Origin of the sequence: Klebsiella sp. 141251, assembly GCF_050600725.1 — a bacterium.
Taxonomy (GTDB): domain Bacteria; phylum Pseudomonadota; class Gammaproteobacteria; order Enterobacterales; family Enterobacteriaceae; genus Klebsiella; species Klebsiella aerogenes.
Genome location: NZ_JAQIRG010000011.1, coordinates 1 through 56,541, shown reverse-complemented (window position 1 = coordinate 56,541; position 56,541 = coordinate 1). Strand labels below are relative to the sequence as shown.

Annotated in this window: 57 protein-coding genes (1 of these 57 only partly in view); 48 read left to right on the top strand and 9 right to left on the bottom strand. The window is 58.0% G+C overall.

What is annotated here, in order from left to right:
- From PGR09_RS21335 to yjiA, 13 genes are all read left to right on the top strand, one after another.
- Window positions 1-281 carry the end of a fumarylacetoacetate hydrolase family protein gene (locus tag PGR09_RS21335; RefSeq protein ID WP_009485356.1) on the top strand. 484 nt of this gene lie to the left of the window's left edge, so only the last 281 of its 765 coding nucleotides appear in the window; its start codon lies off the left edge, out of view; it ends in the stop codon at window positions 279-281.
- Window positions 278-1,744, top strand: coding sequence for a 5-carboxymethyl-2-hydroxymuconate semialdehyde dehydrogenase (gene hpaE, locus PGR09_RS21330; RefSeq protein WP_008807572.1), 1,467 nt, complete (start codon window positions 278-280; stop codon window positions 1,742-1,744). The genes PGR09_RS21335 and hpaE overlap by 4 nt, the downstream gene beginning before the upstream one ends.
- A gap of 1 nt (window position 1,745) precedes the next feature.
- Complete coding sequence (hpaD, locus tag PGR09_RS21325; protein ID WP_009485358.1) at window positions 1,746-2,603, top strand: 3,4-dihydroxyphenylacetate 2,3-dioxygenase; 858 nt, start codon at window positions 1,746-1,748, stop codon at window positions 2,601-2,603.
- Window positions 2,604-2,612: 9 nt separating this feature from the next.
- Entirely contained in the window at window positions 2,613-2,993 is a 381-nt protein-coding gene (locus PGR09_RS21320; RefSeq protein ID WP_015368431.1) for a 5-carboxymethyl-2-hydroxymuconate Delta-isomerase, read from the top strand.
- A gap of 137 nt (window positions 2,994-3,130) precedes the next feature.
- On the top strand, window positions 3,131-3,934 hold the full coding sequence (gene hpaH / locus PGR09_RS21315) for a 2-oxo-hept-4-ene-1,7-dioate hydratase (RefSeq protein ID WP_002887487.1): 804 nt from the start codon (window positions 3,131-3,133) through the stop codon (window positions 3,932-3,934).
- 10 nt (window positions 3,935-3,944) lie between these two features.
- Entirely contained in the window at window positions 3,945-4,742 is a 798-nt protein-coding gene (gene hpaI / locus PGR09_RS21310) for a 4-hydroxy-2-oxoheptanedioate aldolase (RefSeq protein WP_430916493.1), read from the top strand.
- Between the two features lie 21 nt (window positions 4,743-4,763).
- The gene (gene hpaX / locus PGR09_RS21305; RefSeq protein ID WP_320482976.1) at window positions 4,764-6,122 is read left to right on the top strand and encodes a 4-hydroxyphenylacetate permease; all 1,359 of its coding nucleotides are present in this window, start codon (window positions 4,764-4,766) and stop codon (window positions 6,120-6,122) included.
- 9 nt (window positions 6,123-6,131) lie between these two features.
- A complete protein-coding gene (gene hpaA / locus PGR09_RS21300) occupies window positions 6,132-7,022 on the top strand; it encodes a 4-hydroxyphenylacetate catabolism regulatory protein HpaA (protein WP_004182836.1) in 891 nt (296 codons plus the stop codon).
- Between the two features lie 225 nt (window positions 7,023-7,247).
- The gene (gene hpaB / locus PGR09_RS21295) at window positions 7,248-8,810 is read left to right on the top strand and encodes a 4-hydroxyphenylacetate 3-monooxygenase, oxygenase component (RefSeq protein ID WP_430916492.1); all 1,563 of its coding nucleotides are present in this window, start codon (window positions 7,248-7,250) and stop codon (window positions 8,808-8,810) included.
- 19 nt (window positions 8,811-8,829) lie between these two features.
- Window positions 8,830-9,342: a 4-hydroxyphenylacetate 3-monooxygenase reductase subunit gene (locus tag PGR09_RS21290; protein WP_002887467.1), complete on the top strand. Its 513-nt coding sequence runs from the start codon at window positions 8,830-8,832 to the stop codon at window positions 9,340-9,342.
- A gap of 300 nt (window positions 9,343-9,642) precedes the next feature.
- Window positions 9,643-11,793, top strand: a complete 2,151-nt coding sequence (locus PGR09_RS21285; protein WP_045395482.1) for a carbon starvation CstA family protein — start codon at window positions 9,643-9,645, stop codon at window positions 11,791-11,793.
- A 109-nt stretch (window positions 11,794-11,902) separates the two neighbouring features.
- On the top strand, window positions 11,903-12,106 hold the full coding sequence (locus PGR09_RS21280) for a YbdD/YjiX family protein (protein ID WP_002887451.1): 204 nt from the start codon (window positions 11,903-11,905) through the stop codon (window positions 12,104-12,106).
- Window positions 12,107-12,117: 11 nt separating this feature from the next.
- Window positions 12,118-13,074 carry a GTPase gene (yjiA, locus tag PGR09_RS21275; protein ID WP_015368442.1) on the top strand — a complete coding sequence of 319 codons (957 nt, stop codon included), beginning with the start codon at window positions 12,118-12,120 and terminating at the stop codon, window positions 13,072-13,074.
- Window positions 13,075-13,131: 57 nt separating this feature from the next.
- Here yjiA and PGR09_RS21270 read toward each other — a convergent pair whose 3' ends face one another.
- On the bottom strand, window positions 13,132-14,502 hold the full coding sequence (locus PGR09_RS21270) for an NAD-dependent succinate-semialdehyde dehydrogenase (protein ID WP_430916491.1): 1,371 nt from the start codon (window positions 14,500-14,502) through the stop codon (window positions 13,132-13,134).
- A gap of 262 nt (window positions 14,503-14,764) precedes the next feature.
- Between PGR09_RS21270 and PGR09_RS21265 the strand changes: the two genes are divergently transcribed.
- The 6 genes from PGR09_RS21265 to PGR09_RS21240 all read left to right on the top strand — a co-directional run bounded on the left by PGR09_RS21265 (window position 14,765) and on the right by PGR09_RS21240 (window position 19,899).
- Window positions 14,765-16,057, top strand: coding sequence for a DUF445 domain-containing protein (locus PGR09_RS21265; RefSeq protein ID WP_165430622.1), 1,293 nt, complete (start codon window positions 14,765-14,767; stop codon window positions 16,055-16,057).
- A 56-nt stretch (window positions 16,058-16,113) separates the two neighbouring features.
- On the top strand, window positions 16,114-17,358 hold the full coding sequence (gene mdtM / locus PGR09_RS21260; RefSeq protein ID WP_047043834.1) for a multidrug efflux MFS transporter MdtM: 1,245 nt from the start codon (window positions 16,114-16,116) through the stop codon (window positions 17,356-17,358).
- 24 nt (window positions 17,359-17,382) lie between these two features.
- A complete protein-coding gene (locus PGR09_RS21255; RefSeq protein WP_045395479.1) occupies window positions 17,383-17,622 on the top strand; it encodes a DUF2164 domain-containing protein in 240 nt (79 codons plus the stop codon).
- 97 nt (window positions 17,623-17,719) lie between these two features.
- The gene (locus PGR09_RS21250) at window positions 17,720-18,871 is read left to right on the top strand and encodes a double-cubane-cluster-containing anaerobic reductase (RefSeq protein ID WP_047043832.1); all 1,152 of its coding nucleotides are present in this window, start codon (window positions 17,720-17,722) and stop codon (window positions 18,869-18,871) included.
- 9 nt (window positions 18,872-18,880) lie between these two features.
- On the top strand, window positions 18,881-19,648 hold the full coding sequence (gene yjiL, locus PGR09_RS21245; RefSeq protein WP_045395476.1) for a putative 2-hydroxyacyl-CoA dehydratase activator YjiL: 768 nt from the start codon (window positions 18,881-18,883) through the stop codon (window positions 19,646-19,648).
- Window positions 19,645-19,899, top strand: a complete 255-nt coding sequence (locus tag PGR09_RS21240; RefSeq protein ID WP_113374528.1) for a DUF3343 domain-containing protein — start codon at window positions 19,645-19,647, stop codon at window positions 19,897-19,899. Before yjiL ends, PGR09_RS21240 begins: the two co-directional genes overlap by 4 nt.
- On the opposite strand, the gene PGR09_RS21235 is transcribed toward PGR09_RS21240, so the two are convergent.
- The 4 genes from PGR09_RS21235 to PGR09_RS21220 all read right to left on the bottom strand — a co-directional run bounded on the left by PGR09_RS21235 (window position 19,896) and on the right by PGR09_RS21220 (window position 22,801).
- Complete coding sequence (locus PGR09_RS21235) at window positions 19,896-20,960, bottom strand: DUF2955 domain-containing protein (RefSeq protein WP_045395472.1); 1,065 nt, start codon at window positions 20,958-20,960, stop codon at window positions 19,896-19,898. The two genes, PGR09_RS21240 and PGR09_RS21235, sit on opposite strands and share 4 nt — an antisense overlap.
- Window positions 20,950-22,017: an HlyD family secretion protein gene (locus PGR09_RS21230; RefSeq protein ID WP_047043825.1), complete on the bottom strand. Its 1,068-nt coding sequence runs from the start codon at window positions 22,015-22,017 to the stop codon at window positions 20,950-20,952. Before PGR09_RS21230 ends, PGR09_RS21235 begins: the two co-directional genes overlap by 11 nt.
- A gap of 6 nt (window positions 22,018-22,023) precedes the next feature.
- Complete coding sequence (locus PGR09_RS21225; protein ID WP_045395468.1) at window positions 22,024-22,488, bottom strand: MarR family winged helix-turn-helix transcriptional regulator; 465 nt, start codon at window positions 22,486-22,488, stop codon at window positions 22,024-22,026.
- A gap of 148 nt (window positions 22,489-22,636) precedes the next feature.
- Window positions 22,637-22,801 carry a DUF1127 domain-containing protein gene (locus PGR09_RS21220; RefSeq protein ID WP_064571553.1) on the bottom strand — a complete coding sequence of 55 codons (165 nt, stop codon included), beginning with the start codon at window positions 22,799-22,801 and terminating at the stop codon, window positions 22,637-22,639.
- Between the two features lie 177 nt (window positions 22,802-22,978).
- Here PGR09_RS21220 and PGR09_RS21215 point away from each other — a divergent pair, with 177 nt between their 5' ends.
- Window positions 22,979-24,391, top strand: coding sequence for a PLP-dependent aminotransferase family protein (locus PGR09_RS21215; RefSeq protein WP_045395466.1), 1,413 nt, complete (start codon window positions 22,979-22,981; stop codon window positions 24,389-24,391).
- 100 nt (window positions 24,392-24,491) lie between these two features.
- On the opposite strand, the gene fosA is transcribed toward PGR09_RS21215, so the two are convergent.
- Entirely contained in the window at window positions 24,492-24,911 is a 420-nt protein-coding gene (gene fosA / locus PGR09_RS21210; protein ID WP_047043824.1) for a FosA5 family fosfomycin resistance glutathione transferase, read from the bottom strand.
- 179 nt (window positions 24,912-25,090) lie between these two features.
- Between fosA and dagR the strand changes: the two genes are divergently transcribed.
- The 25 genes from dagR (at window position 25,091) to trpS (ending at window position 48,100) form a co-directional block, all read left to right on the top strand.
- Window positions 25,091-27,892, top strand: coding sequence for a transcriptional regulator DagR (dagR, locus tag PGR09_RS21205; RefSeq protein WP_430916490.1), 2,802 nt, complete (start codon window positions 25,091-25,093; stop codon window positions 27,890-27,892).
- Between the two features lie 119 nt (window positions 27,893-28,011).
- A complete protein-coding gene (locus PGR09_RS21200; protein ID WP_020079721.1) occupies window positions 28,012-28,440 on the top strand; it encodes a PTS sugar transporter subunit IIA in 429 nt (142 codons plus the stop codon).
- 10 nt (window positions 28,441-28,450) lie between these two features.
- The gene (locus tag PGR09_RS21195) at window positions 28,451-28,936 is read left to right on the top strand and encodes a PTS system mannose/fructose/N-acetylgalactosamine-transporter subunit IIB (protein ID WP_015368462.1); all 486 of its coding nucleotides are present in this window, start codon (window positions 28,451-28,453) and stop codon (window positions 28,934-28,936) included.
- Between the two features lie 25 nt (window positions 28,937-28,961).
- Window positions 28,962-29,711, top strand: coding sequence for a PTS mannose/fructose/sorbose/N-acetylgalactosamine transporter subunit IIC (locus PGR09_RS21190; protein ID WP_015368463.1), 750 nt, complete (start codon window positions 28,962-28,964; stop codon window positions 29,709-29,711).
- Window positions 29,708-30,568 carry a PTS system mannose/fructose/sorbose family transporter subunit IID gene (locus PGR09_RS21185; protein ID WP_161799897.1) on the top strand — a complete coding sequence of 287 codons (861 nt, stop codon included), beginning with the start codon at window positions 29,708-29,710 and terminating at the stop codon, window positions 30,566-30,568. The genes PGR09_RS21190 and PGR09_RS21185 overlap by 4 nt, the downstream gene beginning before the upstream one ends.
- Before the next feature lie 3 nt (window positions 30,569-30,571).
- Window positions 30,572-31,681, top strand: a complete 1,110-nt coding sequence (dgaE, locus tag PGR09_RS21180; protein ID WP_396279961.1) for a D-glucosaminate-6-phosphate ammonia lyase — start codon at window positions 30,572-30,574, stop codon at window positions 31,679-31,681.
- Window positions 31,668-32,414, top strand: a complete 747-nt coding sequence (gene dagF / locus PGR09_RS21175; RefSeq protein WP_430916489.1) for a 2-dehydro-3-deoxy-phosphogluconate aldolase — start codon at window positions 31,668-31,670, stop codon at window positions 32,412-32,414. The genes dgaE and dagF overlap by 14 nt, the downstream gene beginning before the upstream one ends.
- A 166-nt stretch (window positions 32,415-32,580) precedes the next feature.
- A complete protein-coding gene (locus PGR09_RS21170) occupies window positions 32,581-33,165 on the top strand; it encodes a TetR/AcrR family transcriptional regulator (RefSeq protein WP_015704263.1) in 585 nt (194 codons plus the stop codon).
- Window positions 33,166-33,186: 21 nt separating this feature from the next.
- The gene (locus PGR09_RS21165; protein WP_063416117.1) at window positions 33,187-33,990 is read left to right on the top strand and encodes a winged helix-turn-helix domain-containing protein; all 804 of its coding nucleotides are present in this window, start codon (window positions 33,187-33,189) and stop codon (window positions 33,988-33,990) included.
- Entirely contained in the window at window positions 33,987-34,505 is a 519-nt protein-coding gene (locus tag PGR09_RS21160; protein WP_063416119.1) for a FidL-like protein, read from the top strand. Before PGR09_RS21165 ends, PGR09_RS21160 begins: the two co-directional genes overlap by 4 nt.
- 446 nt (window positions 34,506-34,951) lie before the next feature.
- Window positions 34,952-35,230, top strand: a complete 279-nt coding sequence (locus PGR09_RS21155) for a BMC domain-containing protein (RefSeq protein ID WP_012542984.1) — start codon at window positions 34,952-34,954, stop codon at window positions 35,228-35,230.
- 17 nt (window positions 35,231-35,247) lie between these two features.
- On the top strand, window positions 35,248-35,532 hold the full coding sequence (locus PGR09_RS21150; protein WP_002442227.1) for a BMC domain-containing protein: 285 nt from the start codon (window positions 35,248-35,250) through the stop codon (window positions 35,530-35,532).
- 12 nt (window positions 35,533-35,544) lie between these two features.
- The gene (locus PGR09_RS21145) at window positions 35,545-35,823 is read left to right on the top strand and encodes a BMC domain-containing protein (protein WP_004146125.1); all 279 of its coding nucleotides are present in this window, start codon (window positions 35,545-35,547) and stop codon (window positions 35,821-35,823) included.
- 53 nt (window positions 35,824-35,876) lie between these two features.
- Window positions 35,877-37,478 carry an acetaldehyde dehydrogenase (acetylating) gene (locus PGR09_RS21140; protein WP_047043819.1) on the top strand — a complete coding sequence of 534 codons (1,602 nt, stop codon included), beginning with the start codon at window positions 35,877-35,879 and terminating at the stop codon, window positions 37,476-37,478.
- A 24-nt stretch (window positions 37,479-37,502) separates the two neighbouring features.
- Window positions 37,503-37,760: a EutN/CcmL family microcompartment protein gene (locus tag PGR09_RS21135; protein WP_015368471.1), complete on the top strand. Its 258-nt coding sequence runs from the start codon at window positions 37,503-37,505 to the stop codon at window positions 37,758-37,760.
- A gap of 17 nt (window positions 37,761-37,777) precedes the next feature.
- Entirely contained in the window at window positions 37,778-38,959 is a 1,182-nt protein-coding gene (locus PGR09_RS21130) for a 1-propanol dehydrogenase PduQ (RefSeq protein ID WP_430916488.1), read from the top strand.
- Window positions 38,960-39,092: 133 nt separating this feature from the next.
- A complete protein-coding gene (cutC, locus tag PGR09_RS21125) occupies window positions 39,093-42,479 on the top strand; it encodes a choline trimethylamine-lyase (RefSeq protein WP_430916487.1) in 3,387 nt (1,128 codons plus the stop codon).
- 85 nt (window positions 42,480-42,564) lie between these two features.
- Complete coding sequence (cutD, locus tag PGR09_RS21120) at window positions 42,565-43,512, top strand: choline TMA-lyase-activating enzyme (RefSeq protein ID WP_045395444.1); 948 nt, start codon at window positions 42,565-42,567, stop codon at window positions 43,510-43,512.
- A gap of 12 nt (window positions 43,513-43,524) precedes the next feature.
- A complete protein-coding gene (locus PGR09_RS21115) occupies window positions 43,525-43,923 on the top strand; it encodes a BMC domain-containing protein (protein WP_045395442.1) in 399 nt (132 codons plus the stop codon).
- Entirely contained in the window at window positions 43,920-44,540 is a 621-nt protein-coding gene (locus PGR09_RS21110; RefSeq protein WP_047043816.1) for a phosphate propanoyltransferase, read from the top strand. The genes PGR09_RS21115 and PGR09_RS21110 overlap by 4 nt, the downstream gene beginning before the upstream one ends.
- A gap of 12 nt (window positions 44,541-44,552) precedes the next feature.
- Window positions 44,553-45,221 (top strand): hypothetical protein, encoded by a 669-nt coding sequence (locus PGR09_RS21105; protein WP_047043814.1) that lies wholly within the window; start codon window positions 44,553-44,555, stop codon window positions 45,219-45,221.
- A 31-nt stretch (window positions 45,222-45,252) separates the two neighbouring features.
- Window positions 45,253-45,666, top strand: coding sequence for a DMT family transporter (locus PGR09_RS21100; RefSeq protein ID WP_047043812.1), 414 nt, complete (start codon window positions 45,253-45,255; stop codon window positions 45,664-45,666).
- Window positions 45,667-45,683: 17 nt separating this feature from the next.
- A complete protein-coding gene (locus tag PGR09_RS21095) occupies window positions 45,684-46,013 on the top strand; it encodes a DMT family transporter (RefSeq protein WP_004204123.1) in 330 nt (109 codons plus the stop codon).
- A gap of 240 nt (window positions 46,014-46,253) precedes the next feature.
- On the top strand, window positions 46,254-46,817 hold the full coding sequence (locus PGR09_RS21090) for a hypothetical protein (protein ID WP_430916486.1): 564 nt from the start codon (window positions 46,254-46,256) through the stop codon (window positions 46,815-46,817).
- 275 nt (window positions 46,818-47,092) lie between these two features.
- A complete protein-coding gene (gene trpS / locus PGR09_RS21085) occupies window positions 47,093-48,100 on the top strand; it encodes a tryptophan--tRNA ligase (protein WP_045395432.1) in 1,008 nt (335 codons plus the stop codon).
- 47 nt (window positions 48,101-48,147) lie between these two features.
- On the opposite strand, the gene PGR09_RS21080 is transcribed toward trpS, so the two are convergent.
- Complete coding sequence (locus PGR09_RS21080) at window positions 48,148-49,542, bottom strand: diguanylate cyclase (protein ID WP_045395430.1); 1,395 nt, start codon at window positions 49,540-49,542, stop codon at window positions 48,148-48,150.
- Window positions 49,543-49,914: 372 nt separating this feature from the next.
- Here PGR09_RS21080 and PGR09_RS21075 point away from each other — a divergent pair, with 372 nt between their 5' ends.
- From PGR09_RS21075 to PGR09_RS21065, 3 genes are read left to right on the top strand one after another with little or no spacing between them, the layout of a single operon-like run.
- Window positions 49,915-50,979 (top strand): HlyD family secretion protein, encoded by a 1,065-nt coding sequence (locus tag PGR09_RS21075; RefSeq protein WP_045395428.1) that lies wholly within the window; start codon window positions 49,915-49,917, stop codon window positions 50,977-50,979.
- A complete protein-coding gene (rbbA, locus tag PGR09_RS21070; RefSeq protein WP_430916485.1) occupies window positions 50,976-53,735 on the top strand; it encodes a ribosome-associated ATPase/putative transporter RbbA in 2,760 nt (919 codons plus the stop codon). Before PGR09_RS21075 ends, rbbA begins: the two co-directional genes overlap by 4 nt.
- A complete protein-coding gene (locus PGR09_RS21065; protein ID WP_315712896.1) occupies window positions 53,735-54,859 on the top strand; it encodes an ABC transporter permease in 1,125 nt (374 codons plus the stop codon). Before rbbA ends, PGR09_RS21065 begins: the two co-directional genes overlap by 1 nt.
- A gap of 27 nt (window positions 54,860-54,886) precedes the next feature.
- Here PGR09_RS21065 and PGR09_RS21060 read toward each other — a convergent pair whose 3' ends face one another.
- Together PGR09_RS21060 and PGR09_RS21055 are read right to left on the bottom strand one after the other, a co-directional pair.
- Window positions 54,887-55,204: a hypothetical protein gene (locus tag PGR09_RS21060; RefSeq protein ID WP_020079735.1), complete on the bottom strand. Its 318-nt coding sequence runs from the start codon at window positions 55,202-55,204 to the stop codon at window positions 54,887-54,889.
- A gap of 325 nt (window positions 55,205-55,529) precedes the next feature.
- Window positions 55,530-55,805 carry a DUF2574 family protein gene (locus tag PGR09_RS21055; protein ID WP_315712463.1) on the bottom strand — a complete coding sequence of 92 codons (276 nt, stop codon included), beginning with the start codon at window positions 55,803-55,805 and terminating at the stop codon, window positions 55,530-55,532.
- Between the last annotated feature and the right edge of the window lie 736 nt (window positions 55,806-56,541).

Below are 56,541 nucleotides of genomic sequence, written 5' to 3'. Positions count from 1 at the left end.
AGGCGATCCCGGATCCGCATAATCTGGCCCTGCGTACCTGGGTCAACGGCGAACTGCGCCAGCAGGGCACCACCGCCGATCTGATCTTCAGCATCCCGTTCCTCATCGCTTATTTAAGCGAATTTATGACCCTGCAACCGGGCGACATGATCGCCACCGGCACGCCGAAAGGGCTATCCGATGTGGTGCCGGGTGATGAGGTGATCGTTGAAGTCGAGGGCGTGGGCCGCCTGGTCAACCATATCATCAGCCAGCAAGCGTATGAGGAGACACTGTCATGAAAAAGATTAACCATTGGATCAACGGTAAAAACGTTGCCGGCGCAGACTATTTTCATACCACCAACCCGGCCACCGGCGAGGTACTGGCTGAAGTCGCCTCCGGCGGCGAAGCCGAAATCAACCAGGCGGTAGCGGCGGCGAAAGAGGCCTTCCCGAAGTGGGCTAACCTGCCGATGAAAGAGCGCGCGCGCCTGATGCGCCGCCTGGGCGATTTGATCGATCAGAACGTCCCGGAGATCGCGGCGATGGAAACCGCCGATACCGGCCTGCCTATCCACCAGACCAAAAACGTGCTGATCCCGCGGGCGTCGCATAACTTCGAATTTTTCGCCGAAGTATGCCAGCAGATGAACGGCAAGACCTATCCGGTCGACGACAAGATGCTTAACTACACCCTCGTGCAGCCGGTTGGCGTCTGCGCGCTGGTGTCGCCGTGGAACGTGCCATTTATGACCGCAACCTGGAAGGTGGCGCCGTGCCTGGCGCTGGGCAATACCGCGGTGCTGAAAATGTCCGAGCTGTCGCCGCTGACCGCCGATCGTCTGGGCGAACTGGCGCTGGAAGCCGGGATCCCGGCTGGCGTGCTCAACGTGGTGCAGGGCTATGGCGCCACCGCTGGCGACGCGCTGGTACGCCATCATGATGTGCGCGCCGTCTCCTTCACCGGCGGCACCGCCACTGGCCGCAACATTATGAAGAACGCCGGCCTGAAAAAGTACTCCATGGAGCTCGGCGGAAAATCGCCGGTGCTGATTTTTGAAGACGCCGATATTGAGCGCGCGCTCGACGCCGCGCTGTTCACCATTTTCTCGATCAACGGCGAACGCTGCACCGCCGGTTCACGCATTTTCATTCAGCAGAGTATTTATCCGGAGTTCGTCAAGCGCTTCGCCGAGCGCGCCAACCGCCTGCGCGTAGGCGATCCGACCGATCCGAATACCCAAGTCGGCGCGCTGATTAGCAAGCAGCACTGGGAGAAAGTGTCCGGCTACATTCGCCTCGGTATCGAAGAGGGGGCCACCCTGCTGGCCGGCGGCGCGGATAAGCCGTCCGATCTGCCGGCGCATCTGAAAGCCGGCAACTTCCTGCGCCCGACGGTACTGGCGGATGTCGACAACCGCATGCGCGTCGCCCAGGAAGAGATTTTTGGCCCGGTCGCCTGCCTGCTGCCGTTCAAAGACGAAGCGGAAGGGCTGCGTCTGGCCAACGATGTGGAATACGGTCTGGCGTCGTACATCTGGACCCAGGACGTCAGCAAAGTGCTGCGTCTGGCGCGCGGTATTGAAGCCGGAATGGTGTTCGTCAACACCCAGAACGTGCGCGACCTGCGTCAGCCGTTCGGCGGCGTGAAGGCCTCCGGCACCGGCCGCGAAGGCGGCGAGTACAGCTTTGAAGTGTTCGCCGAAATGAAGAACGTCTGCATCTCGATGGGCGACCATCCGATCCCGAAATGGGGAGTCTGATATGGGTAAGTTAGCGTTAGCAGCAAAAATCACTCACGTGCCGTCGATGTATCTGTCTGAGCTGCCGGGGAAAAACCACGGCTGCCGTCAGGGCGCGATCGACGGACATAAAGAAATTGGCAAGCGCTGCCGTGAAATGGGCGTCGATACCATTATCGTGTTCGACACCCACTGGCTGGTCAACAGCGCCTACCACATCAACTGTGCCGACCATTTCCAGGGCGTCTACACCAGTAACGAACTGCCGCATTTTATTCGCGACATGACCTACGACTACGACGGCAACCCGGAACTGGGTCACCTGATTGCCGACGAGGCCGTCAAGCTTGGCGTACGCGCCAAGGCGCACAATATTCCGAGCCTGAAGCTGGAATACGGCACCCTGGTGCCGATGCGCTACATGAATAGCGATAAGCATTTCAAAGTGGTGTCCATTTCCGCCTTCTGTACCGTTCACGATTTTGCCGACAGCCGCAAGCTGGGCGAGGCCATCCTCAAGGCCATCGACAAATATGACGGCACCGTGGCGGTGCTGGCCAGCGGTTCGCTGTCGCATCGCTTTATCGACGACCAGCGCGCCGAAGAGGGCATGAACAGCTATACCCGCGAGTTTGACCATCAGATGGATGAGCGCGTGGTGAAGCTGTGGCGCGAAGGCAAATTCAAAGAGTTCTGCACCATGCTGCCGGAGTACGCCGACTACTGCTACGGCGAAGGCAACATGCACGACACGGTGATGCTGCTCGGCCTGCTGGGTTGGGATAAATACGACGGCAAGGTGGAGTTTATCACCGAGCTATTCGCCAGCTCCGGTACCGGCCAGGTTAACGCCGTGTTCCCGCTGCCGGCGCAGGCGTAAGGAGGCCCCATGCCGCATTTTATCGCCGAGTGTAGCGACAATATCCGCGAACAGGCCGATTTACCGGGGCTGTTCGCCAAAGTCAACGAGGCGCTGGCCGCCACCGGCATCTTTCCGATTGGCGGTATTCGCAGCCGCGCCCACTGGCTGGATACCTGGCAGATGGCCGACGGCAAGCATGATTACGCCTTCGTGCATATGACCCTGAAGATCGGCGCCGGCCGTAGCCTGGAGAGCCGTCAGGAGGTGGGCGAAATGCTGTTCGCGCTGATCAAGGCCCACTTTGCCGCGCTGATGGAGAGCCGTTATCTGGCGCTGTCGTTCGCCATGGAAGAGCTCGACCCGACGCTGAACTACAAACAGAACAACGTGCACGCGTTATTTAAATAATACATCGAGGCTCAAGCAGGTAGCCCGGCCGAGCAACGCGACGCCGGGGTTTGCTCCGGGCCACCCCGGGGTCGGCGTAAACGCCTCGCCCGGGCTACTCGATTGTGCACATTTCCGGTAATGCCACAGGAATCACTATGCTCGATAAACAGACCCGAACCCTGATTGCCCAGCGGCTGAACCAGGCCGAAAAACAGCGTGAACAGATCCGCGCGATCTCGCTGGATTATCCGTCGATCACCATTGAGGACGCCTACGCCGTCCAGCGCGAGTGGGTCGAAATGAAGATCGCCGAAGGCCGCGTGCTCAAAGGCCACAAGATCGGCCTGACCTCTAAAGCGATGCAGGCCAGTTCGCAGATCAGCGAGCCGGACTACGGCGCGCTGCTCGACGATATGTTCTTCCACGACGGCAGCGATATTCCCACCGACCGCTTTATCGTGCCGCGTATCGAAGTCGAGCTGGCCTTCGTGCTGGCCAAACCGCTACGCGGCCCGAACTGCACGCTGTTTGATGTCTACAACGCCACCGACTACGTTATCCCGGCGCTTGAGCTTATCGACGCGCGTTGCCACAACATCGACCCGGAAACCCAGCGTCCGCGCAAAGTGTTCGACACCATCTCCGATAACGCCGCCAACGCCGGGGTGATCCTCGGCGGCCGGCCGATTAAACCGGATGAGCTCGACCTGCGCTGGATCTCCGCCCTGCTGTATCGCAACGGCGTGATTGAAGAGACCGGCGTCGCCGCGGGCGTGCTTAATCATCCGGCCAACGGCGTGGCCTGGCTGGCCAACAAACTGGCGCCGTACGATGTCCAGCTCGAAGCCGGGCAGATTATCCTCGGCGGCTCGTTCACCCGCCCGGTCCCGGCGCGCAAGGGCGATACCTTCCACGTCGACTACGGCAACATGGGCGCCATCAGCTGCCGCTTTGTTTGAGGAGAGCAACATGAACAACGCATTTAAAGAGGCGCTCAAGGCCGGGCGTCCGCAAATCGGCCTGTGGCTTGGGCTGTGCAGCAGCTACAGCGCCGAACTGCTGGCCGGCGCGGGCTTCGACTGGCTGCTGATCGACGGCGAACACGCGCCCAACAATGTACAAACGGTGCTGACCCAGCTTCAGGCCATCGCGCCCTACCCCAGCCAGCCGGTGGTGCGCCCGTCGTGGAACGATCCGGTACAAATTAAACAGCTACTGGACGTCGGCGCGCAAACCCTGCTGGTGCCGATGGTGCAGAATGCCGAAGAAGCGCGGCTGGCGGTCAGATCCACCCGCTACCCGCCTGCCGGCATCCGCGGCGTCGGTAGCGCGCTGGCCCGCGCCTCGCGCTGGAATCGCGTCCCGGACTATATCCACCGGGCCAACGACGCCATGTGCCTACTGGTACAGATTGAGACCCGCGAAGCGCTGAAAAATCTGCCGCAGATCCTCGATGTCGACGGGGTGGACGGCGTGTTTATCGGTCCGGCGGATCTCAGCGCCGATATGGGCCACGGCGGCAATCCGCAGCACCCGGAAGTGCAGGCCGCCATCGAAGATGCCATCCAGCAAATCCGTCAGGCCGGCAAGGCGCCGGGGATCCTGATGGCCAATGAACAACTGGCGAAACGCTATCTTGAACTGGGCGCGCTGTTCGTCGCCGTCGGCGTCGATACCACTCTACTGGCCCGCGGCGCAGAAGCGCTGGCGGCCCGTTTTACCCACACCGCAACGACCACAACCGATAACAATAAATCCGTCTATTGAACGGATAATGTGGAGCGCAACATGACTACCTCTACCCTGCAACACAATGATAATAAAGCCGTTGAAGTAGAAAACCGGGTGATCAAAAAGCTGTTCCGCCGCCTGATCACCTTCCTGTTTGTTCTCTTTGTTTTCTCATTTTTGGATCGAATTAATATCGGTTTCGCCGGCCTGACGATGGGCAAAGATCTCGGCCTGACCTCCACCATGTTCGGCCTGGCGGCGACGCTGTTCTACGTCACCTACGTGCTGTGCGGGATCCCCAGCAATATCATGCTGGCGAAAGTCGGCGCGCGCCGCTGGATTGCCGGGATCATGGTGGTCTGGGGGATCGCCTCGACCTGTACCATGTTCGCCACCAATCCACATACGCTATACATCCTGCGCATGCTGGTCGGCATCGCCGAGGCCGGCTTTCTGCCGGGGATCCTCGTCTATCTGACCTGGTGGTTTCCGGCCTACCATCGCGCCCGCGCCAACGCCCTGTTTATGATCGCCATGCCGGTGACCATGATGCTCGGCTCGATACTTTCCGGCTATATTCTGGCGCTCGACGGCCTGTGGAACCTGAAAGGCTGGCAGTGGCTGTTTCTGCTGGAAGGCCTGCCGTCGGTGGTACTCGGCGTCGTCACCTGGTTCTTCCTCAACGACACGCCGGATAAAGCCAACTGGCTGGACAACGAAGAGAAACAGGCGCTGAAGGCGATGATCGATCGCGAACGGGAACATGCGGCGATCGTCCCGGCCTCGCCGCGCTCCACGCTGCGCGAAGTACTGACGCCAGCGGTGCTGATGTATACCCTCGCCTACTTCTGCCTGACCAATACCCTCAGCGCCATTAATATCTGGACGCCGCAGATCCTGCAGAGCTTTAACACCGGCAGCAGCAACATCATGATTGGCCTGCTGGCGGCGATCCCGCAGTTCTGCACCATTTTCGGCATGATCTGGTGGAGTCGCCGCTCCGACCGGTGCAAAGAGCGCAAGATGCATACCATCCTGCCCTACCTGTTCGCCGCAGCGGGTTGGCTGCTGGCTTCGGCAACCCACCACAGTCTGATCCAGCTGATCGGCATTATTATGGCTTCGGTGGGATCTTTTACCGCGATGGCCATTTTCTGGACCACCCCGGATCGGGTGATCAGCCTGCAGTCGCGCGCGGTGGCGCTGGCGGTGATCAACGCCATCGGCAACGTCGGCTCTGCCGTCAGCCCGCTGTTGATCGGCATATTGCGCGATACCACCGGCAGCTTTAGCTCCGGGCTGTGGTTTGTCGCCGGGCTGCTAATCGTCGGCGCGCTGGTGCTCACCCGCATTCCGATGAGCCAGCGCGATGATGCCGCCGCCGCGCCGGGCTTAGCGGCGCAAAAAGGCCACTAAGGAGCGGGTATGTGTCAGCATTCAATCGCCAACATCGATATCAATAAAGATTACGACGAGAGCCTGGGTACCGAAGAGGTGCACTATCAGTCGTTTGCCCGTATGGCGGCCTTTTTTGGCCGCGACATGCAGGCGCATCGCCACGACCGCTATTTTCAGATGCACTTTCTTGATACCGGGCAGATTGAGCTGCAGCTTGATGACCATCGCTACTCGGTGCAGGCGCCGCTGTTTGTGATAACGCCGCCTTCGGTGCCGCACGCCTTTATTACCGAGTCCGATAGCGATGGTCACGTGTTGACGGTGCACGAAGAACTCATCTGGCCGCTGCTGGAGGTACTTTATCCCGGCACGCGGGAGACCTTCGGCCTGCCGGGGATCTGCCTGTCGCTGGCGGATAAACCCGACGAGCTGGCGGCGCTGGCGCACTACTGGCAGCTGATTCGCCGCGAATCCACCGCTCAGCTGCCGGGGCGCGAGCATACCCTGGCGCTGCTGGCGCAGGCGGTATTTACCCTGCTGCTGCGCAACGCCAGGCTCGACGATCATGCCGCCAGCGGCATGCGCGGCGAGCTGAAATTATTCCAGCGCTTTAACCAGATGATCGACAGCCACTTTCATCAACACTGGACGGTACCGGATTACGCCAACGAGCTGCATCTGACCGAATCGCGGTTGACCGATATCTGCCGCCGCTTCGCCAACCGCCCGCCGAAGCGATTGATATTCGACCGCCAGCTACGCGAGGCGAAGCGGCTGCTGCTGTTTTCCGATAGCGCGGTCAATGAGATAGCCTGGCAACTGGGGTTTAAAGATCCCGCCTATTTTGCGCGCTTTTTTAGCCGCCAGGTCGGCTGCTCGCCAAGCAGTTACCGGGCGCAAAAAGTACCGGTGTCGTAATACCCCGGCGGCGCCGCGCTTGCCGGGGCTACGGTCCATAGGGCGGGTCAGCGCCGCGCCACCCGCCAAAAGCTGCAGAGATCACAAAATTCACTCCCGCCTGAAAAGTACCCGCCGTTGTCGCAAACGTCCCTTCACGATAAGCGCAATAACCGCTTCAATTAAACAACAAAAACAAAACATATATTTAACATCATTATTCCGATAAATACTGAAGAGGCCCCTATGAAACCTGAAGATTTCCGCGCCGACGCGAAACGCCCGTTAACTGGCGAAGAGTATTTAAAAAGCCTGCAGGATGGCCGCGAAATTTATATCTACGGCGAGCGCGTGAAGGATGTCACCACGCATCCGGCCTTCCGTAATGCCGCGGCTTCTGTCGCTCAGCTGTACGATGCGCTGCACAAACCGGAGATGCAGGATTCCCTGTGCTGGGGCACCGATACCGGTAGCGGCGGCTACACCCATAAATTCTTCCGCGTGGCGAAAAGCGCCGACGATCTGCGCCAGCAGCGCGACGCCATCGCCGAGTGGTCGCGCTTAAGCTACGGCTGGATGGGCCGCACCCCGGACTACAAAGCCGCCTTCGGCTGCTCGCTAGGCGCCAACCCGGCGTTTTACGGCCAGTTCGAGCAGAACGCCCGCAACTGGTACACCCGCATTCAGGAAACCGGCCTGTACTTTAACCACGCTATCGTCAACCCGCCGATCGACCGCCACAAGCCGGCCGATGAAGTGAAGGACGTCTACATCAAGCTGGAAAAAGAGACCGATGCCGGGATCATCGTCAGCGGCGCGAAAGTGGTCGCCACCAACTCGGCGCTGACCCACTACAACATGATCGGCTTCGGCTCCGCGCAGGTGATGGGCGAGAACCCGGACTTCGCGCTGATGTTCGTCGCGCCGATGGATGCCGAAGGCGTCAAGCTTATCTCCCGCGCCTCCTATGAGATGGTCGCCGGTGCGACCGGCTCGCCGTACGACTATCCGCTTTCCAGCCGTTTCGACGAGAACGACGCGATTCTGGTGATGGATAAGGTGCTGATCCCATGGGAGAACGTACTGATTTATCGCGACTTCGACCGCTGCCGCCGCTGGACCATGGAAGGCGGTTTCGCCCGCATGTACCCGCTGCAGGCCTGCGTGCGCCTGGCGGTAAAACTGGACTTTATCACCGCCCTGCTGAAGCGTTCTCTGGAATGTACCGGCACTCTCGAATTCCGCGGCGTGCAGGCCGACCTTGGCGAAGTGGTGGCGTGGCGCAACATGTTCTGGGCGTTAAGCGATTCTATGTGCTCGGAAGCGACGCCGTGGGTCAACGGCGCATGGCTGCCGGATCACGCCGCGCTGCAGACCTATCGCGTGATGGCGCCGATGGCCTACGCCAAGATCAAGAACATCATCGAGCGTAACGTCACCAGCGGCCTGATTTATCTGCCGTCCAGCGCCCGCGATCTGAACAACCCGCAGATCGACCAGTATCTGGCGAAGTACGTGCGCGGCTCCAACGGTATGGATCACGTTGAACGTATCAAGATCCTCAAACTAATGTGGGACGCGATCGGCAGCGAATTCGGCGGCCGTCATGAACTGTATGAAATCAACTACTCCGGTAGCCAGGATGAAATTCGCCTGCAGTGTCTGCGCCAGGCGCAGAGCTCCGGCAATATGGACAAAATGATGGCGATGGTTGACCGCTGCCTGTCCGAGTACGACCAGAACGGCTGGACGGTGCCGCATCTGCACAATAACGCTGATATCAACATGTTGGATAAGCTGCTGAAGTAATTCACAGCGGGAGGTCATAATGCAATTAGATGAACAACGCCTGCGTTTTCGCGATGCCATGGCCAGCCTGTCGGCGGCGGTTAACGTTGTCACCACCGCAGGCGAAGCCGGCCGCTGCGGCATTACCGCCACGGCGGTTTGCTCGGTGACGGATACGCCGCCATCGGTAATGGTTTGTATCAACGCCAACAGCGCAATGAACCCGGTCTTTCAGGGCAACGGCAAGTTGTGCATCAACGTGCTGAACCACGAGCAGGAAATCATGGCCCGTCATTTCGCCGGGATGACCGGGGTGACGATGGAAGAGCGGTTCGCCCTCAGCGGCTGGCAGCAGGGCGCGCTCGGGCAGCCGGTGCTGAAAGGCTCGCTGGCCAGCCTCGAAGGCGAGATAAGCCAGGTGCAAACCATTGGTACCCACCTGGTGTATCTGGTGGAGATCCGCAATATTACCCTGAGCCCGCAAGGGCACGGCCTGATTTACTTTAAACGCCGTTTCCATCCGGTGATGATGGAAATGGAAGTCGCGGTGTAATGGCCTCGTCTGCTCCTCTCCGCCCGGGGAGGAGCCTTATCTTTCATGACCATCTTCCCGGTCATAATACCCTGTGATCTCAATCACATATTTATCTCCTGTTCACTTCATAGCCAACCGCTTACCCCAGCTAGCGACCGCTTAACCCCCCATACAACCACTCACTCATTTACCCAACTTTACGCGCGCGCAGTTCTGGCAAGATCGACGCTAGCCTAGCTAATCAATACCTCCACCAACCCAAACACAAAACCAGACGGCTTCGGCCAATTATTAATCTAATTAACGCCAGGTTTTACTATGGATACCAAAAAACTACTCAAGCACATACCCTGGGTGATTCTTGGAATCATCGGGGCATTTTGCCTCTCAGTCGTCGCGTTGCGCCGCGGTGAGCACGTCAGTGCTCTGTGGATCGTCGTCGCGTCGGTTTCCGTGTACCTCGTCGCCTACCGTTATTACAGCTTGTACATCGCGCAGAAGGTGATGAAGCTTGACCCAACGCGCGCGACGCCGGCGGTCATTAATAACGATGGCCTGAACTACGTGCCGACCAACCGCTACGTGCTGTTCGGCCACCACTTCGCCGCTATTGCCGGCGCCGGCCCGCTGGTCGGCCCGGTACTGGCCGCGCAGATGGGCTATCTGCCGGGCACCCTCTGGCTGCTGGCCGGCGTGGTGCTGGCGGGCGCGGTACAGGACTTCATGGTGCTGTTTATCTCCTCGCGGCGCAACGGCGCCTCGCTGGGCGAGATGATTAAACAAGAGATGGGGCCGGTACCGGGGTCTATCGCCCTGTTCGGCTGCTTCCTGATTATGATCATCATCCTCGCGGTGCTGGCGCTCATCGTGGTGAAAGCGCTGGCGGAGAGCCCGTGGGGCGTCTTTACCGTCTGCTCGACGGTGCCTATCGCGCTGTTTATGGGTATTTATATGCGCTTCCTGCGCCCTGGCCGCGTCGGTGAAGTCTCGGTTATCGGTATCGTGCTGCTGGTGGCGTCTATCTGGTTTGGCGGCATCATTGCTCACGACCCGTACTGGGGCCCGGCGCTGACCTTTAAAGACACCACCATCACCTTTACCCTGATTGGCTACGCGTTTATCTCCGCGCTGCTGCCGGTATGGCTGATTCTGGCGCCGCGTGACTATCTGGCCACCTTCCTGAAAATCGGCGTGATCGTCGGCCTGGCGCTGGGGATCGTTATCCTCAACCCGGACCTGAAAATGCCGGCAGTGACCCAGTACATTGATGGTACCGGCCCGCTGTGGAAAGGCGCGCTGTTCCCGTTCCTGTTTATCACCATCGCCTGCGGCGCGGTCTCCGGCTTCCACGCGCTGATCGCCTCCGGCACCACGCCGAAGCTGCTGGCCAACGAAACCGACGCCCGCTTTATCGGCTACGGCGCGATGCTGATGGAGTCGTTCGTCGCCATCATGGCGCTGGTCGCGGCATCAATTATCGAACCGGGTCTCTACTTCGCGATGAACACCCCGCCGGCGGGCCTTGGCATCGTCATGCCAAACCTGCACGAAATGGGCGGTGAAAACGCGGCGATGATCGCTGCGCAGCTGAAAGAAGTGACCGTCCACGCGGCGGCGACCGTCAGCTCCTGGGGCTTCGTAATTTCACCTGAGCAGATCCTGCAAACGGCGAAAGATATCGGCGAACCTTCCGTACTGAACCGCGCCGGCGGCGCGCCGACGCTGGCCGTCGGTATCGCTCACGTGTTCCACAAAATCATCCCGATGGCGGATATGGGCTTCTGGTACCACTTCGGTATCCTGTTTGAAGCGCTGTTTATCCTCACCGCGCTGGATGCCGGTACCCGCGCAGGCCGCTTTATGCTGCAGGATCTGTTGGGTAACTTCGTGCCGTTCCTGAAAAAAACCGACTCGCTGGTCGCCGGTATTATCGGTACCGCGGGCTGCGTCGGCCTGTGGGGTTACCTGCTGTATCAGGGCGTGGTCGACCCGCTGGGCGGCGTGAAGAGCCTGTGGCCGCTGTTCGGTATTTCTAACCAGATGCTGGCCGCGGTGGCGCTGGTGCTCGGCACGGTGGTGCTGATCAAAATGCAGCGCACCAAATATATCTGGGTTACCGTTATTCCGGCTGCGTGGCTGCTGCTGTGCACCACCTGGGCGCTGGGTCTGAAACTGTTCAGCACCAACCCGCAGATGGAAGGCTTCTTCTTTATGGCTCAGCAGTATAAAGAGAAGATTGCCGCCGGCGGCGAGCTGACCGCGCAGCAGGTCGCCAACATGAACCATATCGTGGTTAACAACTACACCAACGCCGGCCTGAGCATCCTGTTCCTGGTGGTGGTGTACAGCATCATCTTCTACGGCATCAAAACCTGGCTCAATGTCCGCAACAATAAGGTGCGTACCGACAAAGAGACTCCGTATGTGCCGGTACCGGAAGGCGGCGTGAAAACCTCGTCACATCATTAACCCTGATGCCGGATAGCGCTACGCTTATCCGGCCTACCAAAAGCGCATTAACGTAGGCCGGATATGGCGCTAGCCGCCATCCGGCTTTATTCGTTATCTGGAACTCACAATGTTTGGTAACTTAGGTCAGGCAAAAAAATATCTCGGTCAGGCGGCAAAAATGCTGATCGGCATTCCGGATTACGACAACTACGTCACCCATATGCAAACCAACCATCCGGATCAGCCGTACATGACTTATGAAGAATTCTTCCGCGAACGCCAGCAGGCCCGCTACGGCGGCGACGGCAAAGGCGGCGTACGCTGCTGTTAATGGAGGCAATAATGGCACCGATTGCAGTCACCCTACTCACCGGTTTTCTCGGCGCGGGAAAAACCACCCTGCTGCGCCACATCCTTAATGAGCAGCACGGTTTCAAAATCGCCGTGATTGAAAATGAATTTGGCGAAGTTTCCGTTGACGACCAGCTGATCGGCGATCGCGCCACGCAGATTAAAACCCTGACCAACGGCTGTATTTGCTGTACGCGCTCCAACGAACTGGAGGATGCCCTGCTCGATCTACTCGACAGCCGCGATCGCGGCGAGATTGCCTTCGACCGACTGGTGATTGAGTGCACCGGCATGGCCGACCCGGGGCCGATTATCCAGACCTTTTTCTCCCACGAGGTGCTTTGCGAACGCTATCTGCTGGACGGCGTGATCGCCCTGGTCGACGCCGTCCATGCCGACCAGCAGATGGATCAGTTCACCATTGCCCAGTCGCAGGTCGGCTACGCGGACCGGATTCTGTTAACCAAAACCGATGTCGCCGGCGACACCGAAAAGCTGCGCGAACGGCTGGCGCGCATCAACGCGCGGGCGCCAATTTATACCGTCATCCACGGCGATATCGATTTAAGCCTGCTCTTTAATACCAGCGGTTTTATGCTCGAAGAGAAGGTTGTCAGCGCCACACCGCGCTTTCACTTCGTGGCGGAAAAACAGAACGACGTCTCGTCGATTGTGGTCGAGCTCGACTATCCGGTGGATATCAGTGAGGTGTCACGGGTGATGGAAAACCTGCTGCTCTCCTTCGCCGAGCAACTGATGCGCTATAAAGGCATGCTATGGATCGACGGCGAGCCAAATCGCCTGCTGTTCCAGGGCGTGCAGCGCCTCTACAGCGCCGACTGGGACCGCCCGTGGGGCGATGAAACGCCGCACAGCACGCTGGTGTTTATCGGCATTCAGCTGCCGGAAGAGGAAATCCGCGCCGCGTTTGCCGGGCTACGCAAATAGCCGCGGCAAAAAGGTTACCCTCTCCCGATGGGAGAGGGATATTGCGCGCAGGGTGGTTTAGCGGCGAACGACCACCAGCTTCTGATTCACAAACTCTTTGATACCGAGGTCGGAGAGCTCGCGGCCAAAGCCGGAACGCTTCACGCCGCCAAAAGGCAGCTCCGGCGCGGTATCCGTTAACCAGTTGATATAGACCATGCCGGTTTCAATCCCCGAAGCCATGCGCTTCGCCCGCTCAATGTCCTGACTGAACACCGCGCCGCCCAGGCCGTAGTGAGAGTCGTTGGCGAGCGCAATCGCCTCATCATCGTCTTTCACCACGTAAATCTGCGCCACCGGGCCAAAGAACTCCTCGAAGTACGCCGGGTTATCACGGGTAATTCCCGTCAGAATGGTGGGTTCATAGAAGTTGCCTTCGCCCGAAACCGGCTTGCCGCCAAGGTGTAATTTGGCCCCATGCTTCACCGCCTCGTCGACCTGCTTGCTTAAGGTTTCCAGCGCATCTTTCGAGGAAAGTGGGCCAAGCGTAGTGCTTTCATCCAGCGGATCGCCGATCTTCACCTGGCGGAAGGCATCGCTAAACTTGCTCAGGAACGGCTCGGCGATCTTTTCATGCAAAATAAAGCGCTTGGCGGCGGTGCAAACCTGCCCGGCGTTGTTCAGCCGCGCCTGTACGCCAATTTTCACCGCGCGTTCCAGGTCGGCATCGTCGAGCACTACAAACACATCGTTGCCGCCCAGCTCCAGCGTCGCTTTCTTGATATGTTTCGCCGCCTGCGCCGCTACGATGCCGCCCGCTTTTTCCGAACCGGTCAGCGCCACGCCCTGCACCCGATCGTCGGCGATGATTTTCGCCACCTGATCCTGGGAGATAAACAGATTGGTCCATGCCCCTTCTGGCGCCCCAGCCTCGCGCACCAGATGCGCGAAGGTCTCGGCGCAGTGCGGAACGATGCTGGCATGTTTGGCAATCACCGGGTTACCGGCCGCCAGATTTGGCGCCAGCACGCGCATTAATTGGTAATAGGGGAAGTTCCACGGCTCCACCGCCATTAAGACGCCGATGGGATGGTGCTCAACCCAGGCTTCGCCAGGCTCGGAGGGATACTTCACCGGCGCCAGGAACCGTTCGGCGTTGTCGGCATAATAGCGGGCGATCTGCGCGCAGAGTTTGACCTCGCCGCGGCTCTGTTTAATGAGCTTCCCCATCTCCTGGCTGGCGATTTTCGCCAGCTCCTCCGCCCGGCTGTCGATAAGATCGGCAAGCTTATGCAGCACCGGCAGACGCTGCGCAATATCGCCTTTCGCCCATGCAGAATGATAAAGCGCATTGGCCTGTTTTAGCGCCGCCTCCACGTCCGCATCGCTGTGTGCGGGATAGCTCTTAATTAGCTGGTTATTCGCAGGATTCACTGTCTGATAAGCCATATCGCATGTCTCCTTGTTATCGCTATTAACGCAGTCAAAAATGCCGCTAAGGATATTAAGGGTAGTCGAGATAGCTGACGATGCGGGTAAAGTTAGGTATATCCGGAATATTCCATGAGGGCAAAAAGCGTTTTCACGAGCCGTGCCGAAAGCTAATTTCTGCGTGCTGCAATCGTTATCCAATATTGGCAGCCCACTCGCAAATTGACCCGCAGGCACAGGAAGTGCTGCCAATTTTTGCATGACCTCGCCGTCAGGTTATATGCTTAAACCTATGGAAAAACTCGCTGAATTAAAACGCGCCAAACTGCTGGCGCTGTCGCTGCTGCTCATTGCGGCGGCGCTGTTTATCACTACGCTGCTGCTACCGCCGACGCCGTGGGTCAGCGCGCTAAAGGCTATTTCCGAAGCGGCGATGGTCGGGGCGCTGGCCGACTGGTTTGCGGTGGTGGCCCTGTTTCGCCGCATTCCGCTGCCGTTTGTCGCCCGCCATACGGCGATCATCCCGCGTAATAAAGACCGGATCGCCGATAATCTCGGCCATTTCGTGCAGGAGAAGTTTCTTGATACCCCATCTCTGGTGGCGCTGATCCGCCGCTATGAACCGGCCCTGATGCTCGGCAACTGGTTCAGCCAGCCCGAAAACGCCCGCCGTGTGGGTCAACATCTGCTACAGGTGATGAGCGGTTTTCTCGAGCTCACCGATGACACCCGTATTCAGCGTCTGCTGCGGCGCGCGGTGCACAAGGCTATCGATAAGGTCGACCTGACGCAGACCAGCGCCATGATGCTGGAGGGGCTAACCCGCGATAATCGTCATCAAAAGCTGTTGGATTCACTAATAAGCCAGCTGATCGCCCTGCTACAGCGCGACAGCTCCCGCGCCTTTATCGCCCGCGGTATCGTGCACTGGCTGGAGACCGAACATCCGCTGAAGGCCAAACTGTTACCCACCGAGTGGCTTGGCGAGCACAGCGCCGAGATGGTGACTGACGCGGTGAATACGCTGCTCGATGAGGTCACTCAGGACCGCACGCACCAGATTCGTCAGGCCTTCGACCGCGCGGCACAGAAGCTAATCGACAATCTGAAATCCGACCCGCAAATGGCGCAAAAAGCCGATAACATCAAAGCGTATCTGAAAAACGATGAGACCTTTAATCGCTATCTCGGCGAGGTGTGGGCGGATCTGCGCGGCTGGGTGAAAAACGATATCAGCAGTGACGATTCGCGCATCAAGCAGCGGATCGCCGAGGCCGGTCAGTGGTTCGGCGAAACGCTGGTGCGCGACGACGCGCTGCGTGAATCGCTGAATGAGCATCTGGAGCAGGCGGCGCATCGGGTGGCACCGGAATTCTCCGCTTTCCTCACTCGCCATATCAGCGATACGGTCAAAAGCTGGGACGCGCGCGATATGTCGCGACAGATCGAGCTCAACATCGGCAAGGACCTGCAGTTTATTCGCATCAACGGCACGCTGGTCGGCGGCACTATCGGCCTCGGCCTGTGGCTGTTATCGCAAATTCCGGCGCTGCTGCATCTTCATATCGGCTGACAATGGTAGCATCATAACCATTCGAACGATGAATACCCGACGGCAAGGAGAAGGTTATGTCATGGATTTCGCGATTGAGCGCCCGCTACAGCGCATCGCTGTTCTTTCCGATGGCGCTGATCCTGTATGACTTTTCCGCCTACCTGACCACCGATCTCATCCAGCCGGGGATCCTGCACGTAGTACGGGATTTTAACGCCGATGTGGCGCTGGCTCCGGCCTCGGTGAGCCTGTATATGGCCGGTGGGATGGCGCTACAGTGGCTGCTGGGACCGCTTTCCGATCGTATTGGCCGCCGACCGGTACTGCTGAGCGGCGCGCTGATTTTTACCCTCGCCTGCTTCGCCACCCTGTGGACGACCTCAATGACCCAGTTCCTGATTGCCCGCTTTGTGCAGGGCACCAGTATCTGTTTTATCGCCACCGTCGGCTACGTCACCGTGCAGGAGGCCTTTGACGAAAAGCGGTCAATCAAGCTGATGGCGGTGATTACCTCCATCGTGCTGGTGGCGCCGATCGTCGGCCCGCTTTCCGGCGCGGCGTTGATGCATTTTATCCACTGGAAAGCGCTGTTTGGCATTATCGCCGCGATGGGGCTGGTGGCCTGGCTGGGTTTACTGTTTAACATGCCGGAGACGGTGCGTCGCGGCGACGTGCCGTTTAGCCCGCTCGGCGTGATGTGCGATTTTCGCGACGTCTTCCGCAACCGCATCTTTTTACTCGGCGCCGCCACGCTGGCGCTGAGCTATATTCCGCTGATGAGTTGGGTGGCAGTATCGCCGGTGATTTTAATGGACGCCGGCGGGCTCACCTCCAGCGAGTTTGCCTGGAGCCAGGTGCCGGTCTTCAGCGCGGTGATTATCGCTAACCTGTCGGTGGCGCGCTGGGTGAAAGACCCGACTCGCCCGCGCTTTGTGTTAAGCGCCGTGCCCATCCAGATGGTTGGCCTGGCGATCCTGATTATCGGTAATCTGACGTGGCCGCACGTCTGGCTGTGGTCGGTGCTCGGCACCTGCTTCTACGCCTTCGGCATCGGGCTGATTTTCCCGACGCTGTTCCGTTTTACCCTTTTTTCCAACGACTTGCCGAAAGGCACCGTTTCCGCCTCGCTGAATATCGTGATCCTTAGCGTCAGCGCATTGTCGATTGAAGGCGCGCGCTGGTTATGGTTCCATGGCGGCAGATTGCCGTTCCACCTGCTGGCGGTAGCCGCCGGGATCGTCGCCGCCTGCTGTCTGGCGGGGTTACTCCGTAATTTGCGCCAGCGTTCAGAGGCGGTCATCGAAGCCCGGCAATCCTGAATAACCCACAGAGAATAACCACGCATGAGCGATATTGAACTCAGCCCGGCGCAGCGCGATCTGCTACGCGAGCGGCTAAGCAAGTACTGCGAAGAGACCTTTAACCTGGAGCTGGAACAGTTCGACGCCGAGTTTTTTGTCGACTTTATCGCCACAGAGCTGGGGCCTTTGTTCTACAACGCCGGTATTGAGGAAGCCATCCGCACCCATCTGGCATGGAGCGAGCGCATTCAGGAAGAGATGGATTTGAAGAAGGTCTATTAACGCCGTCAGGATGGGCGGGAGATCAATAAACACGCACAAATAACAAGGTTATAATGGCGACTCTTTCATCATCTCCCGTGTACGGGGAAGGAAAATCATGTCGCTCATCACCGATCTACCCGCCCTCTTCGATCAATTCTCAGAAGCTCGCCAGAAAGGCTTTCTCAGCGTAATGGAACTCAAAGAGCAGAACGTGCCGCTGGTCGGTACCTACTGCACTTTTATGCCCCAGGAGATAGCCATGGCGGCGGGCGCCGTAGTCGTCTCACTGTGTTCCACTTCTGATGAAACCATCGAAGAGGCGGAGAAAGACCTGCCGCGCAATCTCTGCCCGCTGATTAAAAGCAGCTACGGCTTTGGCAAAACCGATAAATGCCCCTACTTTTATTTCTCCGATCTGGTGGTCGGCGAAACCACCTGCGACGGCAAAAAGAAGATGTACGAGTACATGGCCGAATTCAAGGCGGTACACGTAATGCAACTACCGAACAGCGCCAGCGACGCCGCCTCCCGCGCGTTGTGGAAAGCGGAAATCAAACGCCTGCAGCAGGTCGTTGAAACCCGGTTCGCCACGCCCATTAGCGAAGCGGCGTTGCGTGAAGCCATCGTACTGAAAAATCGCGAACGCCGGGCGCTGGCCAACTTCTATCGCCTCGGGCAACTCAATCCGCCGGCGCTTAGCGGCAGCGATATTCTAAAGGTGGTTTATGGCGCCACCTTCCGCTTCGACAAAAGCGCGCTGATTGACGAACTGAACGCGATGGCGGAACGTATCCATCAGCAATGGCAAGGAGGCCAACGGCTGGCGTCTCGTCCGCGTATTCTGATCACCGGCTGCCCGATCGGCGGCGCGGCGGAAAAAGTCGTCCGCGCTATCGAAGAAAACGGCGGCTGGGTGGTGGGCTACGAGAACTGTACCGGCGCGAAGGCCACCGAACGCTGCGTAGCGGAAGATGGCGACGTCTACGATGCCTTAACCGATAAATATCTCGCCATCGGCTGCTCCTGTATTTCACCTAACGACCAGCGCCTGCAATTGCTAAGTCAGATGGTTGAGGAGTATCAGGCCGACGGCGTGGTCGATGTGATTCTGCAGGCTTGCCATACCTACGCCGTGGAATCGCTGGCGATCAAGCGTCACGTGCGCCAGCGGCACGACATTCCTTATATCGCGATTGAAACCGACTATTCGACGGCGGATCTCGGCCAGCTCAGCACCCGCGTCGCCGCCTTTATTGAAATGCTATAAGGAGCAAGCGTGATCTACTCGGTAGGTATTGATTCCGGCTCCACCGCTACCAAAGGTATCCTGCTGGCAGACGGCGCCATCGTGCGCCGTTTCCTCGGCCCGACGCCCTTTCGCCCAGCCGATGCCATTCACGAGGCCTGGGAGACGCTGCGCGCGGGCCTCGCGGCAACGCCTTTTTTAACCCTCACCGGCTATGGTCGCCAGTTGGTCGATTTCGCCGATAAACAAGTCACCGAGATTTCCTGTCACGGGCTCGGCGCGCGTCTGCTGGCGCCGAAAACCCGCACGGTAATTGATATCGGCGGCCAGGACAGCAAAGTCATTCAACTGGATGCGCAGGGCAATCTCAGCGACTTTCTGATGAATGACAAATGCGCCGCTGGTACCGGGCGCTTTCTGGAAGTGATTTCACGGACCCTCGGCGCCAGCGTCGAACAGCTTGACGCCATTACCGAAGGTGTAGAACCGCACGCCATCACCAGCATGTGTACGGTTTTTGCCGAATCGGAAGTCATCAGCCTGCGTTCCGCGGGGGTTGCCCCGGAGGCGATTCTGGCCGGGGTGATCAACGCCATGGCGCGGCGCAGCGCGAACTTTATTGGTCGTTTATCGGCGCAAGGACCGCTGCTGTTCACCGGCGGCGTCAGCCACTGCGCCGCCTTCGCCCGCATGCTGGAGACGCATCTCGGCATGCCGGTCGCGACCCATCCCGACGCCCAATTTGCCGGGGCGATCGGCGCGGCGCTGATCGGCCAGCGCCAGCGGAGGCGCGGATGAGCAAATATCTATTCTTATTCCATTCAACAGTGGGCGTCGTGCGGATGCGCAAAGCCCTGCAGGCGGCAGGGATAACCTTCGAGGTAAAGGATATTCCCCGCCAGCTGCGCAGCGGCTGCGGCCTGTGCGTATTGATTGAGGGGAGCGAAGAAGCGGCGCGAAGTTGGATAATCGCCGGGCATACTGCGGCGCTTTATCAGCAAAACGGGGAAGCGTGGCGCTGCATCGCCCGCTTCCCGCAGGAGGATTAATCGGTCACTACAAAACGCGTCGGCGCAAAACAGTTCAGTACCCGATGGACAAGGAACACCATGGTCAGCGTCGCCACCAGCGAGACCGTGACCGAAGTAATACGGTACAGGTCGCTGAACACCAGATCCTGATTCGGATGCAGGTTCTGGCCAAACATAATACCGATAGTAGTAATGCTGGCGAAACCCACGCCCGCGCCCACTTTTTCCATCACGTGCAGGCGGGCGCTAAAGGCCAGACCAAGACCAATCAGCGGCATCATCAGGATCATGTGGTTGCTGAAATCATAGATAATCAGCTGCACCACCAGAATGTACAGACAAGCCAGCACGACCCCCGCCACACGCCATATCGAGCTGATCACCGCGCCGCGATAGTGCATCGGAAACAGGATCAGCACCCCGGCCATCAGCGCCGATAGCGAATCGCTCAGATCGCAGATCTGAAAGATCACAAAGATAATGGTCGCGACCGTGCCGGAAAGCAGCGATTCATGGCGGATCCGCGCGGCGTCTTTCTCTATGCGCGGCGGCGGCTTACGCGGTTCGACATCCGGGATCAGGTAATGGAGCAATGCGCTCAGCGCCACCGCCATCACGCAGGCCTCCATATTGGAGAACATCAGCGTGTGCCAGTTGCTGGAGGGATAGCTCATAAAATTGAGCATCGTGCTCTGGCACACCACTCCCATCGACCCCAGCAAGAACAGCGGCCCCTGGCTCATAAAGCGAAAGCGCATCACATACAGACCAAAGACAACTAACGTCATTATCACCGGCCACTGCGACAGATAGCCGACGATGAGCACCATTTCGACGCAATTGACCGCCGCGCTGAACACAAACTGTCGGGCGACGTGACGGTTAAACACCGGCACCAGCGACATCAGCATCAGTGGATAAACGACGAAAAACACGCCGTACTGCACGTCGTAGAAAGTCGAAATACTCAGCGCGATGGTCCCGGCGACGGCAATGCGTACCGTCTGACGAAAATCATTGGCCGTGTAGACGATATTGCCGTGCGGGGTAAAGACGTGCGCCAGGGTGTTAATAGACATAGTGCAACCAGCTCACCAGGTGGATCTGCAGGCCGGCAAAGGTGCGGGCGAAGGGGCCGTCGCTATTGTACAACTGCACCGTAGCGCGAGCGCCGGTCGGCAGCGGCTTATCCAGCGGTTGATCCAGCGCGACGTGGATCCGCATGCGCTGGGCATCGCGCACCCAGCGGGTGGACTGCTCAGGCTGCGACAGTTGGCCATTCACCGCTTCCTGACCGGCAAGAATACCGGCGTCGCTGCTGGTCACGTGCGCCGGGAAGACTTTACCCGGCAGGGCATCGAACACTACCGCCGCATCGGTATTCACCGCCGTGTGGCGCAGGCTTTTTTCACGGAAGTCGGCGACGATATCGGTGTTGTTGTTAACCAGCGCCAGCACGGCGGTGGCGGCGGTGGCGTAAATTCCCGGATTAAGCTGCAGGTTGCTGACCATACCGTCGGTCTCGGCGCGAACCTGGGTCCAGCCGAGATTGAGCTGCGCCTCTTCCAGCGCGTTGCGGTATTTCTGCAGCGTTACGTTGCGCTTATCGTCGCGCTCACCGCGCTGGATCAACAGGTTCTGAATTTGCGCATTCAGGGCGCTGACCGATTGTTCGCTGGTCTGCCATGTCGTGCGCACCTTATCGAGATCCGATTGCGACACGTTTTGCATGGTGCTCAGGCGCTGGTAGCGGTCGAGGGTGACTTTGTCATTACGCGCGGTATATTGCGCGGTGCGCAGGTTGGCGCGAGCGGCGGCGATTTGCGCATCCAGCTGCTGGTTGCTCAGTTTGGCCTGTTCAAGGGCGATTTGCGCCGCTTCAACTTTATTAATGAATGGCGTGGGATCGAGCTCATACAGCAGCTCGCCCTTTTTCACCTGGCTATTGTTATGCACGTAGACGTGCGAGACGTAGCCGGAGACCCGCGACGAGACCGGAGTCACCACGCGCATCACGGTGGAGTCCGGGGTCAACGGGATCCAGATATCGGCAACGATAAACCAGGCGAATATCACCAGGAAAGCGGCAATACTTACCCTTACCCAGCGGGCAAATTTTTGTTCTGGCGTCATCATAGTGTTTTAGATCTTGTTATCTTCTTCGCGGATAATCCGCAAGTTACAGGCGATTTGATTTAACGTGGCGCTGAAGGTGTCGAGGTCCGCATCGGGGATGGTTTCCGTCACGCGCCGTTGATAGGTTTCAATCACGCGGTTCAGCTTTTCCAGGACTGTACGGCCTTCTACCGTCAGCGTAAGCAGACGAATGCGCTTGTCGTATGGCGATGTTGAGCGCAGTAGATACCCCTGCTTTTCCAGCTGCGTGAGAGTGCGCATCAGCGGCGGCAGTTCAATACCCTGCACTTCCGCCAGTTCGCTTACCGAGACGTTGCACCCCAGTTGATGCAGCTGCATCAGCACCGTCCAGCTTGACTGGGTCAGGCCGGTATCGGTAATGGCGCTGTCGATAATCGCGCGCCACTGGCGCACCACCATCGCCATGCGCATCCCCATCGGGCGGCGGGCAAACAGTTCGTCTTCGGTCATGTTACTTTCCTCACTTAGCTGTGGGGAAAATAATACTTATCATGGTAAGTATCAAGAAACGATGGGAGTAGAAGCATCAATTGATAAATTTTGTGAATGTAATTCCCCGGTAGCGCTGACGCTTACCGGGGCTACAAAAAAGCACTTTTTAATTGATCTGATCCCGGCGCAACCCGACATCTTTCAGCTGTTCGTCGCTCATTCGCTGCAATACTTTGCGCGTTTGCCCACGAAGCCACCATTTTCTAATTGCTCGCGCCAGAAATACCCAGCCGATAAACGGCTGTTTTGCCCGATTCTCGTGAAATTCCATCCTCTACCTCCTCGCCTTGCCAGAGGCTTTATCTTCACGGATCCGGGCCTGAACAATACAGATTCACAAAACACTTTTCTTTAACATACAGATTGGCTAAAACGTACACCATGCCCCATTTTTGACCGCCATCTGTACTGGTTTATCTATCTGTATGGCAATTACTAAGGATACAGCATGACCCGTTATCAACATCTGGCCAGCCTGCTGGCTGAGCGTATCGAACAAGGGCTGTATCGCCAGGGCGAAAAGTTGCCGTCGGTGCGCAGCCTGAGCCAGGAGCATGGCGTCAGCATCAGTACCGTTCAGCAGGCCTACCAGACGCTGGAACAGCAACAGCTGATCGTGCCGCAGCCGCGCTCCGGCTATTTCGTCGCCCCGCGTAAAGCTCAGGCGCCGGTACCGACGATGTCGCGCCCGGTGCAGCGCCCGGTGGAGATCACCCAGTGGGACCAGGTGTTGACCATGCTCGATGCGCGCAATGATAAATCGATCATTACCTTCGGCGGCGGTTCGCCGGACGTCACCCAGCCGAGCCTTAAGCCTATCTGGCGCGAACTGAGCCGGGCAATTCAGCATAACCTCAGCGAAGTGCTCAACTACGACGAGCTGGCCGGGCGTCGCGAACTGCGCGAACAGATCGCCCGCCTGATGCTCGACGGCGGATCGGTCGTCACCGCCGACGATCTGCTGATCACCAGCGGCTGCCACAGCGCATTATCGCTGGCGCTGCTGTCGGTGTGCCACCCCGGCGATATCGTCGCTGTCGAATCCCCCTGCTACTACGGCACCATGCAGATACTTCGCGGCCTGGGGCTGAAAGCCATTGAGATCCCAACCGATCCGGAATCCGGGATCAGCATCGAGGCCTTAGAGCTGGCGTTGGATCAGTGGCCAATCAAAGGGGTGATCCTGGTGCCTAACTGCAACAATCCGCTGGGATACATCATGCCTGACGCGCGCAAACGCGCGGTGCTGTCCCTTGCCCAGCGCCACGATATCGTGATTTTCGAAGATGATATTTACGGCGAGCTGGCGACGGAATACCCGCGCCCGCGTACGATTCATTCATGGGATATCGACGGTCGGGTGATACTTTGCAGCTCGTTTACCAAGACCATCGCCCCCGGCCTGCGCATCGGCTGGATTGCCCCCGGGCGCTACTACGATCGTCTGCTGCAGATGAAGTACGCCGCCAGCGGCACTAACGTCCCTTCAACCCAACTGGCGGCCTGTAACTTTATTCGCGAAGGCCATTACCACCGCCACGTGCGGCGGATGCGGCAGATCTATCAGCGTAATATGGAGATCTACACCTGCTGGCTGCGGGAGTTTTTCCCCTGCGGCATCTGCGTCACCCGGCCAAAAGGCGGCTTTATGCTGTGGGTCGAGCTGCCGGAACAGGTGGATATGGTCTGCGTCGCCAAGCAGCTGTGTCGACTGAAGATCCAGGTCGCGCCGGGATCGCTGTTTTCGGCATCGGGGAAATATCGCAACTGCTTAAGGATCAACTGCGCCCTGCCGCCGATCGAGAAGCATAAAGAGGTGATGGTCAAGCTGGGGGAAGCGGTGAAGGTGGCGATGGAGTGAGTCTTTGTCTGTTATCCCCGGTAGCGCTGACGCTTACCGGGGCTACAGGGCCGGTAGCCCGGAAAAGGCGCGGCATGCGCCGCCTCCGGGAGACTCTCCATCACTCGTCAAAAAACACCATCCCCTTATACGGCTGCTCGCGACAGGCGGCCAGGCGCTGGGCGAGGCTGCCAACATGTAGCTCCAGCTTGTGGCCGTCAGGGTCGAGGAAATAGTACGACTCGCCTTCGCTACGGTTTAGTTTCCATACCGCTACGCCAGCGACCTCAAGGCGGGCGGCAAAGCTGGCAAAATCCGCCTCGCTGATGCTAAAGGCATAATGGGTGTAGTCGCTCTCCTCCGGCGGAGTGACGCGCCGCTGCGGATCCAGCGACAGGCACAGCCACAGATCGCCGCAGGAAAGATACGCGCCGCTATCCCAGCGCGCGTGCAGCGTCATGCCAAGTAGCTGATGATAAAACGCCACGCTCGGCGCCAGCTGGCTGACCGCCAGGGTCAGATGATTTAATCCGCTCAACATATCTGTTCCTCCGGTGAGATGCGCTAACCATATCCAATCCCACCCTAAACCACCATTGTGGCAGTGAAAGGACACTCTGTAGATATCGTTAAGACCGCCAACTTCGCCCCCGGTCTCTTTCTGACGCCGCGTAATAGTGTATGTTCTCAACTATCGACATTGAACAACCCGGTAACGAGATGAGACGTATTGAGATAGTACTGCGGGAGCTGGAGAGGCTGAGCCAGGCCGTGACGCTGGAGGATTTAGCCAGGGGCTCGAACGCCTTCACCGCAGAGCAAATCGGCTTTAACCTCGGGCTGGCGCGCAACTCGGTGAGTAAAGATCTCAATCAGCTGTGGAGCGACGGGCTGGTGATTAAAACGCGCGGCCGCCCGGTGTTCTTTTTACATCGCCGGACGACGGAAACGCTGCTCGACCGTACGCTGACGGAAAGCGAACGCGAGCCGGCAACGCTCGCCGATCTCCTGCCGCAGCCGCAAGATCACAATGAGGCTGTCGATCCGTTCGCCATGCTGATCGGCCACGATCGCAGCCTGCACGATGCAGTGGAAAAAGGGAAAGCCGCGGTATTGTATCCCCACGGGCTGCACGTCCTGCTGACCGGCCCTTCCGGCGTGGGTAAAACCTTTTTTGCCGAACTGATGCACCGCTACGCCTGCGAGCATGGCGGTGAAAAACGGCCGCCGCTGGTCTACTTCAACTGCGCTGAATACGCCAACAACCCGGAGCTGCTGTCATCCCATCTCTTTGGCCACCGTCAGGGCGCCTTTACCGGGGCGACGGAAAACAAAAGCGGGCTAATCGAACAGGCCGACGGCGGCTATCTGCTGCTGGATGAAGTGCATCGCCTGCCCTATGAAGGGCAGGAAAAGCTCTTTTCGCTGCTGGATAAAGGCGAATATCGCCCGCTCGGCGCCAGTGGTCCGGCGCGCAATATCGCCGTACGTCTGATCTGCGCCACCACCGAGCCCGTCAGCTCATCGCTATTACGTACCTTTCAGCGGCGTATTCAGGTCGCTATCGATTTACCCGGCATCCGCCAGCGTTCAGTTGAAGAGCAGATCGAACTGATCATCGGTTTTTTACAACGCGAAAGTCGCAAAATCGAGCGCACGGTGAGTATCGATAAAACCTTGCTGCTGTGGCTGCTGAACAAGCCGCTGGAAGGCAACATCGGCCAGCTTAAAAGCGACATCCAGTTCTTGTGCGCCCAGGCATGGGCGTTGGGAATGGCGGCTAATAACGAGATACTGCTGCTGGACAGCAAACTGGCGGACGGCCCGATCAATGCCACGCCGGAGCAACGACAGCTGGTCGATGCGCTGTTTAACGGCCGTCCCCTGCTAAACATCGATGCCCGTACTCTTCCGCAGTTGAAAAGTTCAGCGGCCGATGACAGCGTCGAGGAGAGCGACCTGTTCTACAGCTTCCTGACCCGCGAGTACGTTAACCTGCGCAACAGCAACGTGCCGCCCGCCGAGACGCTGGCGATCCTTAAAAATAAGCTCAGCTCGATTTTTGAATATGGCCTCTACAGCCGCGATAACGCCAGCCACGCGCCACGCTATGGCGATCGGATTGAGGAGCGCGTGACCCTGCTTATCGGCTACGTTGAGCAGGTACTCGGCTTCGCCCTGCCGGAAAACCTGGTCAACCCGCTGCGTAAACACTTTCTCGCTCTCATCAGCTACGTACAACGCGGCCTGATCCCGCAGTTATACTCTTCGAGCCTGATCCTCGATCGCTGCAAAGATGAATACGATAATGCCACTCTGTTGTGCAAGAAGATCAACGACCTGCTGCATATCCAGTGTCCGGCCACCGAGGTGGTCTGGCTGTGCCTGTTCCTCAAAGAGTGCCGCCATTACCGCCAGCGCATCAGCGCCAGCCCGGACTGCGGGGCGATCCTCATTGCCCATGGCGCCACCACGGCCACCAGCATGGCGCAATACGTCAATCGGGTGCTGGAGCGCGAATTGTTCAACGCTATCGACATGCCGTTCGAACAATCGGTGCACGATACGCTGGAAAAGCTGATCCAGTTGATCCACAGCAAAGGCTGGCAGCGGCTGATCCTGATGGTCGACATCGGATCGCTGGTCCATTTCGGCAGCACCATCAGCAAACTGTTCCAGATCGATGTCCTGCTGATGCCGAATATCACCCTGACCAGCCTACTGGAGATCGGTCTCGATCTCAGCTACGAAACCGGCGACCTGCCGCGGTTGGTCAATCTGATGCAGGAAAAAGGCATCGCTAGCCAGCTGTGCACGCCGCAGCAGGAGAACGCCGGCAAGGTGCTGGTTATCTCCTGCATTACCGGCATGGGCACGGCGGAAAAAATCAAAAAGGTGCTGGAGGAGAGCTTTGGCGAGCTGATGTCGCAGGATACCCGGATGGTGATCCTCGATTACAACGAAGTTCGCAGCCCGGAGCGCCTGCAGCAGGCGATCAGGGCGCATGAACGGCTGGCGGGTATTGTCGGGACATTCCAGCCGGGGCTGCCCGATATCCCGTTTATCTCGCTGGAGGAGCTGTTTTCCGAGCAGGGGCCGGAGCTGGTGCTCAGCCTGCTGACCCCCGATCTGTCCAGCAGCGAGCGCCGTCTGGAGATGGAGCGCAGCGCTTCACGGTTTATCAGCGCCCTGACTATGGAAAGCATTATCAACCATATTTCGGTGCTCAATCCGCAGCGCATATTAAAAGAAATGGAAGGGATCCTGAATCAGCTCAGGAACACGCTGGCCATCGCGCCTAACCGCCAGGTGACACTACGCTTTCTGATCCACTGCTGCTGTATGGTCGAGCGTATCGTGATCAACCGTAAACCGTTACAGATGGCGCTGGAAACGCGGCCGGATATGGACGCTCAGGCGTTTAGTGTCATCAAATCGGCTTTCCATCCGGTTGAAGAGGCCTACGCCATCCGTTTATCCGATGCCGAGTACATTTATATCTACGAATTATTATTTAGTTAACGCCTGTTCTGGCGCGGCTTTGCGGCCCGCCAGCCTTTTCCTCTTCGGTAGATGACACAAATTGTGGCACGCGCTTTGCTCTTATTAGTGCGTCAACGATTCGGCGCCAGGAGGCCACTTTGTCATCCACTGAACCTACCACCCAGTTACCCCAGATTCTGCTGCTGACGCACGGCGGCTGGGGCACGCAACTTTGCGACAGCCTGCGCATGGTGACCGGCGAAATTGCCGGCGTCAGCGAAATCGCGCTTATGCCGGTCGATACCCTCGGCGAGTTTTATCAGCGCGTCGAAGCGGCCGTACAGGCGATGCCGGCAGGCTCGCTGATTTTGACCGATTTTCTCGGCGGCACCACCTCCAACGTCGCCGCGCGCTTGAGCGCGGATTATCCCATCGCCGTCGTCTGCGGGCTTAACGCCTCGCTACTGCTGGAAGCATTGGATCTGCGCGAGCAGGGTCCGCTCACCGGCTGCGTTGATGCGCTGGTCGAAGCCGGACGCAGCAGCTGCCGCGACGTTGTCGCTCACGTGAACCAGTTAACTTCTTAAGGAGCCCATCATGGCAAAAATCGTTTTATGTCGTATCGATAGCCGTCTTATCCACGGTCAGGTCGTCACCAAATGGGTCGGCCAGTCGCAGGCCAATCGTATCGCCGTGGTCAGCGACGAGCTGGATGCCGATCCGTTTATGAAAAATATCTATTTAATGGCCGCGCCGCCGAACATCAAAGTCGACTGTTACGGCAACGCCAGCTTCGCCGCCGCCTGGAAAGAGAATCAGCTCGGCGATGGCAATGTGCTGGTGCTATTCCCGTCGCTATCAGCCGTTCAGGAAGCCGTCCAGTTGGGCTTTGACGTGCAGACGATTCAGGTTGGCGGGCTGGGCGGCGGGCCGAACCGCAAGGCCGTATTCCAGAACATCACCCTTGATGAAAAAGATGTCGGCATCCTCGGCGCTCTGAAGGATAGCGGCATTCAGGTGTTCTTTCAGACCATCCCGGAAGATAAACCACAGTCACTGGACGACATCCTGAAAAAATTCTAACCAGTTGATAAAAAGGTAAAAAACTATGGATACCTTACTTTTTGCGAGCCTGATGGGGTTGTATTACTGGTTCGCCCGATTACGTTTAGGCTATACCTTCTCCGCCATGTTGCTGCAACCCGTGGTGATCGCAGTATTCGTCGGCCTGCTGCTGGGCGATATGAAAACCGCGATGATCATCGGCGCGGGTATGCAGCTGGTCTATCTTGGAGTGACCTCCACGCCGGGCGGCAACGTGCCGTCGGACCCGGCGCTGGCCGCCTGTATCGCCATTCCGATCGCCGTGAAGGCCGGGATGGAGCCCAACCTGGCGATCGCGCTGGCGATCCCGTTTGGCGTCATCGGGGTATTCCTCGATCAGCTGCGCCGTACGCTCAACGCCGCGTGGGTGCACATGGCCGACAAACACGCCGAAAGCGCCAACATGGCGGGCATCATGCGCTGCGCCTTTATCTATCCGGCGCTGCTGGGGCTGGTGCTGCGCTTCCCGGTGGTCTTCGCCGCCAACTACTTTGGCCAAAGCGTAGTGGAAAAATTCCTCAAACTGATGCCGCACTGGCTGACCCACTCCTTTGAAATTATGGGCGGTATCCTGCCGGCGCTGGGCTTTGCCATCACCATCATGGTGATCGGCAAAAAGAGCCTGCTGCCGTGGTTTATCGGCGGATTTTTCGCGGTGCTCTACCTGAAGGTGGACATCATGGCGATGGCGATTTTCGGTACCTGCGTCGCCTTCCTGATTAAAGGCCTGGCCAAAAATGAAGGAGCTGCATGATGAGTAGCGATGTAATGGAACATGAACTGGTTGAACGCGCCCGCGAAACCCAGGCGCTGAGCAAAGCCGATATCACCAAAGCCTGGCTGATTTACTGGCTGGGGGCGGAGGTATCCAGCTCCTACGAACGTCTGCAGAGCCTGATTTTCTGCGCCTCAATGACGCCCATTATCAAAAAGCTGTACCCGGAAAAAGAGGAGCAGGCCGAGGCGCTCAAACGCCACCTGAACTTCTTTAACTCGGAACAGACTTTCGGCTCGGTTATCCAGGGTATCTCCATCGCCATGGAAGAGCAGAAAACCCGCGGCGAGCCGATCAGCGACGCTTCAATCACCGGGATAAAAACCGGCCTGATGGGCCCGCTGGCCGGGATGGGCGACTCGATTATCTGGGCCGCGGTGATGCCGTTGCTGATTGCGATTTTCATCCCCTTCGCCGCCAGCGGCAGCGCGTTCGGCGGGATCGCCCCGCTGATCCTCTACCCGGCGATCACCATGGCGATAAGCTACGGACTGGTGCATAAAGGCTACACCCTCGGCCGTGACTCCATTATTGGCCTGCTGCAAGGGGGGCGAATTAAAGAATTGATTTACGGCGCCAACGTACTGGGTCTCATCATGATGGGCGCGCTGTCGGCAAGCTACGTCAAAATCACCACCCCGCTGAAAATCAGCGCGCTTAAAGGCTCGGAAGTGGTGGTCCAGCAGATCCTCGACTCGATAGCCCCCGGTCTGCTGCCGCTGGCGGCGGTGTTCGCTATCTATTTCTACTTACTGAAAAAAGGGCCGCGCTACACCACCATTTTACTGTCGATAGTCGCTATCAGCATCGTCTGCTCGCTGTTGGGAGTGCTGTAAATCATGAACGGCAATATCTACCAGCAACTGGGCTTAAAACGGGTGATTAACGCCTGCGGCAAAATGACCATCCTCGGCGTGTCCGCCGTCGACCCGCAAGTGATGCAGGCCACCGCGCAGGCGGCGGGAGCCTTCGTCGAAATCGATAAATTAACCGACCGCGCGGGCGAACTGGTTTCCGCCCACACCGGCGCGGAAGACAGCTATATCACCTCCTGCGCCTCCGCCGGTATCGCCATCGCCGTCGCGGCGGCGATCACCCGCGGCGAGCCGGAAAAGGTGGCGCAGATGCCGGACAGCAGCCAGTGGCCGAACGAGATAGTGATACTGCGCGGGCATAATGTCGATTACGGCGCACCAATCACCAGCGCTATCCGCCTCGGCGGCGGGCGCATTGTCGAAGTCGGTTCCAGCAATCTGGCGGCACGCTGGCAGCTGGAGAGCGCGGTGAACGCACGCACGGCGGCGCTACTGTATGTGAAATCCCACCATTGCGTGCAAAAAGGGATGCTCGGTATTGACGATTTCGTGCAGGTCGCCCGCCAGCATAATCTGCCGCTGATCGTCGATGCCGCCGCCGAAGAAGACTTGCGCCAGTGGGTCGCCAGCGGCGCGGACATGGTTATCTACAGCGGGGCAAAAGCCTTTAACGCCCCAACCTCAGGCTTTATTAGCGGCAAGCGCAACTGGATCGCCGCTTGTAAAGCCCAGCACCACGGCATCGCGCGGGCGATGAAAATCGGCAAAGAGAATATGGTCGGTCTCGTTTACGCGCTGGACCGTTACCGGACGGCGGCACCGGCGCCCGACGCCGCCGCGCTGCGCCCGTACGCCGAAACGATATCCGCGCTACGCGGCCTGCGCGCCGTAATCGAGCAGGATGAAGCCGGGCGCGCCATCTGGCGCATTCGGGTCAGCGTCGACGCCAATGAACTGGGACTGAGCGCCCGTGAGGTTGAAGCCCAGCTACGCGGCGGCGATATCGCTATTTACGCCCGCCGCTACTATCTGCATGAGGGTCATTTTAGCCTTGACCCTCGCACCGTCGGAGAAGGAGAAATGTCGCTCATCGTCACGCGCTTACAGGAGATTACGCAGCATGCAGCGGATTAACTTTTATCGCCAGCGGGTGGCGATTAACGTGCTGGCGAAGGACATCGCCAACGCCCGGGAAATCTATGAAGCCGCTGAAGGGCACGCGGTGATTGGCGTACTCTCGGCGCAATTTACCAGCGTCGAACAAGGCGTTGCAGAAGTGCGCCGCTGGATGGCGGAAGTGCCTTCTATTTCCGTCGGTCTCGGCGCCGGCGATCCGGCACAGTTTTACAAAGCGGCAATGATCGCCGCGCAGGTCCACCCCGCTCACGTCAACCAGACCTTCACCGGCAGCGGCTTTGCCGCCGGGGCGCTGGCGGCGACCGGCGGCCAGCAAACCTTTATTAATGCGCTGGTCAGCCCCAGCGGCACGCCCGGTGAAGTACGCATCTCCACCGGCGTGCACAGCGCCCAGGGCATTCCGGCCCAGGTATCCTGCGATGCGGCGGTCAGAATGATGCAGGATATGGGCGCGCATGCGGCTAAATTTTTCCCGATGGGCGGCGAAAAGTCGCTGGCGGAGCTGAAAGCGCTCGCCCAAAGCGCGGTAGAAAACGGTATGACGCTGATTGAGCCCACCGGGGGCATCGATCTCGATAACTTTGCGCTGATTCTACAAACCTGCCTGCAGGCCGGCGTCGCGCAGGTCATGCCGCATATTTATAGTTCCATTATCGATCCGCAAAGCGGCAATACCCGCCCGCAAGATGTCCATGCTCTGATGAACATCGTCAAGGAACTGGTCGATTAATCCCCCCGCGCGTGCGGTGTAGGCCACTATTACCGCACGCGCTAACTCCCTGATCTGCTGAAGGTCACTGTCAATCTGTGAGCCTCCACGCAATAACGACATCCCGCCGTCCGAAGCGCCCCCTCATATTGATAGCGATCAAGAATAATCATACCGTCTGGTCGGTATGATCCGGGCCATGAACATGGAAGCCCAGCATCGTAAAAAAGACCCCGTCCGTCTGCATCGTCAACTGCTTGAATCGGCGGCGATGATTGCCGGCCGGGACGGTATCGCCGCCCTGTCGCTGAACGCCGTCGCCCGCGAGGCTGGCGTCAGCAAAGGCGGCCTCATGCACCACTTTCCCAATAAACAGGCGCTGATTTTCGCCCTGTTCGCCCGGCTGTTGGCGATTATGGAAAAGGCGATTAGCGAGCTGATGGCCGCCGATAACATCGCTTATGGACGCTTTACCCGCGCCTATTTGCGCTATCTGTCCAACCCGGAGCTGACGGATACCCACGAGAGCCGCCAGCTGATGGTGCTGTCGTTGGCGATGCCGGACGAACCGGTGCTGCGAAAATGCTGGCGCGACTGGATGCTGGATCATCTGGCGCAGGGCGATGCGCTCGACAACGGCCCGACCGGCACGCTGGTGCGCTACGCCGCCGACGGCATCTGGTTATCGGAACTGACCGAAGGGCGCACCATGAGCAGCGAACACCGCCAGGCGTTGGTAAACGATCTGACAAAAATGACGCTTCCCGCGTGAAGCGAGTAGAGTGAGGCCGCGATGCGCTACAACATCAATGCCCGTCTCATTTATGACGCAACGGACGGCACCCTAACATTACCGGGCGGCAATGAGCCGGATAGTCAGCTATCCATTACCGCCAACGCGCTGCTCTATTTCTTTCTTCGCCATACCGGCGTTGTCAGTCGCGATGAAGTGTTGAAAAAGGTCTGGGACGATAACGGCTTAACCTCATCCAACAGCAATCTCAATCAATACCTGAGCATGCTGCGCAAAACCTTCCGCCACTACGATATCGATAACATTATTGTCACCGTGTCGCGCGGCATGCTGCAGCTGAATCAGGATCTCAGCATCGAACTGCTCGACGCCGAGCCGACGCCCGCCGATGCCGTTCTCACATGCGATACGCCTGATGAAGCCGCCCCCGCTGCGGCGCCAACGCCGCCCACCGCTTCTCTACATGCGCGCGGTATGTGCTGGTATCTGGCCGGCGGCTGTCTGTTGCTCATCGCCCTGCTGCTGGTGGCATTTAGTCTCGCCGGCACCCACGTCGCCCGGCCAATCAATCTGACGCTGATGAGCCACAGCCAGTGCGAACTGCTGGCCAGCGATGAAATGCTGCGTTCGGTCTCGGCCACGGCCTATGGTAAGAATTTTGATGAGGTGCGTCAGCGGCTGAAGCTTAGCTGCAAGCCGGGGGAGCGTTTCGTTTTCTTCTACGGCGACCGGCTGGAGACTAACGGCCTGGGCCGGGTATTTCTCGCCCACTGCGCGATGCACGAAGACAACCCATTTAGCTATTGCGATAACTACTTTTACTACTCCTGGAAGCCGCAATGAGACTCGCGCCCCGCACCTTTTTCGCCCTCTCCGCCCTCGCATTTATCGCCGCCGCCGGGTTTAGCGCCTGGCGCCTGCTGCCGGATGCCAACGACGGCGTGATGAGCTGTTCCACCAAAGCGATCATGCGTTTTGAAAACATGGATAAAGAGAATGTGAACGGCAATATCCATTTTAATTTTGCCGCCAACGGTAACGGTTCGATGGTGGTGGAAGGCTATACCGATTCCGCCGCCGGCTGGCTCTATCTGCAGCGCTACGTCAAATTCAGCTACACCAGCCAACGTATCTCGGCAACCGAACGCCACTACCGCATTAAAAAATGGGAATCCAGCGCCTCGTCCATCGACGAATCGCCGAATGTCATCTTCGACTACTTCATGCGCGAGATGTCCGACAGCCACGATGGCCTGTTCCTCAACGCGCAGAAGCTTAACGACAAAGCTATCCTGCTGAGCTCTATCAACTCACCGCTCTACATCTGCACGCTGAAGTCCGGCAGCACGCTTAACTAACCCGTCCCCTCTGTATCGCCGCGAGGAAAATGCGCCCTCGCTCACGCTCCGTTATTGCCCCCTCTTTCCACGATGCTAAAAGCGCACGTTTTGCATTTAGCTTCGACGCCAAAACTTGCGCATACCCACAATTATCACGCGGCTATATTACCGCCTGCTGGCAAGTAATTAGCATCTTATTAACATTCACCTCTCGCCGATAAATAGCCTAAAAAAGCGCCATATCATCATAAAAATCAACACGCATAAAACAGAACGAAAAGATAAATGGAAGGCTAAATAAGGCTAAATCACAGAGTAAAAACCTAAAATATTCATCTCCACGGATTTAAATTTCACTTCTTTCCCCATTCCCTATAGTGAACCCCGAACGCCGCTTCCGCGTGTTGATGCCGTTACGCGGACGGTTTTCCCGAATAACAAAACCTGTTCTGGAGGAAATCACGATGGGTGATGCATTGGGGCTTATCGAAACCAAAGGTCTGGTGGCCTGTATTGAAGCAGCGGACGCGATGTGTAAAGCCGCCAACGTCGAACTGATCGGCTATGAAAACGTCGGCTCTGGCCTTGTCACCGTGATGGTGAAAGGCGACGTCGGCGCGGTGAAAGCGGCGGTGGATTCCGGTGTGGAATCCGCGCAGCGCATCGGCGAAGTGGTGACCTCGCTGGTCATCGCGCGTCCGCATAACGACATCAACAAAATCGTCATTAAACACAAGGCCTGAAGGCCAGGAGAACGCAAATGGGTGATGCATTAGGTCTGATTGAAACCAAAGGTCTGGTGGCCTGCATTGAAGCGGCGGATGCGATGTGTAAAGCCGCCAACGTCGAACTTATCGGCTATGAAAACGTCGGCTCTGGCCTTGTCACCGCGATGGTGAAAGGCGACGTCGGTGCGGTGAAAGCGGCGGTGGATTCCGGTGTGGAATCGGCGCAGCGCATCGGCGAAGTGGTGACCTCGCTGGTTATCGCCCGTCCGCATAACGACATCAACAAAATCGTCTCGCATTACAAGATTGCGGACTAACGGAGAATCCTGATGAAAGAAGCGCTTGGTCTTATCGAAACCAAAGGTCTGGTGGCCTGCATTGAAGCCGCGGACGCGATGTGTAAAGCCGCCAACGTCGAGCTTATCGGCTATGAAAACGTCGGTTCCGGCCTCGTCACCGCAATGGTGAAAGGCGACGTCGGCGCGGTCAACGCGGCGGTCGACTCCGGCGTGGAAGCGGCGAAACGCATCGGCGAAGTCGTCAGTTCTCGCGTCATTGCGCGTCCACATAACGACATCGAAAAAATCGCGGCGCAGCACAAAGCATGACCTGACAGGGCGCGCCCCGTCTCCACTCTTTTCGTCTGATGAAGGATAGACTCATGATTGAACTGGATAACGATTTGCAGTCCCGGCAGAACGCGCGGGAACTGGTGCGCAACGCCAAAAAGGCGCAGGCGATTCTGGCCACCTTTTCGCAACAGCAAATCGACGCCATCGTGAAAAACGTGGCCCAGGAAGCAGCGCACCACGCCGAAGCGCTGGCGAAAATGGCCGCGGAAGAGACCGGTTTTGGCAACTGGCAGGACAAAGTGCTGAAAAACCGTTTCGCCTCGCTGCGCGTCTACGACGCCATCAAAGATATGAAGACCGTTGGCATCATTCATGACGACCCGGTAAAAAAAGTGATGGACGTGGGCGTGCCGCTCGGCGTGATTTGCGCGCTGGTCCCCTCAACTAACCCAACTTCTACGGTTATCTACAAAGCGCTGATCGCCCTCAAGGCCGGCAACGCCATTATCTTCTCCCCGCATCCGGGCGCGCGTCAGTGCAGCTGGAAGGCGATTGAAATCGTCAAACGCGCGGCAGAAGCGGCCGGCGCCCCGGCAGGCAGCGTTGACGGCATCACCCAGTTAACGCTCGAAGCCACCTCCGAACTGATGCACAGCAAAGACGTGTCGCTGATCCTCGCCACCGGCGGCGAAGGCATGGTGCGAGCGGCCTACGCCTCCGGCACCCCGACCATCAGCGGCGGCCCGGGTAACGGCCCGGCGTTTATCGAACGCAGCGCCGATATCCACCACGCGGTGAAAGATATCGTCACCAGTAAAACCTTCGATAATGGCGTGATCTGCGCCTCCGAGCAGTCGATTATCGTCGAACGCTGCATTTACGACGAGGTTCACCGCGAGCTGGAAGCGCAGGGCGTCTACTTCATGAATGAAGATGAGGCGGCGAAAATGGCGGCGCTGCTGCTGCGCCCGAACGGCACCATCAACCCGAAAGTGGTCGGCAAAACCGCGCTATACCTCAGCCAGATGGCGGGATTCTGCGTACCGGCCAGCACTAAAGTGCTGATCGCCGAGCAGACCACCGTATCGCCGAAAAACCCCTACTCGCGCGAAAAACTGTGCCCGGTACTCGGCCTGTACGTGGAAGAGGACTGGAAAGCCGCCTGCCACCGCGTGGTGGAGCTGCTGACCAACGAAGGACTCGGCCATACGCTGGTGATCCACACCCGTAATCAGGACGTCATCCGCCAGTTCTGCCTCGAAAAACCGGTCAACCGCATTCTAATTAATACTCCGGCGGCGCTCGGCGGTATCGGCGCGACCACCAACATCTCTCCGGCGCTGACCCTCGGCTGCGGCGCGGTCGGCGGCGGCTCCAGCTCCGACAACGTCGGCCCGATGAACCTGCTCAATATCCGCAAAGTCGGCTATGGCGTGCGTTCGATTGACGAGCTTCGCGCGCCGGGCAGCCGCCCTGAGCCCCAGCCGACCATCGTTACTCCGGCGAGCGATCCGCAGCGCAGCATTCTTGATGACGTGCGTTTCAACGCTCCGGCCAATGCCGCGCCAGCGTGCTCCGCAGGCAACGATGACCGTTTCGCCAGCGCAGGCGCCGCCAGTATGGAAGGTGAAATCAACGAACAAAACGTGGAACGCGTTATTCGCCAGGTGCTGGAGCGCCTCGCTAAGTAACGCACTGATATAAGGCGATAAACGATGATTCTCGCAAAGGTAACCGGCCATGTCGTCGCCACGCAAAAATGCGATGAGCTACGCGGCAGCAACCTGCTGTTGATCACCCGCTTAGATGACAAACAGCAGCCGATGAAAGACCAGACCTGGGTCGCCGTCGATAACGTCGGCGCCGGCATGCACGACATCGTGCTGGCGGAAGAGTACTTCGCGCTCAATAAAGACCGCTACAAAGCGATGTCGGTGGTCGCCATTGTCGAGAACGTGTTTCGGGACGCCTAACAGGAGTGAATAGCCCAATGAGTGAATTTTTACTGAAACCGCGGATTTGCTTCGGTCAGGACGCCCTCTCGGTGCTGAACGAACTTTCCGCCCGCAGCGTGCTGCTGGTGACCGATAAAGCGATGGTGAAGTTTGGCCTCGCCGAGCGCGTCACCGCCCTGTTGCGCCAGCGCGGGATCGCCTGGCAGATGTGGGACGACGTAGTGGCGGATCCGGATATCGCCACCGTGGTGCGCGGCATGAAGCTGATGGATAACCACTATCCGGATCTGGTTATCGCGCTCGGCGGCGGTTCGGTAATCGATGCCGCCAAAGCGGTTATTTTCTCCCTGGCGCAGACCCGTCCGCAGGGCAACCGTCCCCGTCCGTGCTTCGTCGCCATCCCCACCACCAGCGGCACCGGCTCGGAAGTCACCGCCTTTTCGGTGGTGAAAGCCAATGCGGAGAAGCTGGTGCTGGTGGATGCGTCGCTGCTACCGGATATCGCCATTCTTGACCCGGCGCTGGTGGCTTCGGTGCCGCCGGCAATTACCGCCGACACCGGCATGGACGTACTGTGTCACGCTCTGGAAGCCTACGTTTCTCGCGCCGCCAGCGACTTTTCCGATGCGCTGGCGGAGAAAGTGGTGCAGCAGGTATTCCGCTATCTGCCGACCTGCTGGCGCAGCGGCGACAACCTGCAGGCGCGCGAAAAGATGCATAACGCCTCCTGCATGGCGGGGATGGCCTTCACCAACGCCTCGCTTGGGATAACCCACAGCCTGGCCCACGCCCTCGGCGGCGTCTTCCGCGTACCCCATGGCCGCGCCAACGCCCTGTTGATGGCGGAAGTCGTCGCCTGGAACGCCGATTTCAACGGCCAGTGCGACACCCTTGCGGCAACGAAATATGCCCGTCTGGCGCATCTGCTGGATCTGCCAGCCGCCTCGCCGCGCCAGGGCGTCGCCAGCCTGCTGGTCGCCATTCAGGCTTTAAAAGAAGAGATGAGCATGCCCTCCGGCATTAGCGACACCGGTATTGAGGCGGCTGAATTCGAACGCCGCCTGCCGGAGATGGTCGGCCAGGCGCTGCGCGACAGCTGTACCCCAACCAACCCACGCGCGCCGGACGTTAACGCGTTAACCGAGCTTTATCGCCGGGCCTGGTCCGGTTGCCTGGAATCGCCCGACGGCGCTCCGCTTGCACGGGCCTACGGGTAACAAATAACCGGGTGATCGCTGAGTTATTTGTAGGCCGGGTAAGGCGTCAGCCGCCACCCGGCAGGAATACGGACACTGTATCCACAACCGGGTTGTCATCAGCCGCGGAAAAAGAACATCTGGAGAATACTACATGGCACACTACAGCTTAACGCCGCGCGTCAAAGTGCTGGCAGACCGTTTACTCTCACAGGCAAGCACCCTGTGCACCGAGCACGCCGCGGTACTGAGCGCGCTGGATGGCGATATCGCCGGGATCCCCGCCGCCGTCAAACCGGCTCGCCGTTTCTATGAACTGATGCGCCAGCTGCCGCTGACCATCAGCGCCGATGAGCTGATCGTCGGTAACCAGACCCGTAAACCGCACGGGGCGATTTTCCATGATGAAAGCGCCGCGCATCGGCCATCCGTATTCCAGTTCCTCAACCTCAACAGCGATCTCGATTCACCGGACTACAACCTGGTCGTCGAAAAAGGCGTGCTGGCGATTAAGCACCAGTTGGAAGAGAAAACCCGCGCCCTCGGTAGCGCCGTTAGCCGCAGCGGTATGGATGAAGTCAACGGCTGCCGCGCCGCCATCTACGCCTGCGACGCACTGTTAGCGCTGGCGCAAAATCTGGCCAACAGCGCCGAGCAGCTGGCGGCCGCGGAAACCAATGCTTATCGCAAAGCCGAGCTGCTCGATAGCGCGGCCATTCTGCACCACGTTCCGGCCCATCCGGCGCGTAATTTCAAAGAAGCCTGCCAGGCATTCTATCTGTTCCAGCTGGCGCTACAGCTGGATAACGGCAGCTATGCGGTTAACCCGCACGGGGCGGATAAAGCGCTACTGCCTTACTTCCAGCGCGATATCAACAGCGGCGCGTTGAATACCCAGCAGGCGTATGAAATCGTGGAGTGCCTGTGGTTCAAGCTGGCTGAACTGAGCGAAGTCCGCGCCGCCTGCGCCATTGACGGCTATCCGATGCTCGACGCCATGCTGCACGGCGCCTCTTTTGATAACGCCGAAGTGAACGAACTCTCGGCGATGTTTATCAGCGCCCAGCGCAACCTCAGCACGCTGAATCTGCCGGTACGTCTGTTTAGCGGCGCGCAACAGGTCAGCCACGCGCCTTTCGCCGCCTGTGCCGACACGCCGGCGATGGAAGGCTTAACTCCGCGTATGCAGCGCCTGCGTAACCACTACCTGACGGTACGCCCGAGCGTCTCTATCTACCGCGCGCTGGCCTTTACCGAAGTGGTCAAAGCCAACCCTGGCATGCCGACCATTCTGCTGCGCGCCAAAGCTTTCCGCCACGCCTGCGAAACCGCGCCGATTCTGATTCAGGACGATGAGCTGATCGTCGGCCATCCGTGCGGCAAGCCGCGCGCGGGCGCCTTCTCGCCGGATATCGCCTGGCGCTGGGTGCGCGATGAGCTCGACACCATGAGCACCCGCCCGCAGGATCCGTTTGAAATCAGCGAAGCGGATAAAAAAACCATTCGCGAAGAGATCGTCCCGTTCTGGGAAGGCCGTTCGCTGGATGAGATTTGCGAAGCGCAATACCGTGAGGCCGGCGTCTGGGCCTTCAGCGGCGAGACCTTCGTCAGCGACCTCTCCTATCACCAGATTAACGGCGGCGGCGATACCTGTCCGGGCTACGACGTGCTGCTGTTCACCAAAGGGATGAACGGCATTAAAGCCGATGCTGAGGCGCATCTGGCCGGCCTTAGCATGGAAAACCCGGAAGATATCGACCGTATCTACTACTACAAAGCGGCGATTGAAACCTGTGAAGGGGTGGTCAACTACGCCCGCCGCATCGCCGCCCACGCCCGCGAACTGGCGGCTAAAGAGCAAAACGCCCAGCGCCGCGCCGAACTGCTGACCATCGCCGACGTCAACGAAAACGTGCCGGCCAATCCGCCGAAGACCCTGCAGGAAGCGCTGCAGAGTATCTGGACCGTCGAGTCACTGTTTGAAATCGAAGAGAACCAGACCGGGCTGTCGCTGGGGCGCGTCGACCAGTACTGCTACCCGATGTTCGAAGCCGATATCCGCGAAGGCCGCCTGACCCACGACAGCGCGCTGGAGCTGCTGCAGGCGTTCATCATCAAATGTGCCGAACTGATGTGGATGTCGAGCGAGCTGGGAGCGAAATATTTCGCAGGTTATCAGCCGTTTATCAACCTCACCGTTGGCGGCCAGAAACGTAGCGGCGGCGATGCCTGTAACGATCTGACCTACCTGATTATGGACGCGGTGCGCTTTGTGAAGGTTTATCAGCCGTCGCTGGCCTGCCGTATCCACAACCAGTCGCCGCAGAAATACATGGAAAAAATCGTCGACGTGGTGAAAGCAGGGATGGGCTTCCCGGCCTGCCACTTTGATGACTCCCACATCAAGATGATGCTGCGCAAAGGCTTCGATTTTGAAGACGCCCGCGACTACTGCCTGATGGGCTGCGTTGAGCCGCAAAAATCCGGGCGCATCTACCAGTGGACCTCCACCGGCTACACCCAGTGGCCTATCGCTATCGAATTCGTGCTCAACCGCGGGCGGATGGTGCTGTTCGATAGCTATCAGGGGCTGGATACCGGCGACCTGCGCGACCTGCGCACCTTCGAAGATTTCGACGCGGCGGTGAAACAGCAGATCGCCCACATCGTGCGCCTGTCGGCCATCGGCACCGTCATCAGCCAGCGCGTCCACCGCGATGTGGCGCCGAAGCCGCTGATGTCGCTGCTGGTCGAAGGCTGCATGGAGAGCGGCAAAGATGTCGCCGCAGGCGGCGCGATGGTCAATCACGGTCCGGGGCTGATTTTCTCCGGCCTGGCGACCTACGTCGACTCGATGGCAGCGATCCGCAAGCTGGTGTTCGAAGAGAAGAAATACACCCTTGAGCAGATCCGCGATGCGCTGCTGGCCAACTTTGAAGGTTACGAAGCGCTGCGCCGCGACTGCCTGAACGCGCCGAAATACGGTAACGACGATAACTACGTCGACCAGTACGCGCTGGATATTACCGAATGGACCGAGAAAGAGTGCCGTAAATACAAAATGCTCTACTCGACCCTGAGCCACGGCACCCTGTCTATCTCCAACAATACGCCAATCGGCGAGCTGACCAACGCCACGCCTAACGGCCGCCTGGCGTGGATGCCGCTCTCCGACGGCATCAGCCCGACTCAGGGCGCGGATAAACAAGGCCCGACGGCGATTATCAAGTCGGTCAGCAAGATGAACGTGGAAACCATGAACATCGGCATGGTGCACAACTTCAAGTTCCTCAAAGGGCTACTGGATACCCCTGAAGGTCGCCACGGCTTGATTACCTTGCTGCGTACCGCCTCGATTCTTGGCAACGGCCAGATGCAGTTCAGCTACGTCGATAACGAAGTGCTGAAGAAGGCGCAGCAGGAGCCGGAGAAATACCGCGACCTGATCGTTCGCGTCGCCGGCTACAGCGCCTACTTCGTTGAGCTGTGCAAAGAGGTCCAGGACGAGATCATCAGCCGTACGGTGATTGAGAAGTTCTAGTTCTCTTAAAGAGAATTAAATGAGCTGTATTTGAGAAATAACCGGAAGTTCTCCGTCCCGTAACGGGACGGAGCGGGAGGCAAGCGTGATCGCAAAACAAGAATTAACGGGCCGAATTTTCAATATCCAGAAATATTCGATCTATGACGGCGATGGCATTCGCACGCTGGTGTTTTTTAAGGGCTGCAACATTCGCTGCCCGTGGTGCGCCAACCCGGAAGGGCTGAGCAGCCAGTTCCAGGTGATGTTCTCGCACGACAAATGCATTAACTGCGGCGACTGCGTCAGCGTCTGTCCGGCGGGTATTCATTATCGGGCGGAAGAAAACGGCGAAATGAAGCACTTCGTCGACCGCAACAAAGACTGCATTGGCTGTCGCAAATGCGAAGAGATTTGCACCCAGAACGCGCTGGATATTATGGGCAAGGACGTCACCGTCAGCGAGCTGATGGAGATCATCATGCAGGACTACGACTTCTACATCTCTTCCGGCGGCGGCGTGACCATCGGCGGCGGTGAGATGAGTCTGCAGACCGATTTTGCCGTCGCCTTATTTAGCGAATGCAAAAAGATGATGATTAACACCGCCGTCGAAACCCAGGGCACCACTCCGCTTGCCAACTACCAGAAGCTGGCGCCGGTCACCGACACCTTCTTGTTCGACATAAAGCAGATTAACAGCGAACACCACAAGGCGATGCTCGGCATCGGCAACGAAGGGATCCGCCGCAATCTCGAATGGCTGGTGGATTCCGGCGCCAATGTGATTGTGCGCATGCCGCTCATTCGCGGCTACAACGACTCATTCGACGCCATTACCGGCGCGATTGATTACGTACAGAAGCTGGCGAAGCGCGGGAATATCCGCCGCATCGACATGCTGCCGTACCACCAGTTGGGGCGCAAAAAATACGAACGCCTGGATATGCCCTACCCGATTACCCAGGACCCGTCTTATTCACCGGACGAACTGGACCGGCTGGAAACCTTCTTCCAGCAATTTGATTTTGATATTCGCTTAGTCCGCCATTAACAGGAGCCGACCATGAAAAGTTTAGGCGTAATTGAAACGCGAGGATGGGTCGCCGCCATTCAGGCCGTCGACGCCGCCTGTAAAGCTGCGGGAGTGACCTGCATTGGCTATCGCAAACCAGGCTCCGGGCTGGTGAGCGTCTGCTTTGAAGGGGAAATCAGCGCCATCCACACCGCTATCGAGCGCGGCGTGGCGGTGGCTGGCGCCGAGCACACCGTGAAGTCGCTGGTCATTGCCCGCCCGGAGCGCTGCGTGGTTGAAGCGTTAAGCAACCTCAAAGGCAACCCGCCGCCTGCGAAAAAAGCGGCCGAACCTGTGGTTATCGCCGCCCCGGAACCCATCGTTCCGCCTGCCGCCCCGAACGAAGCGGAAGATAAGCATCCGGCGCTGAAGAAAGGGAAGAAGTCATGATCGACACCTTGCTTCGCGAAAAAATCACCGTTCGCCTGAGCGCAACGGCGCCGGCGATCCCGGTGGGGATCTCCAACCGCCACGTCCATCTCGCGCAACAGGACGTCGAGGCACTATTCGGCAAAGGCTACAGCCTGACGCCGTTCAAACCGCTGCGCCAGCCGGGGCAGTTCGCCGCCCAGGAGTGCGTGACCGTTGTCGGGCCGAAGGGCTCGCTGACCAACGTCCGCGTGCTGGGGCCAACCCGCCCGCTATCGCAGCTGGAAGTGTCGCGCGCCGACTGCTTCACGCTGGGCATTAAGGCGCCTGTTCGTGAGTCCGGCCAGCTGGAGAATGCCGGCAGCGCGCTGCTGATTGGCCCCGCAGGCCACGTTGAACTCCATTCGCAGGTGATCTGCGCCTGGCGCCATATTCATATGTCGCCGCAGGACGCGCGCCGACTCAACGTTAGCAATGGCCAGAAGGTCAGCGTGCGCAGCAACGGCGAGCGCCAGCTAACTTTCGATGAAGTGGTGGTGCGGGTGCGCGATGACTTCGCGCTGGAGTTTCACATTGACACCGAAGAAGCCAATGCCGCCGGGTTGAAAAACGGCGCGCAGGTGACGCTCATCGGCTAACGGAGGCTCGCCATGACCGACGAACAGATTGAAGGTTTAGTCGCGCGGATTTTACAGCGCCTGCAACCGCCGGTACTGGTGATGGTGACCGCCGCTGACGGCTACCGCGCGGCAATCCGCCAGCGCCTGGCAAGCTGCGGCTACCCGCTGCGCCTCGCGCTGGAGGATGGTCTCGCCGACGCCGCCGCGTGGCGAGAGGTGGGCGAGATTATCCCGTCATCGACCTGGCAGGATGCCCTGCCGTCAGCGCCGTGGCGGGCGGTACTGCTGCCGTTTCTCGATTACCCGCTGGCTTCAGACCTGCTGAACGGCACGCGCAGCAGCCCGCTCGCCCGCTGCGCGCACGAGGCGCTGCTGAAGGGTATTCCCGTGCTGGCGCTGCGCTATCACTGCGATCCGCTTAGCGAACTCAACCAGCTACGCGGCGCGCAGGCCGACAGCGCCTATACCGGGCATCTGCTGGCCACGCTGGCTCGTCTGGAAGCCTGCGGCGTCTTCCTCGGCACGATGAATGAGCTGCTGGCGACGCTGGACGCGCCCACCGCGCCTGCCGCCACCAGCAGCGAACCGCGCCGTTATCTCACCGTCACAGACGTGGTGAATAATCCGGCGCTGGCGGCGGCCCCGCACGCGCAGCTGACCGATGCGGCCATTGATTATTTAAAAAACAGAAAGATATGACCTTACCCAACTATGAACCTGGAGCTTAACGATGTCTTCGAAAACAAAATGCTGGTTATGGATGCTGCTGGTTATCCTCTCAGAAACCTCGGCAACCTCGACGTTAAAAATGTTCGGTAGCAGCGAAGGCAGCACAAAAATGCTGCTGCTCGGCCTGCTGATTGCGCTCTACTGCACCTGCTATTACTCGCTCTCAAGGGCGGTGAAAGATATCCCGGTCGGCCTGGCATACGCCACCTGGTCCGGCACCGGTATCCTGGTGGTCTCGACGCTGGGAATGGCATTCTACGGCCAGCACCCGGATACCGCCGCCATCATCGGCATGGCGGTGATCGCCAGCGGCATCGTTATCATGAACCTGTTCTCGAAAATGGGTTCCGAAGAGAGCGAAGAGGCAGCACCCGTCACGCCAGTCGCCTCCATGGATAAGAAAATCGCCAACTAACAGGAAAGGAATACCCTATGTTTAATCTCGGATTTTTATGGCTGGCGCTGTCTATCGGCTCCGAAATCACCGGCACCTCGATGATCAAAAAGACCAACGGCTTCAGCAAGCTGGCGCCTTCAGTGCTGGTGGTCTGCGCCTACGGCCTGTGCTACTTCGCCCTCACCCGCGCGATGAGCACCATTCCGGTGGGCGTAGCCTACTCGCTGTGGTGCGGCTTCGGTATCGTCGGCGTGACTATCTGCTCCATGATCCTCTATAAGCAGAAGCCGGACCTGGCGGCCATTATCGCCATGGCGCTGATTATCTCCGGCGGCGTGATCATGAACGTCTTCTCGACCATGTAACAACGGTTTGTTTATCTTGCCGGGCGGCGGCTACGCCTTGCCCGGCTCATTCACCATGCTGGGTGAGAGCCGTGATTTACATGGACATCGCCTCGGCATTTGTCGGTAGCGCGATTCCGGGCACCATCAGGCCCCTCAGAATATGACATAATCAGGGAAGTATCTTTTGGCTTAATTCAATCGCTTCCATTCACTGGGCTCCATTGCTCCACAATGATGAAATATATTAAGAAGAGCCTCGTGTTGAGCGCTATCATCAAGAAAAAACTGGCAACCAGCGATCTGCAACACCTGGAACAACTAAAGGATCGGTTAAAAAGCCGATTCGGCGCGGCGCCTGGTATACACATGGCCGGTATTCCTATCGCGATCAGCATGATACTTGCTATCTTTTGCTACGCGATGCCCCAGGTTTATGTATGGATGCTACTCTTTCGCTGGTTAGGAATACCTGAATACAAAGTACTGATGGGCGTTTTTTTTGCAGCGATCGTATATTGCGTAGTTATCATGACTACAACGTTACTGACTGCTCGAGGCTCTTTAAACGGATATAAATTACATCTGATTATTATCACGATGACAAGAATAACTAGCATTATCTACTTTATCGGTTCCTGGTTTTCATTTTTATTCGGCACGGTAGACAATTATACGCCACAGATAACATCTGCTTTAGGTTTGATGTTTTTCTGCCTGAATATCATGTGGATGAATTCATCATCATTTTACCAGTCGATCGTCTTGACGTTACATAACCGCGTATGGCGTAAGCAATTGAAAATTGAAGAACAGCATATGTGATCCTCCCAGTCAGAGGTACCAAATTCAGCAAAACCTGCTTACGAGCAGGATTTCAGATTGCTGAGTAATACTTTGTACGCAACAGGTTTACCCCGCCGTGATTTCGTGGCAGGATAAAAAGATGAACAGAAACGTTATCGTTACCTACCCCCGTCGTTGGTGGCTGCCTGCATAACAGGCGGCACGATACACGTTTCCATTTTCAAAGCCGCCGGAAGGCGGCTTTGTTATTTTCAGGACGTCTTTCGGCTGAACAGTCTGATAAGGAGTCCCTGATGAACCATCCACAAACCATCCTCACCGGCGACCGCCCGACCGGCCAACTACATCTTGGCCACTACGTCGGCTCGCTGCGCCAGCGCGTCGCGCTGCAGCACGACCACCAGCAGTTTATCCTGATCGCCGACCTGCAAGGGCTCACCGATAACGGCAGCAACCCGCAAAAAATCAGCCACCATATCCTCGAAGTCATGGCCGATTATCTGGCCGTCGGCATCGACCCCAGACTCACCACTATTTGCCTGCAGTCCGCTCTGCCCGCGCTGGCGGAGCTCAGCGCGCTGTATATGAATATCGTCACCGTCGCCCGCGTGGAACGTAATCCGACGGTAAAAAATGAGATTGCCCAGAAGGGATTTGCCCGCTCGCTGCCGGTTGGCTTTCTCGCCTATCCGATTAGCCAGGCCGCCGATATCACCGCCTTCAAAGCCGAGCTGGTGCCGGTGGGCGACGATCAGCTACCGATGATTGAGCAGACCAATGAAATCGTCCACAAAATGAATAGCCTCACCGGCGAACCGGTACTGCGCCATTGCAAAGCGCTACTCAGCGAAGTGAGCCGCCTGCCGGGCGTCGACGGTAATGCCAAAATGTCGAAATCGCTGGGCAATACGCTGACGTTATCGGCCAGTGAAGAGGAGATTCACCGCGCGGTCAGCGCGATGTATACCGACCCGACACACCTGAGAGTCAGCGATCCGGGGCATGTCGACGGCAACGTAGTGTTCACCTATCTCGACGCTTTCCATAGCGATAAGGCGCTGGTTGCTGAGATGAAAGCCCACTATCAGCGCGGCGGGCTGGGCGATCGCCAGTGTAAGAATGAACTGGAAACCTGCTTGCAGGAGCTACTGGCACCGATCCGCGAACGCCGGGCCACTTACAGTCAGGATAAAGGAATGCTGCTGGAATTGTTGCGCCAGGGCAGCGAACGCGCCCACCAGCTCACGCAGCGGACGCTGCATGAAGTGAAGCGCGGGCTGGGGCTGCCGGTGCTGTTCTGAGCTTCAGAGCCCTGCCCCGGTCGCGCTACGCTTGCCGGGGCTCGGTTTTATACCCTGCCTTTGTGCATCTTCACGCAGTTGCGTCCCTCGCGTTTGGCGGCGTACAGCGCATTATCGGCATCGCGCAACAGCAGGTTGTAATCGGGATGGCCGGAGTGCACGGCATAGCCAATGCTGGCGGTGATCGGGATCTGCGTGTCGCCGCCAACGTTAAACGCCAGTTGGCTAATTTTCTTCCGCAGGCGGTCGAGGATGGTAAACGCCTCTGACACGCCGGTCTCCACCAGCACCAGCAGAAACTCTTCCCCGCCGTAGCGGAAGATATAGTCGCTGGAACGGATATTGTCGCTGAGCAGTTCCGCGACATGTTTAATCGCCCGGTCGCCCACCATATGGCCCCAGTTATCGTTAATGCCTTTGAAATGATCGATGTCGACGATCGCCACCGTCATCGGCAACTCATGCTCCATCGCCAGCGTCACTTCATGCTTCAGCACCACCGGCAAATAGCGGCGGTTAAGCAGGCTGGTTAATGCATCTTTGCCGTTTTGCATCTGCGACAGGCTGCTAAAAATTACGCCCAGTTGGCTGCCGATTTGCTGGCAATGAATATGGATCCCCTGAATCAGGTTTTGTGTATTTTTATAATCCATGGCAGAGGCGGATGCCCGCCATCCTATTAATAAATCGTCGACCTGAGAAATTAATGCGGCGATTTCGTCCATCTGGCTATTTTTGTTAAAATAGCGTACGCATTTATGGCGGAACCAGAGACCAAATTCCGATTCAGATAATAACGTAGCGTTAGTATGCGCTTTATTTTCGCTAACAATATTAAAAATTGCCGTATTTTCCCAACCGGAAAGCGCCGCCTGTTGTTTGCCATATTCCATCGGGACATTGTCCATCAAACTATACAGGCGATAAGCCTCTTCATTTTTGGTCGCCCGATAGTGCGATAAGGTATAGGCATGGCACATCATCTCAACGGCCATATTAATCGCCATAATAGCGTAATAGATGGCATCGACGGCAATCTGGCGGTCGTTAACGTGGCTGCGGATATACTCAATAAGCCCGGCCTTAATTTGCCGGGCGCCGCGCAGCACCGCCTCCGCCGGGATACCGATCCGCGCGTGAATGCTGCCAATCTGATATTGCCGTTCCGCCAGCGCCGGCAACTGCGCTTTGTCGCTGGTCAGGATCTCCTTCACCCATAGCGCCAGCGAGCGGCTCAGTCTTTCCTGAACTAAATCATAAGTCAGGTGGCGGGCAATATCCGGATCCTGAAAAATAAAATCATAAAACCGGGCCGCTAACGCTTCCGATTGCTCCTCTGCGATATTTTTAAGTACCTCCTTAACGGCTGGCGTCAGGCTGTCATACAGCGGTAGCCACTCCTTAAAAATAACAGAGATATATTTTTTGCTTTCATCGTTCATGAATAAAGCGCTCGCCGGGCGTTAGTCTATTTCGGGGGTGCCGATCATACATGAGTTGCCGCAGGTCAACCAGACGAAGAAAATCATAGGGATAGCGTATTTCTCAGTCATTATAGCGAGGGGGTCGCAATTCCATAGTTTATATATGGACTTTGACGCTACCGATGTTAGTATCCAGATTATAAATATGCGTGTTTCATTTAAGGCCAGGATTGCTGATGATGACCACTCTAAAAGCACATCTTCCCCACCGGTTGGCAACGTAACAGGATTTTGCGCCGGACGGCCTTATCTCCCTTTTGTTTTATCGTCCCGCCGGGCGAAATAGCGAAACGCGCACCACTCAGCAATATGGAACAGAGCGAGTCGCGTATGGACAAGAACAAACGACGTTGGACCGGGTATATCGTAGTTGCAGCGGTGGTCATCGCCGCCGCATGGTGGATGTTGCGCCCGGCTGGGCTACCGCCGGGCTTCGCCGCCAGTAATGGCCGCATCGAGGCGACGGAAGTCGATATCGCCACCAAAATTGCCGGGCGTATCGAGACGATTCTGGTCAAAGAGGGGCAGTTCGTCCATAAAGGCGATGTACTGGCGCGGATGGATACGCGGGTGCTCAATGAGCAGCGCCTCGAAGCCGCCGCGCAAATCAAAGAAGCGCAAAGCGCGGTTGCCGCCGCCAACGCGTTACTCGACCAGCGGCAGAGCGAAATGCGCGCCACCGAAGCGGTGGTGAAACAGCGCCAGGCGGAGCTAGACTCCACCGCTAAACGTCACGTCCGTTCCAGCACTCTTTCACAGCGCGGCGCCGTCTCCGCTCAGCAGCTGGATGACGATCGCGCGGCCGCTGAAAGCGCCCGCGCGGCGCTGGAATCGGCGAAAGCGCAGGTCTCCGCCGCCCGCGCCGCCATCGAGGCTGCCCGCACCAGCATCATCCAGGCTAAAACCCGCGTTGAAGCCGCCGAAGCCACCGAGCGGCGGATCCTCGCCGATATTGACGATAGCCAGCTGAAAGCGCCGCGCGACGGCCGCATCCAGTACCGCGTCGCCGAACCAGGCGAAGTGCTGGCCGCCGGGGGGCGGGTATTAAACATGGTCGACCTGGCAGACGTCTATATGACCTTCTTCCTGCCAACGGAACAGGCGGGTCTCCTGGCGCTCGGCAGTGAAGCGCGCTTGATCCTGGATGCCGCGCCAGATCTAGTGATCCCGGCAAATATCAGCTTTGTCGCCAGCGTCGCGCAATTCACCCCAAAAACGGTAGAAACCAGCGACGAGCGGCTCAAGCTGATGTTCCGCGTCAAGGCGCGCATTCCGCCAGAGCTGCTGGAACAGCATCTGGAATATGTCAAAACCGGCCTGCCTGGGATGGCCTGGGTACGACTGGATAAGCAGAAAAGCTGGCCTGAAGCGCTGACGGTGAGGTTGCCGCAATGAAACTCACGCCGCAGGATACTTCGCCCCCCGTCGCCCTGCTGGAAAACGTTGGCCAGCAGTTTGGCGCCACCATCGCGTTGCGCGATATCAACCTGGCGATCCCGGCGCGGCGTATGGTTGGCCTGATTGGCCCGGACGGGGTCGGCAAATCAAGCCTGCTCTCGCTTATCGCCGGGGCGCGGGCCATCGAGCAGGGTAACGTGATGGTGCTCGGCGGCGATATGCGCGACGTTCATCACCGCCAGCAGGTATGCCCGAAAATCGCCTGGATGCCGCAGGGCCTGGGGAAAAACCTCTACCATACGTTATCGGTCTATGAAAACGTCGACTTCTTCGCCCGCCTGTTTGGTCATGATAAAGCCGAGCGTGAACTACGCATCAACGAACTGCTGCAGAGCACCGGGCTGGCGCCGTTTCGCGATCGCCCTGCCGGTAAACTCTCCGGTGGAATGAAACAAAAGCTTGGGCTGTGCTGTGCGCTGATCCACGACCCGCAGCTACTCATCCTTGATGAACCGACTACCGGCGTCGACCCGCTCTCCCGCGCGCAGTTCTGGGATCTGATAGACAGCATTCGTCAGCGCCAGCCGGAAATGAGCGTACTGGTCGCTACCGCCTACATGGAAGAGGCCGAGCGCTTCGACTGGCTGGTGGCGATGAACGCCGGCGAGATACTGGCGACCGGTAGCGCGGCGGCGCTCAAAAAACAGACCGGCAGCCAGACCCTGGAGCAGGCGTTTATCGCCCTGCTGCCGGAAGCGCAGCGCCTGGCGCATAAAGACGTGGTCATCCCGACGCGCGACGGCAGCGAGGAAGAGATCGCCATTGAAGCGCGCGGCCTGACCATGCGCTTCGGTAACTTTGTCGCCGTCGATCACGTTAACTTTCGTATCGCCCGTGGCGAAATTTTTGGCTTCCTCGGCTCTAACGGCTGCGGCAAATCCACCACCATGAAGATGCTCACCGGCCTGTTGCCCGCCAGCGAAGGCGAGGCCTGGCTGTTTGGCCAACCGGTCGACCCGAAAGATATCGCCACCCGCCAGCGAGTGGGTTATATGTCGCAGGCTTTCTCGCTCTACAGCGAACTGAGCGTACGGCAAAACCTGGAGCTGCACGCCCGCTTGTTTCACATTCCGGATCATGAAATAGCCGGCCGGGTCGCTGAAATGAGCGAGCGTTTTATGTTGACCGAGGTTGAAGACGCGCTTCCCGCCGACTTGCCGCTGGGGATCCGCCAGCGACTTTCATTAGCGGTAGCGGTAATTCATCGCCCGGAGATGCTGATCCTCGATGAACCCACCTCCGGTGTTGACCCGGTGGCGCGCGATATGTTCTGGCAACTGATGGTTGACCTGGCGCGGCAGGATCGCGTCACCATCTTCATCTCTACCCACTTTATGAATGAGGCGGAACGCTGCGATCGCATCTCGCTGATGCACGCCGGCAAAGTGCTGGCCAGCGATACGCCGCAGGCGCTGGTTGAGCAACGTGGCTCCGCCAGCCTCGAAGAGGCGTTTATCGCCTGGCTGCAGGAGGCGGCGGATGCCACACAGCCGACCGTTTCTGTCTCTACAACGCCCGCGCCGCCTGCTGTCGCATCACACCACAAGAACGCGTCCCCACGCCAGTCATTCAGCCTGCGCCGCCTGTTTAGCTATAGCCGCCGCGAAGCGCTGGAACTGCGCCGCGATCCGGTGCGATCGACGCTGGCGCTGCTGGGAACGGTGATCCTGATGTTTATCATGGGCTATGGGATCAGCATGGATGTCGAGGATCTGCGCTTTGCCGTCCTCGACCGCGATCAAACGATCAGCAGCCAGAACTGGTCGCAGAACATTGCTGGCTCACGCTACTTTATCGAGCAGGCGCCACTGCAGAGTTATGACGAATTGGATCGTCGAATGCGTAACGGCGAGCTAGCGGTGGCGATAGAAATTCCGCCGAACTTTGGCCGCGATATCGCTCGCGGTACGCCGGTGCAGATTGGCGTGTGGGTGGACGGCGCAATGCCAAATCGCGCGGAAACGGTGCGCGGGTACGTGCAGGCGATGCACCTGGCCTGGCTGCAGGAGATGGCCGGGCGGCAAAGTAGCCCGAATCGTGATACTTCGCTCATTTCTATCGAGACCCGCTATCGCTATAACCCGGACGTGAAGAGCCTGCCGGCCATCGTCCCGGCGGTGATCCCGCTGCTGCTGATGATGATCCCGGCGATGCTCAGCGCGCTGAGCGTGGTGCGGGAAAAAGAGCTCGGTTCGATCATCAACCTGTACGTGACGCCGACCACCCGCAGCGAATTCCTGCTCGGCAAACAGCTGCCTTACATCGTGTTGGGGATGTTTAACTTCTTTCTGCTGTGCGCGCTGTCGGTCTTCGTGTTTGGCGTCGCGCATAAGGGGAGTTTCCTGACCCTCACCCTGGCGGCGCTGCTGTATGTCACCATCGCCACCGGGCTGGGATTGCTGATCTCGACATTTATGAAGAGCCAAATCGCCGCCATTTTCGGTACCGCGATTATTACGCTGATTCCGGCCACCCAATTCTCCGGGATGATCGACCCGGTGGCGTCGCTGGAGGGGCCAGGTCGCTGGATCGGACAAATCTACCCGACCAGCCATTTCCTGACCATCGCCCGCGGTACCTTCTCCAAGGCGCTGAATATTAGTGATTTGTGGGTTTCGTTCATTCCACTATTGATTGCGGTGCCGCTGGTGCTCGGGCTGAGCGTGTTGCTGCTGAAGAAACAGGAGGGATGATGCGCGGATTACGCAATATTTATAACCTCGGCGTCAAAGAGCTGCGCAGCCTGCTCGGCGATAAAGCGATGCTGGCGCTGATCGTGTTTGCTTTTACCGTGTCGGTTTACTCCTCGGCCACGGTAATGCCCGGCTCTCTACACCTGGCGCCTATCGCTATTGCCGATATGGATAAATCACAGCTCTCATCGCGGATCATTAACGGCTTTTATCGGCCATGGTTTTTAACGCCAGAGTTGATCAGCGCCGATGAAATGGATGCCGGGCTGGATGCCGGACGATACACATTCGCCATTAATATTCCGCCAAACTTCCAGCGCGATGTGCTAGCCGGTCGTCAGCCGGAGGTGCAGGTCAACGTCGACGCCACGCGAATGAGCCAGGCCTTTACCGGCAACGGCTATATCCAGAATATTATCAGCGGTGAAGTGAACAGCTTTGTTGCCCGCTATCGCGACAACAGTACGCTGCCAGTGGAGCTGGCGGTGAGGATGCGCTTTAACCCTAACCTTGAACAAGAGCGCTTCGGCGCGGTGATGGCGATTATCAACAACATCACCATGCTGGCCATTGTCCTCACCGGTTCGGCGCTTATCCGCGAGCGAGAGCACGGCACCATTGAGCACCTGCTGGTGATGCCGGTAACGCCGTTTGAGATAATGATGGCCAAGATATGGTCGATGGGTCTGGTGGTGCTGGTTGTCTCCGGGCTGTCGCTACTGCTTATGGTACAGGGAGTGTTGCAGGTGCCGATTGAAGGGTCGATCCCGCTGTTTATGCTGGGGGTAGCGCTCAGCCTGTTCGCCACCACCTCCATCGGCATTTTTATGGGCACGCTCGCCCGTTCTATGCCGCAACTGGGGCTACTGATGATCCTGGTGCTGCTGCCGCTGCAGATGCTCTCCGGCGGATCCACGCCACGGGAGAGTATGCCGCAGCTGGTTCAGGACATTATGTTGACCATGCCGACCACCCACTTCGTCAGCCTCGCGCAGGCGATACTGTACCGCGGCGCCAGCTTTGCCATCGTCTGGCCGCAGTTTTTAATTTTGTTCGCTATCGGCAGTGCTTTCTTTACCATTGCGCTGCTGCGTTTTCGCAAGACAATTGGTGAGATGGCATAAACCTGAACCGGGCGCTGCGCCGATGGCTTATTTTTGACGATTCATAAAGCGACGTAGACCCCAGGTGAAGGCCATCGCCATACTGAAAAGGATGAATAACAGCACAATCCAGCTGATAGAAATGCGCAGCAACGTGCCCGGCGTCATAAATGGCTGAAGATAAACGGTGAAAGAGTGGGCAGGCGATTTTCCCAGCAGTTGATAGGCGCTATCAGTAAGCCACACGCCAACCCGGCAGAACAGCCAGATAATCGCCGGCCAGCAGAGCAGAACCAGAAAGGTAAAGCGCTCCTGAATGTAAGTAACGATCTGGCGCAGCGGCGGCCAGTTAAGCAGGATTTTCATTTATATTCTCATATTGCCAGCCGATGACCTGCAACATTCATCGCAAGGCATTCCGGGCAGCGTCCGTACAGGCAATCTACCCTATTTGTATATCAAATTTACCGTCACTTAAACCAGATCAAGTTAACAAAGTGTTAATGATGTATCGCATCAACCCCAAAAAGAGTGGATAACCCTGTCGTTCATGGAAATAAGCGGGGGGAGAAGTATTAAGCGGCGGGAATAAATTTTCAAGTCCACAAGTGGCTGATTTTTTATGGCTGATAGCAGCGCGCCATTATTTCGCCGCTGGGCAATATAATGGCGCGGAAATATAAGTGGGTGATTAATCGTAGCTGCTGATAATTATTTTCCTGTTCGCATCATTCGGTAAATTCACCGTTTGGGTAACCACCCCATGAGAAGGGACTGCCATATTCTGCGTGTTAATGAGATAAGTATTTTGCCCACAACGCTGTTGAGCTTTTTCATTAATGATATTGGTGCTGCAGGTAGGTGTCGCCACACGCCCGGAGATGATTAATGTAGCGGTATCCGCAGCGAATGCAGGCAAGCTCAATCCATAAGCTAATGTCAGAATCCCAATTAGCGGTTTTTTCATTGAATTTATAACCAGTTAACAGGATGAGAAATAAGCGATTTGCTTTCTTTTTTCTCCCTCAGGAGAAGTGATGCGTTGATGTCATCACGCAGGAAAGATAATCCATATAATTAATAAGGACAATTATACTGAGAGCTATTAGTGCGATAGGTATTACTGATGTTAACGAACCAGGCGGCTGGGCAGGGTGTTTCCCCGGAGGCGGTGTAGCCCGGGGAAGGAGCGGTAGCCCCGGTAAGCGCAGCGCCACCGGGGGAGATGGCGGAGTGTCTGGCCATAAAACACCAAAACAAAAGGCCCGGTCTTCCGACTGAGCCTTTCGTTTACGTCGATATGGCAGCGGCTTTTCCCGGAGGCGGTGCTGCGCACCTTTTCCGGGCTACGGGACTGTAGCCCCGGTAAGCGCAGCGTCACCGGGGAAGACGGCGGCGCGTCTGGCCATAAAACACCAAAACAAAAGGCCCGGCCTTCCGACTGAGCCTTTCGTTTACGTTGCTATGGCAGCGGCTTTTCCCGGAGGCGGTGCTGCGCACCTTTTCCGGGCTACGGGTTGCTACGCCGGTCTGTCGCCCCGGTAAGCGCAGCGCCACCGGCACCGGGGGAGCGATACGCCACACAGCAAAAAACCCCGCACCTTCCGATACGGGGTTCTTCTTATTTGATGCCTGGCAGTTTATGGCGGGCGTCCTGCCCGCCACCCTCCGGGCCGTTGCTGCGCAACGTTCAAATCCGCTCC

What these genes read in the sequence shown, in the direction of transcription:
- hpaE (WP_008807572.1), top strand. Translation starts at nt 278, where the DNA reads ATGAAAAAGATTAACCATTGGATCAACGGTAAAAACGTTGCCGGCGCA.
- hpaD (WP_009485358.1), top strand. Translation starts at nt 1,746, where the DNA reads ATGGGTAAGTTAGCGTTAGCAGCAAAAATCACTCACGTGCCGTCGATG.
- PGR09_RS21320 (WP_015368431.1), top strand. Translation starts at nt 2,613, where the DNA reads ATGCCGCATTTTATCGCCGAGTGTAGCGACAATATCCGCGAACAGGCC.
- hpaH (WP_002887487.1), top strand. Translation starts at nt 3,131, where the DNA reads ATGCTCGATAAACAGACCCGAACCCTGATTGCCCAGCGGCTGAACCAG.
- hpaI (WP_430916493.1), top strand. Translation starts at nt 3,945, where the DNA reads ATGAACAACGCATTTAAAGAGGCGCTCAAGGCCGGGCGTCCGCAAATC.
- hpaX (WP_320482976.1), top strand. Translation starts at nt 4,764, where the DNA reads ATGACTACCTCTACCCTGCAACACAATGATAATAAAGCCGTTGAAGTA.
- hpaA (WP_004182836.1), top strand. Translation starts at nt 6,132, where the DNA reads ATGTGTCAGCATTCAATCGCCAACATCGATATCAATAAAGATTACGAC.
- hpaB (WP_430916492.1), top strand. Translation starts at nt 7,248, where the DNA reads ATGAAACCTGAAGATTTCCGCGCCGACGCGAAACGCCCGTTAACTGGC.
- PGR09_RS21290 (WP_002887467.1), top strand. Translation starts at nt 8,830, where the DNA reads ATGCAATTAGATGAACAACGCCTGCGTTTTCGCGATGCCATGGCCAGC.
- PGR09_RS21285 (WP_045395482.1), top strand. Translation starts at nt 9,643, where the DNA reads ATGGATACCAAAAAACTACTCAAGCACATACCCTGGGTGATTCTTGGA.
- PGR09_RS21280 (WP_002887451.1), top strand. Translation starts at nt 11,903, where the DNA reads ATGTTTGGTAACTTAGGTCAGGCAAAAAAATATCTCGGTCAGGCGGCA.
- yjiA (WP_015368442.1), top strand. Translation starts at nt 12,118, where the DNA reads ATGGCACCGATTGCAGTCACCCTACTCACCGGTTTTCTCGGCGCGGGA.
- PGR09_RS21270 (WP_430916491.1), bottom strand. Translation starts at nt 14,502, where the DNA reads ATGGCTTATCAGACAGTGAATCCTGCGAATAACCAGCTAATTAAGAGC.
- PGR09_RS21265 (WP_165430622.1), top strand. Translation starts at nt 14,765, where the DNA reads ATGCTTAAACCTATGGAAAAACTCGCTGAATTAAAACGCGCCAAACTG.
- mdtM (WP_047043834.1), top strand. Translation starts at nt 16,114, where the DNA reads ATGTCATGGATTTCGCGATTGAGCGCCCGCTACAGCGCATCGCTGTTC.
- PGR09_RS21255 (WP_045395479.1), top strand. Translation starts at nt 17,383, where the DNA reads ATGAGCGATATTGAACTCAGCCCGGCGCAGCGCGATCTGCTACGCGAG.
- PGR09_RS21250 (WP_047043832.1), top strand. Translation starts at nt 17,720, where the DNA reads ATGTCGCTCATCACCGATCTACCCGCCCTCTTCGATCAATTCTCAGAA.
- PGR09_RS21240 (WP_113374528.1), top strand. Translation starts at nt 19,645, where the DNA reads ATGAGCAAATATCTATTCTTATTCCATTCAACAGTGGGCGTCGTGCGG.
- PGR09_RS21235 (WP_045395472.1), bottom strand. Translation starts at nt 20,960, where the DNA reads ATGTCTATTAACACCCTGGCGCACGTCTTTACCCCGCACGGCAATATC.
- PGR09_RS21230 (WP_047043825.1), bottom strand. Translation starts at nt 22,017, where the DNA reads ATGATGACGCCAGAACAAAAATTTGCCCGCTGGGTAAGGGTAAGTATT.
- PGR09_RS21225 (WP_045395468.1), bottom strand. Translation starts at nt 22,488, where the DNA reads ATGACCGAAGACGAACTGTTTGCCCGCCGCCCGATGGGGATGCGCATG.
- PGR09_RS21220 (WP_064571553.1), bottom strand. Translation starts at nt 22,801, where the DNA reads ATGGAATTTCACGAGAATCGGGCAAAACAGCCGTTTATCGGCTGGGTA.
- PGR09_RS21215 (WP_045395466.1), top strand. Translation starts at nt 22,979, where the DNA reads ATGACCCGTTATCAACATCTGGCCAGCCTGCTGGCTGAGCGTATCGAA.
- fosA (WP_047043824.1), bottom strand. Translation starts at nt 24,911, where the DNA reads ATGTTGAGCGGATTAAATCATCTGACCCTGGCGGTCAGCCAGCTGGCG.
- dagR (WP_430916490.1), top strand. Translation starts at nt 25,091, where the DNA reads ATGAGACGTATTGAGATAGTACTGCGGGAGCTGGAGAGGCTGAGCCAG.
- PGR09_RS21195 (WP_015368462.1), top strand. Translation starts at nt 28,451, where the DNA reads ATGGCAAAAATCGTTTTATGTCGTATCGATAGCCGTCTTATCCACGGT.
- PGR09_RS21190 (WP_015368463.1), top strand. Translation starts at nt 28,962, where the DNA reads ATGGATACCTTACTTTTTGCGAGCCTGATGGGGTTGTATTACTGGTTC.
- PGR09_RS21185 (WP_161799897.1), top strand. Translation starts at nt 29,708, where the DNA reads ATGATGAGTAGCGATGTAATGGAACATGAACTGGTTGAACGCGCCCGC.
- dgaE (WP_396279961.1), top strand. Translation starts at nt 30,572, where the DNA reads ATGAACGGCAATATCTACCAGCAACTGGGCTTAAAACGGGTGATTAAC.
- dagF (WP_430916489.1), top strand. Translation starts at nt 31,668, where the DNA reads ATGCAGCGGATTAACTTTTATCGCCAGCGGGTGGCGATTAACGTGCTG.
- PGR09_RS21170 (WP_015704263.1), top strand. Translation starts at nt 32,581, where the DNA reads ATGATCCGGGCCATGAACATGGAAGCCCAGCATCGTAAAAAAGACCCC.
- PGR09_RS21165 (WP_063416117.1), top strand. Translation starts at nt 33,187, where the DNA reads ATGCGCTACAACATCAATGCCCGTCTCATTTATGACGCAACGGACGGC.
- PGR09_RS21160 (WP_063416119.1), top strand. Translation starts at nt 33,987, where the DNA reads ATGAGACTCGCGCCCCGCACCTTTTTCGCCCTCTCCGCCCTCGCATTT.
- PGR09_RS21155 (WP_012542984.1), top strand. Translation starts at nt 34,952, where the DNA reads ATGGGTGATGCATTGGGGCTTATCGAAACCAAAGGTCTGGTGGCCTGT.
- PGR09_RS21150 (WP_002442227.1), top strand. Translation starts at nt 35,248, where the DNA reads ATGGGTGATGCATTAGGTCTGATTGAAACCAAAGGTCTGGTGGCCTGC.
- PGR09_RS21145 (WP_004146125.1), top strand. Translation starts at nt 35,545, where the DNA reads ATGAAAGAAGCGCTTGGTCTTATCGAAACCAAAGGTCTGGTGGCCTGC.
- PGR09_RS21140 (WP_047043819.1), top strand. Translation starts at nt 35,877, where the DNA reads ATGATTGAACTGGATAACGATTTGCAGTCCCGGCAGAACGCGCGGGAA.
- PGR09_RS21135 (WP_015368471.1), top strand. Translation starts at nt 37,503, where the DNA reads ATGATTCTCGCAAAGGTAACCGGCCATGTCGTCGCCACGCAAAAATGC.
- PGR09_RS21130 (WP_430916488.1), top strand. Translation starts at nt 37,778, where the DNA reads ATGAGTGAATTTTTACTGAAACCGCGGATTTGCTTCGGTCAGGACGCC.
- cutC (WP_430916487.1), top strand. Translation starts at nt 39,093, where the DNA reads ATGGCACACTACAGCTTAACGCCGCGCGTCAAAGTGCTGGCAGACCGT.
- PGR09_RS21115 (WP_045395442.1), top strand. Translation starts at nt 43,525, where the DNA reads ATGAAAAGTTTAGGCGTAATTGAAACGCGAGGATGGGTCGCCGCCATT.
- PGR09_RS21110 (WP_047043816.1), top strand. Translation starts at nt 43,920, where the DNA reads ATGATCGACACCTTGCTTCGCGAAAAAATCACCGTTCGCCTGAGCGCA.
- PGR09_RS21105 (WP_047043814.1), top strand. Translation starts at nt 44,553, where the DNA reads ATGACCGACGAACAGATTGAAGGTTTAGTCGCGCGGATTTTACAGCGC.
- PGR09_RS21100 (WP_047043812.1), top strand. Translation starts at nt 45,253, where the DNA reads ATGTCTTCGAAAACAAAATGCTGGTTATGGATGCTGCTGGTTATCCTC.
- PGR09_RS21095 (WP_004204123.1), top strand. Translation starts at nt 45,684, where the DNA reads ATGTTTAATCTCGGATTTTTATGGCTGGCGCTGTCTATCGGCTCCGAA.
- trpS (WP_045395432.1), top strand. Translation starts at nt 47,093, where the DNA reads ATGAACCATCCACAAACCATCCTCACCGGCGACCGCCCGACCGGCCAA.
- PGR09_RS21080 (WP_045395430.1), bottom strand. Translation starts at nt 49,542, where the DNA reads ATGAACGATGAAAGCAAAAAATATATCTCTGTTATTTTTAAGGAGTGG.
- PGR09_RS21075 (WP_045395428.1), top strand. Translation starts at nt 49,915, where the DNA reads ATGGACAAGAACAAACGACGTTGGACCGGGTATATCGTAGTTGCAGCG.
- rbbA (WP_430916485.1), top strand. Translation starts at nt 50,976, where the DNA reads ATGAAACTCACGCCGCAGGATACTTCGCCCCCCGTCGCCCTGCTGGAA.
- PGR09_RS21065 (WP_315712896.1), top strand. Translation starts at nt 53,735, where the DNA reads ATGCGCGGATTACGCAATATTTATAACCTCGGCGTCAAAGAGCTGCGC.
- PGR09_RS21060 (WP_020079735.1), bottom strand. Translation starts at nt 55,204, where the DNA reads ATGAAAATCCTGCTTAACTGGCCGCCGCTGCGCCAGATCGTTACTTAC.
- PGR09_RS21055 (WP_315712463.1), bottom strand. Translation starts at nt 55,805, where the DNA reads ATGAAAAAACCGCTAATTGGGATTCTGACATTAGCTTATGGATTGAGC.